Annotated in this window: 47 protein-coding genes and 1 pseudogene (2 of these 48 running past the window's edge); 11 read left to right on the top strand and 37 right to left on the bottom strand. The window is 52.8% G+C overall.

The genetic code is table 11. From position 1 onward, the window contains the following. From AC0YNW_RS07905 to AC0YNW_RS07895, 3 genes are all read right to left on the bottom strand, one after another. A protein-coding gene (locus AC0YNW_RS07905) for a discoidin domain-containing protein (RefSeq protein ID WP_475831476.1) crosses the window boundary here: on the bottom strand, nucleotides 1–3,864 show its 5' portion. 15 nt of this gene lie to the left of the window's left edge; the window shows 3,864 of its 3,879 coding nt (coding positions 1–3,864); the start codon lies at nucleotides 3,862–3,864; the stop codon falls past the left edge of the window. 213 nt (nucleotides 3,865–4,077) lie between these two features. Beyond that, the gene (locus tag AC0YNW_RS07900) at nucleotides 4,078–4,470 is read right to left on the bottom strand and encodes a hypothetical protein (RefSeq protein ID WP_475831475.1); all 393 of its coding nucleotides are present in this window, start codon (nucleotides 4,468–4,470) and stop codon (nucleotides 4,078–4,080) included. A 306-nt stretch (nucleotides 4,471–4,776) separates the two neighbouring features. Further along, nucleotides 4,777–5,055, bottom strand: a complete 279-nt coding sequence (locus tag AC0YNW_RS07895; RefSeq protein ID WP_475831474.1) for a hypothetical protein — start codon at nucleotides 5,053–5,055, stop codon at nucleotides 4,777–4,779. 185 nt (nucleotides 5,056–5,240) lie between these two features. On the opposite strand from AC0YNW_RS07895, the gene AC0YNW_RS07890 reads away from it, so the two are divergent. Further along, a complete protein-coding gene (locus tag AC0YNW_RS07890) occupies nucleotides 5,241–6,908 on the top strand; it encodes a bifunctional metallophosphatase/5'-nucleotidase (protein WP_475831473.1) in 1,668 nt (555 codons plus the stop codon). Nucleotides 6,909–7,105: 197 nt separating this feature from the next. Here the strand turns inward: AC0YNW_RS07890 and AC0YNW_RS07885 are convergent, their stop codons facing one another. After that, nucleotides 7,106–7,477 (bottom strand): DoxX family protein, encoded by a 372-nt coding sequence (locus AC0YNW_RS07885; protein ID WP_475831472.1) that lies wholly within the window; start codon nucleotides 7,475–7,477, stop codon nucleotides 7,106–7,108. 240 nt (nucleotides 7,478–7,717) lie between these two features. On the opposite strand from AC0YNW_RS07885, the gene AC0YNW_RS07880 reads away from it, so the two are divergent. Then, a complete protein-coding gene (locus AC0YNW_RS07880) occupies nucleotides 7,718–8,059 on the top strand; it encodes a winged helix-turn-helix transcriptional regulator (RefSeq protein ID WP_475831471.1) in 342 nt (113 codons plus the stop codon). Nucleotides 8,060–8,765: 706 nt separating this feature from the next. Next, nucleotides 8,766–10,052, top strand: coding sequence for a GTPase HflX (hflX, locus tag AC0YNW_RS07875; protein ID WP_475831470.1), 1,287 nt, complete (start codon nucleotides 8,766–8,768; stop codon nucleotides 10,050–10,052). A gap of 405 nt (nucleotides 10,053–10,457) precedes the next feature. Here hflX and AC0YNW_RS07870 read toward each other — a convergent pair whose 3' ends face one another. The 6 genes from AC0YNW_RS07870 to AC0YNW_RS07845 all read right to left on the bottom strand — a co-directional run bounded on the left by AC0YNW_RS07870 (nucleotide 10,458) and on the right by AC0YNW_RS07845 (nucleotide 18,528). Then, nucleotides 10,458–11,453, bottom strand: coding sequence for an ABC transporter permease (locus AC0YNW_RS07870; protein WP_475831469.1), 996 nt, complete (start codon nucleotides 11,451–11,453; stop codon nucleotides 10,458–10,460). Further along, entirely contained in the window at nucleotides 11,440–12,942 is a 1,503-nt protein-coding gene (locus AC0YNW_RS07865; protein WP_475832180.1) for a sugar ABC transporter ATP-binding protein, read from the bottom strand. Before AC0YNW_RS07865 ends, AC0YNW_RS07870 begins: the two co-directional genes overlap by 14 nt. A gap of 121 nt (nucleotides 12,943–13,063) precedes the next feature. Continuing rightward, nucleotides 13,064–14,176 (bottom strand): sugar ABC transporter substrate-binding protein, encoded by a 1,113-nt coding sequence (locus AC0YNW_RS07860; RefSeq protein WP_475831468.1) that lies wholly within the window; start codon nucleotides 14,174–14,176, stop codon nucleotides 13,064–13,066. A 155-nt stretch (nucleotides 14,177–14,331) separates the two neighbouring features. After that, nucleotides 14,332–15,606, bottom strand: coding sequence for an ATP-binding protein (locus tag AC0YNW_RS07855; protein WP_475831467.1), 1,275 nt, complete (start codon nucleotides 15,604–15,606; stop codon nucleotides 14,332–14,334). 128 nt (nucleotides 15,607–15,734) lie between these two features. Continuing rightward, nucleotides 15,735–17,369: a sensor domain-containing diguanylate cyclase gene (locus AC0YNW_RS07850; RefSeq protein WP_475831466.1), complete on the bottom strand. Its 1,635-nt coding sequence runs from the start codon at nucleotides 17,367–17,369 to the stop codon at nucleotides 15,735–15,737. A gap of 235 nt (nucleotides 17,370–17,604) precedes the next feature. After that, nucleotides 17,605–18,528, bottom strand: a complete 924-nt coding sequence (locus AC0YNW_RS07845) for an aldo/keto reductase (protein ID WP_475831465.1) — start codon at nucleotides 18,526–18,528, stop codon at nucleotides 17,605–17,607. 157 nt (nucleotides 18,529–18,685) lie between these two features. Between AC0YNW_RS07845 and AC0YNW_RS07840 the strand changes: the two genes are divergently transcribed. The 3 genes from AC0YNW_RS07840 to AC0YNW_RS07830 all read left to right on the top strand — a co-directional run bounded on the left by AC0YNW_RS07840 (nucleotide 18,686) and on the right by AC0YNW_RS07830 (nucleotide 21,104). Further along, nucleotides 18,686–19,057, top strand: a complete 372-nt coding sequence (locus AC0YNW_RS07840; RefSeq protein WP_475831464.1) for a BlaI/MecI/CopY family transcriptional regulator — start codon at nucleotides 18,686–18,688, stop codon at nucleotides 19,055–19,057. Between the two features lie 6 nt (nucleotides 19,058–19,063). Continuing rightward, nucleotides 19,064–20,509 (top strand): M56 family metallopeptidase, encoded by a 1,446-nt coding sequence (locus AC0YNW_RS07835; protein ID WP_475831463.1) that lies wholly within the window; start codon nucleotides 19,064–19,066, stop codon nucleotides 20,507–20,509. Between the two features lie 124 nt (nucleotides 20,510–20,633). Then, nucleotides 20,634–21,104, top strand: coding sequence for a CHRD domain-containing protein (locus AC0YNW_RS07830; protein ID WP_475832179.1), 471 nt, complete (start codon nucleotides 20,634–20,636; stop codon nucleotides 21,102–21,104). A gap of 148 nt (nucleotides 21,105–21,252) precedes the next feature. Here AC0YNW_RS07830 and AC0YNW_RS07825 read toward each other — a convergent pair whose 3' ends face one another. Continuing rightward, the gene (locus AC0YNW_RS07825; protein WP_475831462.1) at nucleotides 21,253–22,113 is read right to left on the bottom strand and encodes a helix-turn-helix transcriptional regulator; all 861 of its coding nucleotides are present in this window, start codon (nucleotides 22,111–22,113) and stop codon (nucleotides 21,253–21,255) included. 123 nt (nucleotides 22,114–22,236) lie between these two features. Here AC0YNW_RS07825 and fabF point away from each other — a divergent pair, with 123 nt between their 5' ends. Then, nucleotides 22,237–23,475, top strand: a complete 1,239-nt coding sequence (gene fabF / locus AC0YNW_RS07820) for a beta-ketoacyl-ACP synthase II (protein WP_475831461.1) — start codon at nucleotides 22,237–22,239, stop codon at nucleotides 23,473–23,475. Nucleotides 23,476–23,798: 323 nt separating this feature from the next. Here fabF and mglC read toward each other — a convergent pair whose 3' ends face one another. The 10 genes from mglC to glpK form a co-directional block, all read right to left on the bottom strand. Further along, nucleotides 23,799–24,818 (bottom strand): galactose/methyl galactoside ABC transporter permease MglC, encoded by a 1,020-nt coding sequence (gene mglC, locus AC0YNW_RS07815; RefSeq protein WP_387478143.1) that lies wholly within the window; start codon nucleotides 24,816–24,818, stop codon nucleotides 23,799–23,801. After that, entirely contained in the window at nucleotides 24,796–26,358 is a 1,563-nt protein-coding gene (locus tag AC0YNW_RS07810; protein ID WP_475831460.1) for a sugar ABC transporter ATP-binding protein, read from the bottom strand. The genes mglC and AC0YNW_RS07810 overlap by 23 nt, the downstream gene beginning before the upstream one ends. 93 nt (nucleotides 26,359–26,451) lie before the next feature. Next, on the bottom strand, nucleotides 26,452–27,474 hold the full coding sequence (locus AC0YNW_RS07805; RefSeq protein WP_475831459.1) for a galactose ABC transporter substrate-binding protein: 1,023 nt from the start codon (nucleotides 27,472–27,474) through the stop codon (nucleotides 26,452–26,454). Between the two features lie 242 nt (nucleotides 27,475–27,716). Beyond that, on the bottom strand, nucleotides 27,717–28,727 hold the full coding sequence (locus AC0YNW_RS07800) for a substrate-binding domain-containing protein (protein ID WP_475831458.1): 1,011 nt from the start codon (nucleotides 28,725–28,727) through the stop codon (nucleotides 27,717–27,719). Beyond that, complete coding sequence (locus AC0YNW_RS07795) at nucleotides 28,717–30,546, bottom strand: cache domain-containing sensor histidine kinase (protein ID WP_475831457.1); 1,830 nt, start codon at nucleotides 30,544–30,546, stop codon at nucleotides 28,717–28,719. Before AC0YNW_RS07795 ends, AC0YNW_RS07800 begins: the two co-directional genes overlap by 11 nt. Continuing rightward, nucleotides 30,543–32,198, bottom strand: coding sequence for a response regulator (locus tag AC0YNW_RS07790; RefSeq protein ID WP_475831456.1), 1,656 nt, complete (start codon nucleotides 32,196–32,198; stop codon nucleotides 30,543–30,545). The genes AC0YNW_RS07795 and AC0YNW_RS07790 overlap by 4 nt, the downstream gene beginning before the upstream one ends. A 137-nt stretch (nucleotides 32,199–32,335) precedes the next feature. Beyond that, complete coding sequence (locus AC0YNW_RS07785; RefSeq protein ID WP_475831455.1) at nucleotides 32,336–33,025, bottom strand: AIM24 family protein; 690 nt, start codon at nucleotides 33,023–33,025, stop codon at nucleotides 32,336–32,338. Then, complete coding sequence (locus AC0YNW_RS07780; protein WP_387478124.1) at nucleotides 33,022–33,540, bottom strand: hypothetical protein; 519 nt, start codon at nucleotides 33,538–33,540, stop codon at nucleotides 33,022–33,024. Before AC0YNW_RS07780 ends, AC0YNW_RS07785 begins: the two co-directional genes overlap by 4 nt. 125 nt (nucleotides 33,541–33,665) lie before the next feature. After that, a complete protein-coding gene (locus AC0YNW_RS07775; RefSeq protein ID WP_475831454.1) occupies nucleotides 33,666–35,351 on the bottom strand; it encodes a glycerol-3-phosphate dehydrogenase/oxidase in 1,686 nt (561 codons plus the stop codon). 145 nt (nucleotides 35,352–35,496) lie between these two features. Further along, a complete protein-coding gene (gene glpK, locus AC0YNW_RS07770) occupies nucleotides 35,497–36,990 on the bottom strand; it encodes a glycerol kinase GlpK (protein ID WP_475831453.1) in 1,494 nt (497 codons plus the stop codon). Nucleotides 36,991–37,228: 238 nt separating this feature from the next. Here glpK and udk point away from each other — a divergent pair, with 238 nt between their 5' ends. After that, a complete protein-coding gene (udk, locus tag AC0YNW_RS07765) occupies nucleotides 37,229–37,861 on the top strand; it encodes a uridine kinase (RefSeq protein ID WP_475831452.1) in 633 nt (210 codons plus the stop codon). Between the two features lie 189 nt (nucleotides 37,862–38,050). Here the strand turns inward: udk and AC0YNW_RS07760 are convergent, their stop codons facing one another. From AC0YNW_RS07760 to AC0YNW_RS07735, 6 genes are all read right to left on the bottom strand, one after another. Continuing rightward, a complete protein-coding gene (locus AC0YNW_RS07760) occupies nucleotides 38,051–38,530 on the bottom strand; it encodes a DsrE/DsrF/DrsH-like family protein (RefSeq protein ID WP_475832178.1) in 480 nt (159 codons plus the stop codon). Nucleotides 38,531–38,699: 169 nt separating this feature from the next. Further along, nucleotides 38,700–38,960 (bottom strand): metal-sensitive transcriptional regulator, encoded by a 261-nt coding sequence (locus AC0YNW_RS07755; RefSeq protein WP_387478112.1) that lies wholly within the window; start codon nucleotides 38,958–38,960, stop codon nucleotides 38,700–38,702. Between the two features lie 105 nt (nucleotides 38,961–39,065). Beyond that, nucleotides 39,066–39,296, bottom strand: a complete 231-nt coding sequence (locus AC0YNW_RS07750; RefSeq protein ID WP_475831451.1) for a sulfurtransferase TusA family protein — start codon at nucleotides 39,294–39,296, stop codon at nucleotides 39,066–39,068. A 21-nt stretch (nucleotides 39,297–39,317) separates the two neighbouring features. Continuing rightward, entirely contained in the window at nucleotides 39,318–40,457 is a 1,140-nt protein-coding gene (locus AC0YNW_RS07745) for an MBL fold metallo-hydrolase (protein WP_475831450.1), read from the bottom strand. Continuing rightward, entirely contained in the window at nucleotides 40,454–41,041 is a 588-nt protein-coding gene (locus AC0YNW_RS07740; RefSeq protein WP_475832177.1) for a sulfurtransferase TusA family protein, read from the bottom strand. Before AC0YNW_RS07740 ends, AC0YNW_RS07745 begins: the two co-directional genes overlap by 4 nt. Before the next feature lie 63 nt (nucleotides 41,042–41,104). Beyond that, nucleotides 41,105–41,923 carry a sulfite exporter TauE/SafE family protein gene (locus AC0YNW_RS07735; protein ID WP_475831449.1) on the bottom strand — a complete coding sequence of 273 codons (819 nt, stop codon included), beginning with the start codon at nucleotides 41,921–41,923 and terminating at the stop codon, nucleotides 41,105–41,107. Between the two features lie 198 nt (nucleotides 41,924–42,121). Here AC0YNW_RS07735 and AC0YNW_RS07730 point away from each other — a divergent pair, with 198 nt between their 5' ends. Then, nucleotides 42,122–42,922 carry a metallophosphoesterase gene (locus tag AC0YNW_RS07730; RefSeq protein WP_475831448.1) on the top strand — a complete coding sequence of 267 codons (801 nt, stop codon included), beginning with the start codon at nucleotides 42,122–42,124 and terminating at the stop codon, nucleotides 42,920–42,922. Between the two features lie 104 nt (nucleotides 42,923–43,026). On the opposite strand, the gene AC0YNW_RS07725 is transcribed toward AC0YNW_RS07730, so the two are convergent. After that, nucleotides 43,027–44,781 (bottom strand): sensor histidine kinase, encoded by a 1,755-nt coding sequence (locus AC0YNW_RS07725; RefSeq protein WP_475831447.1) that lies wholly within the window; start codon nucleotides 44,779–44,781, stop codon nucleotides 43,027–43,029. Beyond that, complete coding sequence (locus AC0YNW_RS07720) at nucleotides 44,778–45,470, bottom strand: response regulator transcription factor (RefSeq protein ID WP_475832176.1); 693 nt, start codon at nucleotides 45,468–45,470, stop codon at nucleotides 44,778–44,780. Before AC0YNW_RS07720 ends, AC0YNW_RS07725 begins: the two co-directional genes overlap by 4 nt. A gap of 166 nt (nucleotides 45,471–45,636) precedes the next feature. Here AC0YNW_RS07720 and AC0YNW_RS07715 point away from each other — a divergent pair, with 166 nt between their 5' ends. Beyond that, nucleotides 45,637–46,842 (top strand): DUF418 domain-containing protein, encoded by a 1,206-nt coding sequence (locus AC0YNW_RS07715; protein ID WP_475831446.1) that lies wholly within the window; start codon nucleotides 45,637–45,639, stop codon nucleotides 46,840–46,842. A 66-nt stretch (nucleotides 46,843–46,908) separates the two neighbouring features. Here the strand turns inward: AC0YNW_RS07715 and AC0YNW_RS07710 are convergent, their stop codons facing one another. The 6 genes from AC0YNW_RS07710 to AC0YNW_RS07685 form a co-directional block, all read right to left on the bottom strand. Continuing rightward, nucleotides 46,909–48,213, bottom strand: a complete 1,305-nt coding sequence (locus AC0YNW_RS07710; protein ID WP_475831445.1) for a 6-phospho-beta-glucosidase — start codon at nucleotides 48,211–48,213, stop codon at nucleotides 46,909–46,911. Further along, a complete protein-coding gene (locus AC0YNW_RS07705; protein WP_475831444.1) occupies nucleotides 48,198–49,190 on the bottom strand; it encodes an N-acetylglucosamine kinase in 993 nt (330 codons plus the stop codon). The genes AC0YNW_RS07710 and AC0YNW_RS07705 overlap by 16 nt, the downstream gene beginning before the upstream one ends. 106 nt (nucleotides 49,191–49,296) lie before the next feature. After that, on the bottom strand, nucleotides 49,297–50,958 hold the full coding sequence (locus tag AC0YNW_RS07700) for an extracellular solute-binding protein (RefSeq protein WP_475831443.1): 1,662 nt from the start codon (nucleotides 50,956–50,958) through the stop codon (nucleotides 49,297–49,299). A gap of 60 nt (nucleotides 50,959–51,018) precedes the next feature. Continuing rightward, nucleotides 51,019–51,912, bottom strand: a complete 894-nt coding sequence (locus AC0YNW_RS07695; protein WP_475831442.1) for a carbohydrate ABC transporter permease — start codon at nucleotides 51,910–51,912, stop codon at nucleotides 51,019–51,021. A gap of 19 nt (nucleotides 51,913–51,931) precedes the next feature. After that, nucleotides 51,932–52,885: an ABC transporter permease gene (locus tag AC0YNW_RS07690; RefSeq protein WP_475831441.1), complete on the bottom strand. Its 954-nt coding sequence runs from the start codon at nucleotides 52,883–52,885 to the stop codon at nucleotides 51,932–51,934. 145 nt (nucleotides 52,886–53,030) lie between these two features. Further along, entirely contained in the window at nucleotides 53,031–53,909 is an 879-nt protein-coding gene (locus AC0YNW_RS07685; protein WP_387478076.1) for an AraC family transcriptional regulator, read from the bottom strand. A 371-nt stretch (nucleotides 53,910–54,280) separates the two neighbouring features. Here AC0YNW_RS07685 and AC0YNW_RS07680 point away from each other — a divergent pair, with 371 nt between their 5' ends. Then, nucleotides 54,281–54,613, top strand: coding sequence for a hypothetical protein (locus AC0YNW_RS07680; RefSeq protein ID WP_475831440.1), 333 nt, complete (start codon nucleotides 54,281–54,283; stop codon nucleotides 54,611–54,613). A 10-nt stretch (nucleotides 54,614–54,623) separates the two neighbouring features. Here AC0YNW_RS07680 and AC0YNW_RS07675 read toward each other — a convergent pair. Beyond that, nucleotides 54,624–55,849, bottom strand: a pseudogene (locus AC0YNW_RS07675) (RtcB family protein). A 28-nt stretch (nucleotides 55,850–55,877) separates the two neighbouring features. Further along, on the bottom strand, nucleotides 55,878–57,671 hold the 3' portion of the coding sequence (locus AC0YNW_RS07670; RefSeq protein WP_475831439.1) for a metallophosphoesterase. The gene runs 792 nt beyond the window's last position; 1,794 of the gene's 2,586 nt are visible here — the last part of the coding sequence; its start codon lies beyond the right edge, outside the window; its stop codon occupies nucleotides 55,878–55,880.

Below are 57,671 nucleotides of genomic sequence, written 5' to 3'. Positions count from 1 at the left end.
GATATTGAAGGTCGATGTCGTATTTTTAATATCCTGATGGTTGTTGATCAGCTTCAGATTGTTGAACGTGACGGAACCGACGGCGGGACCTTGGCCCGGCTCTGGCATCTCATTGACCCAAATGCCGTATCCCGACTTCGCATCGAAGGCGTCGCCGCTCTTCTGCGCCCCGGAAATCGTAATATTGCTGAAGATCGTGTCCGTAACCGGATTTTCCGGCTGCGACCCGGTATACTTCGTCTGGAACATGATGCCGGAGTAGGTCGGGTCAATAATGTCGACATTATTGACCCGGATGCCCTGAAACACCTTCGAAGCTGAGAATACCCAGATGCCCGGGAACGTCTGGCCGTTCCAGAAGTGGCCGCCTGCCCTTACGATCGAGATGTTCTCGAAGTTCGTCGTAGGCGAAGCGCCGAAGCCGTTCATCGGATAGCCAAAGTCCAGCGAGCTGATCGTAATGCCGGAATACGTCAGCGTGTCAGCGATATAGATATTGCGGAATGTGTTGCCGTAGCCGCCGTATACCGCTACGCCTGCCGCACGCCATGGCAATATGGCCGTCAGATTCTCATAGACGTTGCTGTGCATATCCGCGCCACCTGCGTCGATGGCGGAGAATAACGCGAAGCTGTCGTCGCCCGTCGATCTGGCCTCAACATTGGATACCAGGTTATGCGTGCTGCCGTTCGTCATGTTGATACCATCCGCATACATGTTGCGGATACGCGAGTTTGTAATCTTCATGTAGTCAGTATTGGCGCCCCAATAGAGGCAAACCATGTGCTCCGCCCAGATGTTGTCGATCGTCATATTGGCGACATTGCTAAAGTCGAATACTTTGCCCGGACCGTCAATACGCGACGTATAATTGCCGAAATACGCAAAGCCTTTGAAAGTGGAGCCATTCGCCGAGCTCTCCGCCCGGAAGCCGACATCCGTATTGTTCTGGTTCGACGGAGCGTAGAAGCGCGTATACCAAGGGCCTGCTCCAACGATTTGAACAGGCTTGCCGTACACCTGGAACTTATTCGCCGTCTCGTAATTGCCCGGCGGCAGGTAGACGCCTACGAGGTTGCCCGTCGTATCCATGCGCACCTGATCCAGCGCGTTCTGCACCGCTTGATGCGTGAAGCCCGACGGCGTCACATATTTGGCCGGGTCTGGATTGGCGATTGGCGACACTTGCTCCAGATTAATGAAGTCAATGGCGTAAGACGTCGTGTTGGCCGCATCCTTTTGCAGCCTGATCTTGCTTCCTTGCGGAATTGTTGTATCGAACATGATATTGGCCTCGTCATAAATATGGCGCGGCGATCCCTCTGACGGATTGTTCGAAGGATTCGCTTCATTGCCGTAATGCCATGTGTGCTTCGAAGTAAGAGGGATGGCTTTCGCAAACACTCCGTCTACGTATACATTCAACGTAGAATTCTGTCCTTGGCCATTCGCTGAATCCGGGATGGAGTACCGTGCCACAAGCGTATTCGTGCTTGCTTTTGCCGTAAACTCCACATAGCTGCCTGTTGTGTTAAGCGTAACGGCTTTACGGCCGGATGCTTCACCCGCCAGATCACCGATGATGCGGTTAGGACCGACGATGGATGCTCCTCCGCCAATGGACGCATCCTCCGCTTCATACATGTCGTACGGCATATTAGCCCCGCGCCCTACAAAGAAAGGCTGCGAACTGCTATTGTTGCCCTGCTTCACCGGAAGCTCATTGGCATCCACCGCAACCTGCACATTCACGTTGTATTTGCCGTTGCCTGCTGTCCATGTTCCCATGGCAACCGGTGCAGTCGTAACCCCGCTGCCGATCACGCCTGTATACGCGCCTGTCAGCGTCTTCAGGACCGCATTAGTTGCGGAGTCGGTGATCGTCAGCGTAATGTTATGTGCGCCGCCAGCCGATGCGAGGGTGCCTTGGTTTTTCAGTGCGACGGTGAACGACACCGTATTGCCCGCCGATGGATTGCTTGGCGACCAGCTTACTGATGACGCAATTAAGTCTGAGCTAGCTACCGGGCTGACAACAAGCGGCGACTGGCCGGTATAGCTGTTGTTATTTTCATTCAGCTCAATTACACTGTTCGCTTCGTCTACCTTCGCCGATACCGTATAGCTTCCGGCATTGCGATTGCCGGTATTAAGGGATACATTCGTAGAGGCTCCCGCTGCCAGTGCGCCCACCGGAGCGGTACCAACAAGCGTCGTGCCTAGATAGAAATTCACATTTGTTGCGCCCGAGGCCAGTGTGCCTGTGTTCGCAACGGTCGCTTGAAGCGTAATCGCATTGGTTTCTATTGGTGACTGAGGGGTCCATGACAAGCCTGTAATCGTCAAATCCGGATTGGGAGCCGGTGAGCCGATGACCTGGAACTCCGCCACCTGGCCTGCGCTCGATCCGGTATTGGCGGTGATGCGAAGACGAACCTCCTTGGCCGTCGCGGACACTGGAATGGTCACGGTATTGCCCGTGGCAGGATTGAACGAATAGTTGGCCGAGGCGGCTATGGTCGAAAACCCCGATGCGCTCTGCTCGCGTCCCTGCACCTCCAGTGTCTGCGTCCTTGCGCCCCATGCGGAGCTAGGATTCAGCTTCAACACGATGGACGTCACGTTCGCATTGGCGCCAAGGTCGACAGTGAGCAGATTCGGATAAGAGCCGCCCGTGCCTTCCCAGTAGGTGTTCACATCATTGTCGTTCGCATTCGTGGCGATAAAGGTATGGACATAGGAAGAGCCTGTAATCGGCTTTCCTACAGCCAGATTGCTGCCCGGGCCTGGCGTAGGCGTCGGTGATACTGTTGGTGTTGGTGTTGGTGTTGGTGTTGGTGTTAGTGTTGGTGTTGGTGTTGGTGTTGGCGTTGGTGTTGGTGTTGGTGTTGGTGTTGGCGTTGGTGTTGGTGTTGGTGTCGGGGTTACCGTTGGTGTTGGTGTGGTCGAAGCGACTACTGAAATGGAATCCAAATTGACATTGCCGCTATCTCCCGAATCATATTTATACGCGATTGTGTTCGTGCCGGAGGTGAGCGTCATGGTTTCCTTTTGCGCTGCCCACTGCGACCAGGAGGACTGATTGGCTAATGTTGTTTGCTTCACTTTTATGCCGTTCACATATATACTGACTGTCTTACTGCCGCCCGAGGCGTTGCCATACCTTAATGTGACGTCATATTGCCCGGCAGAGGCTGCCTGTACCTGGAACGCTGTACTTGCCCCTTGCTGCCAGTAGCCGTCTACGAAGCCTGAGCCGGTGTAGCCGGCATGATCATTGTTGATCTTGGCGCCGCCCGTTAGCGTAGCCGATTCTGCTTCATATACGCCGGAGGTGCTGACAGGCGTTCCGATGACTTCCAGCTCCGACAATTGGCCTGCCGACCATCCGGTATTGGCTGTGTAATAGACCCGCACGAACCGTGTGTCGGTTGAAGGCAGGTCGATGTTAACCGTATTCCCTGTATCGGGATTAAATGCATAAGACAAAGATGCAACGATTGTGTTGTAAGCGCTGCCATTTATGCTGCCTTGAATAGATAAAGTTTGGCTTCTAGCTTCCCAGTTCCCCGGAAGCTTCAGCGTAACTCGAGTAATGCTGGACAAGCCCCCAAGATCTACTGCGATCCATTGCGGGAAAGCATTATTCGCGCTTTCCCAATACGATCCTTGGTTGCCGTCATTGGCATTGGCCGGTCCGTATGGCGGCACGAAGGAGCTGGCGGACATTGTTTTACCTGCTGCCAGGTTGCTGGCCGCAGAAGTAGTTGGCGGATAAAGCGTAAGCTGTGACAATAAAAGCGTGAACGCTAGCAAAGCAATCCATATAGCTCGATGTCTAGGGCAGGAAAGTGTTTTCATCATGTTCCTCCTCTATTCTTTTTTCAATGCTAAGCCAATCCTAACAACTCTTTTTCGCTTGTATGCCGCTTGACTCACGCCTCCTCTCCATCTTCTCGGCTTCCCGGTCACTTCCACTATACGGCACCCTCACCGTCCATCCTAGGCGTATTCTTAAGCTTTGTATGTCTATTCTTACAATAAAAAAAGAGGAGCTCCACAATGCCCCTCTTGTCTCTATCTTGTTTTTCTATAGCGCAATACTGCCACAACAACCTCTGCTACGATGCCAACGGCGATGCCGCCTAGCGTCACCATCATAAAAGACAAAAAGCTGATTAAGTCCTCCCAACCCGTCTTGTCCGATCCGTATAAGGCCATGGCAGCAAGCCCCGCGATTAATCCGGCATTTGAAAATCCCCATAGCCAGCGCGCTCCGAACCAGCCTGCAGCACTGAATGCGAAGGACACGACGGCTGCCAGCAGCAGCATTCTAAAAGCATGTACACCTGTAAAAACTTGACCCATATGCACAAAACGAATGAGCCATATTGCCGCGCCGACGATTAACGTCGATCCGGCCGCGATGCCCCACCATTTGCCGCTTTTTGCCGCGGGAATCCATTTCATTGTTACATCTCCTTCTCCCATCAGCCCTATGCATAAATAGACGCGCCGAAAGTCACAATGTTTCGCTGGCAACCGTATACATTAGTCCTTATGTCTCAGCCGGCATTCCGTGCTGCCATTTATTTTTAATTCACAATCTCGCCAAGAACAGGATACCCAACTTATGCATATATTCTGCGCAAGTGGCGTGAAACCTGTCTGAACTGTAAATATTTTCTAAAAAAACGTTGTTCCCCTTGGCATTCCACTTCGATTCTACTGCTTCCGACTGCTGCCATTCATGAATCCCCTTTTCTTAGTGCTGCGTTATGCCTGTTGTTCTTTACGCCTGTACTTCCGCTTGGGGAAGATACTCTTGTAGATGGCGATCGTATGCAGCGCGTTTTTGTCGCATGAGACCAATGATCCATTCCCGTCAACGACAATGAGTGAGCGGGTAACCTTGTTCCGGTATCGATACCCTTCCGCCCCGTCCCCGTCATACTGCAAATAACCCATTAACGCGCTGGCCTCCGCCGGATGCGCCTTCTCCAGAAATAGCTCAATCGGAGCACGCGGCCCCGCATTCCCTTCCTGTACACCCATCAACAGCACCTCCGATTAAATGAAAAAGCACCGCGACTAACAGAACTAAGTTCTGAAGTCACGGTGCTCCCGCGTTCAATTCGTTACTAATAATGTAACATGATTCCAAATGACCTGCAACTGCTCTAACCATTCCATTTAAAATGATTGTAAATGCTTTATATCCTAAAGGATCGGGTATGCCGGTGGCGAATCCGAAAGAAGGCATCTCCATTGCCCATCTTAAAAGAATGAAGGTGCTTCACATGTCCGGCTCCATAACATCAACCATCACGATTGTATCAACCAGTGATATCCACGGCTTCCGGTGTCCGCCGGATCAGTCGCCTTCGCTGTCCGACTGGAAGCGCCTGTCCGCACTCACGGACCTGATCTCGGTCAAGAAGCGGCAGCACGGAAGCTCGCTGCTCTGGATAGACAATGGAGATCTGTATCAAGGCTCGCCATTATCTGATTATTTTATGAAGCGTATCCGGGATCAGAAGACCGCAAGCCATCCCATGACGGAATGGCTTGCGGTGGCAGGCTGCGATGCTTTTGTACCCGGCAATCATGAGTTTAATTACGGCAAGGAGGCGATCCGACTCGTCTCCTCTGATGCCCCTTGTCCATGGCTCTGTGCGAATATCGTGGATAGCGAGACTCTCGAACCCTACTTCGGGACGCCTTACCGGATATGGACGAACGAAGCGGGAGTCCGAGCAGCGGTGCTCGGCTTAACGACCGCTTATATTCCTCATTGGGAGCTTCCCGCTCATATTGAAGGCCTGGCTTTCCTTCCTGCGGTAGAAGCCGCCAGAAAGTGGGTGCCTTATCTTCGCTCACAGCAGTCAGCCGATGTCGTGATCGTCTCCTACCACGGCGGATTCGAGAACGATCCCGCTACGGGCGAGCCGACAGAAGCTTGGACCGGGGAAAATGAAGGCTACCACCTATGCGCCGAGGTCAAAGGCATCGATGTGCTGTTAACCGGACACCAGCATCGCCGCATAGAGCATCATTTCATTGGCAGCACCGCTATTGTCCAACCCGGCGTATACGGCTCCCATCTGGGAGAAGCGCGGCTTACTCTTGCCCGTTCAGGTGATGGTCGCTGGAGTCTTCAAGAGGCAGCAACGCAGCTCATTCCGGTAACGGTCTCAGGCACCAGCGAGCAGCCCGAATGGCTTGCGCCTAGTCTCGTAGAGCTTAACCGCTGGATGGATAAGCCGCTTGGACGTATGGCAAGCGATCTGCTTATTCGGAATGCGCATGAAGCGAGACTTCGCAAGCATCCTTTCATCCAGTGGCTGAATGCCGTCCTGATGAAGGCTGCCGGAACTAGTGTCGCACTCACCGCGCTAATGGACAATCACGCTCCCGGCTTCGGCACTGTCGTGACGATGCGCGATATCGCAGCCAACTACCCCTATCCCAACACGCTGACGGTACGCAGGCTAAGCGGCTATCAGGTGAAGCTCGCATTGGAACATTCGGCCCGGTATTTTGAGCTGGACGAGAAAGGCGCAATTGCTGTGCATTCTTCTTTCTTGTACCCGAAGCCGCAGCCGTTCCATTACGATATGTGGGATGGAATTCACTATACGCTGGACATCTCTCGCCCTCCCGGAGAGCGAGTGTCGCGTCTTCTGTATGACGGCGCTCCGCTGGCTATGGATCAGGAGCTGGAAGTCGCAATGAACCATTACCGCGCGAGCGGCAGCGGCGGCTATAATATGATGCTTGAAGCGCCAATCGTAAGGCAATATACAACGGAAATTTCCGATTTGATGGCCGAAGCCCTCTCAGCCCGAGCCGAGTGGCATGTGGACTTGATTTCGAATTGGAACGTAATCGGGGAGCGGATTAACTGAAGAGTCTGCCGCAAGCTGCATTGGAGCAGCATTAGATCTGAAGTCGCAGATTAATGTGGATGCTCCCGTCTGCACAAAACTTCTTTGATGCAGGGTAACGAGATTGTCACTTCTTTATAAAAAGGCTCCAGACCTGGCTGCTGCAGCGAGGCTGGAGTCTAACGGGGCGGTCTGTAATTCTAATCATGAAAGGTACACTAGAATGGGGCGATCCATAGTCTCCCCACCACGATAAACAAAGCAAATACCAGCAATACGATATTCATGCCAAGGGCCTGGTTTTCATTGCGTTTTACATGGAACACAATCGCAAGCGCCATTATGATAGCAATACCAAGCGCAGCGATTGGCGTAAGGATAACGGCTATGCCAAGCGCGCCAGGCAGAATGAGTCCCAATCCTCCCAATAGCTCCGAGATGCCGATGAACCGAACATAACCATCTGAATATTGTTTCGTCCACGGAAGCTTTTCCTTCGACTTTTCATTAATCGTCGATTTCATGAGGCCGGCCATAAGGAACATAAGTCCGAGAAAAATTTGAACAGCCCACAATGCGATGTTCATCATACAACCCGCCTTCCATTACTTGATATCATTAACTTACTATTTGTAACTTAGTTTATAATAGTAATGATTATGCGTCAATTCTTTTTTTATTCATCTAGCGATTCACGATTCAACATACCATTACTCGTAAGTCTGCCCCCTTTCTCGAGGCTGCTGCGCGTCAGGTTCATCGCTCAGTCCCATGCATTGTCCCTTTTGCGTGCTGATACTATAATAGAAGTACAGAAAGGGTGTTCATGTATGGAACAGAAGCAGCTTTGCACACGATTCGAGAAAGCCGTCGAACTATTAAGCAAACGATGGGTCGCATTCATCATTTTCCGGCTTTTGTCCGGCCCCCAGCGTTTTTCCGATATTGATCACAGTCTGCCTAATCTGAGCGGCAAGGTTCTGTCAGACCGCCTGAAAGAGCTGGAGGCTGAGGGATTGATTCGCCGTGATGTCTATCCGGAGATGCCTGTCCGTATCGAATATTCGCTAACAGAGAAAGGCCAGGCATTATCTCCTTTGTTCACAGATATTGCAGGCTGGGCGGAACAATGGATTGATCCCGACGCCCCCTCGACAGACACAAAACCATAAGAAAAGGCGGCAGAGCTTGCTCCGTCGCCTTTTTTCATGGTTTTATTTCTTAATCCTATGAATGGTTTGAAGCATTAATCATACTTCTGACCTCTCCTGTTTTGATATCCTGCTTCAAATAAAGATTTGCCGGATTCCAAACCTATTCCATTCACCGCCCTTCAGCTGATGCATCCTATTCGCAACTCAAAAAGCATGTAGGTATCCAATGACGAATTAGCTTTTTGTAGTCGATGAAACGACGGGTGATTTGATTATAATTAAACTCTACTGCGAATTGTCTCGTCCTCCGGTTGCATCCAGATTTGCGATTATGCTACACTTGGTTCATTCCAAGGATTGGAGGGTTACATGGTGATAGATTACATCCGAGTTAGGTCTTTGCGCGGCTAATTGAATAGCGCCGAAGCTCTGCCTGTGCGCAGAGGACTCAGGATTGGTCTGTCTACATTCATCGTAACCATCTATAGCAAGACATATGGAGCAACACTTCCCTGCCTTTGGTATGCTGTGCTTATCAGCAGCAAGCCATGCCGTCGTGTGGGATGGACGTTGTCTATATACTGGGCTATAGAAGACCATTCTTTCACCTGTAATGAGGTTTTTATCCTCGTTGCCGGGTGCTGATCTCCTCTTGCGATAATAAACACAGGCTGCCTGCCTGTGTTTTTTTGATACTTAGTACAATCATTAGGAGGTTGAATATATGCAAGAATTAACGGAACAATTGGTTCAAAAAGCGATCGTCGTCGGTGTCCAGCTTCAGAAGGATTCGGACTTCGAATATTCCATGCTGGAGCTGCGCAATCTTGCCGCCGCTCGTTATATTGATGTCGTAGATGAATTAACTCAGAAAGCGGAGCGGGTCAATCCCTCCCATTATCTTGGAACAGGCAAAATCCAAGAGCTGAAGGCTCTGCTGGCGGGGCATGAGACAGAGATCGCCATCTTCAATGACGAGCTTTCCCCTTCTCAAATCCGCAATCTGGAAGCCGAGCTGGAATGCGTAGTAATGGATCGCACGATGCTGATCCTGGATATATTCGCAGAACGCGCCAAGACGCGCGAGGCACAGCTGCAGGTTGAAGTAGCGCGGCTGCAATATTCCTTGCCGCGGCTAATCGGCCTTCGTGCTTCGCTGGGCAGACAGGGCGGCGGCGGTGGCGCCGGCTTAAGAAACAGAGGCGCGGGCGAGACGAAGCTGGAGCTTGACCGTCGCCGGATTGAGGAGCGGATTACCGTTTTGCAGTCTGAACTCGAGAAGCTCGTCGCTACGCGGCAGCAGCAGCGGAAGCAGCGGAAGAAAAACGATGTGCCGGTCGTCTGTCTGGTCGGCTATACGAATACGGGCAAATCCAGCTTAATGAACGCGTTGCTGGAGACGTACGATCCCGAGACAACCAAGCAGGTTTTTGCCAAGGATATGCTGTTCGCTACACTCGAGACTTCTGTCAGAAGCATCGATCTGCCAGACAACAAGTCCTTCCTGCTGACCGATACGGTCGGATTCGTGAGCCAGCTGCCCCATCACCTGATCAAAGCGTTTCGTTCCACGCTTGAGGAAGTGACGGAGGCCGACCTGCTGGTGCATGTAGTGGACTACGCCCATGATGACTACGAGCATCTCGTTAGCGTGACGAACGAGACGCTTGATGCGTTGGGAGCGGGAGACATCCCCACTGTCTACGCTTATAACAAGTGCGATCTGACCGATCATGCTTATCCGCAGGCGAACGAGCGCAGCGTATATATGTCAGTGAAGGAGCGCGCAGGGGTTGCCGAGCTCGTAGACGTTGTGAAAAATCATATTTTCAGCGACTACGTCGTGAAGGACATTTTGATTCCGTACGATCATGGGCGTCTTGTCGCGTACTTTAACGAGCGCGCCAACGTTCTGGAAACCAGCTACGAAGAAGGCGGCACCCGTATGAAGCTCGAATGCAGCCTGGCCGACTATGAGCGCCATCGGGAAGACTTCACCGAGCTGGAATAGGAGCGCTCTAAGCCGAGTTTATCGGCTTGCAGAGCCTCGCGGCGCGCGGGTGAGCGCTCTAAGCCGAGTTTCTCGGCTTGCAGAGCGGCGCGGCGCACGGATGAGCGCTCTAAGCCGAGTTTCTCGGCTTGCAAAGCAGCGCGGCGCACGGATGAGCGCTCTAACCCGAGTTTCTCGGCTTGCGGAGCCTCGCGGCACGCGGGTGAGCGCTCTAAGCCGAGTTTTTCGGCTTGCAGAGCGGCGCGGCGCACGGATGAGCGCTCTAACCCGAGTTTCTCGGCTTGCAGAGCCTCGCGACGCGCGGACGCACTCTCTAAGCCGAGTCTCTCGGCTTACACAAAAAATGCCCCTCCATGCTTCTTTGCATGGAGGGGCATTTTTATTTACAACGCGGACCAAGCGCAGCTAATGATTGCGTTTATAATACGTAATCGCCAGCGCGAGCGCGAGGACGGAGCCTTTCACGATATCCATCGCGTAATACGGGACCGACATCATGATGAGGCCATTCGACAGGATGCCGATGAGAATAGCGCCAACGAATGTGCCGAACGCATTCGGCTTGCCCGCGCCCAGCACGGAGTAACCGATAAAGGCAGCAGCAACCGCGTCCATCAGATAGGGACTGCCAGCGTTCACTTCTGCCGTCATGACGCGCGATGCCAGAATAATCCCGCCGATACCCGCGAACAATGCGGAAATCAGGTAAGCGAGCAGCCGGTACTTGCTTACGGCAATGCCCGACAGCTTGGCCGCTTCTGGATTGCCGCCAATCATATACATATACCGGCCATGCTTCGTATAGGTCAGAAAGATATGCACGAGAATGACCACGACAAGCATAATGATGATAATGCCCGGCACCTTGCCCAAATTGCCAAACGCCTTTGGAATGATACCCGTTGCAAAATCGCCGTTTGGCATAATCATGTTTTGCGAGATGGTCGCGCCTCTCGTATACGTAAGCGCTATGCCTTGGAATATAAACATCGTCGCCAGCGTCATGAGCATGTCCTGTATCTTGAAATTAATGACCAGGAACGCATTCACCAAACCTACGACCAGACAGAAAAAGATCGTAATCGCCAGACTCACGCCAACGCCCTGCCCATGCCATACAAACAGCGATATGACTAGCGCATTCGCAACAGAAGCCGTCGAGCCAACCGACAAGTCAAATCCTCCGACTGCCAGCGATACCGTCAGGCCTATCGCAATAATCGTAACGATTGAGATCGAGCGCAGGATGTTAATAATATTGGCAGAGTTTAGAAAATTGTCCGTCATCGCGCCAAAAAAGACAATCAGCAGCAGTATCGTAATGAGCGTCCCGTATTTGTACAGGAACTGGAATGCCCCGCCCGCGCCTCGGTTGGACCGGATTGCATTAGCCTTGTTCATGTGTGATTAAGCCCCCCATGCTGTACAGCATAATTTCTTCTTCGTTGGTGCGAGCCGTATCCAGCTCCTTCAGGATCGCCCCGTCGTACATCACATAGATGCGGTCCGTAATGCCCATAATCTCCGCGATTTCGCTGGACGCATACAAGACACTTTTGCCCTTGCTCGCAAGCTCCGCGATGAGATTGTAAATATCTCGCTTCGCGCCCACATCGACGCCTTTCGTCGGCTCGTCGAAAATATAGACGTCCGCATCGGTCAGCAGCCACTTGCCGATCGCAATCTTCTGCTGGTTGCCGCCGGACAGGTTGCGAACCTTCGCCTGTTGGCCCGGAGTCTTCACCCCAAGACTCTGAATAATCTCTTGCGTCACCACCCGCTCCTGCCTGCCGCTAACCCAGGATGCTCCATTCGCATACTTGGACAGGCTGGCAGCCGTTACGTTCATCACGACCGACTCCTCAACGAAGATCCCCTCGCGGCGGCGCTCCTCCGGCACCAATGCCAATCCGCTGCGGACAGCCTGATGCGGACTGCGCACCTTCAGCTTCGTTCCATTCAAGAACAGGTCGCCCTTCGCCGTCTCCGATGCGCCGAACAATGCCCGGCACAGCTCCGTCTTGCCGGCTCCAACCAAGCCAGCCAAACCCACAATCTCTCCCTTCCGTACCGTCAAAGAAACCCCGTTCACCTTGCCGCTGTCATACATATCCTTCGCTTCAAAAGCAACCTCACCGACACGGCTATCCCGCTCCGGGAATTGGCCGTCGAGCTTGGCACCCAGCATATGCTCCACAATCTCCTGCTGCTCCAGCTTCGCAATCTCTTCGCGCGTCACCAAGCGGCCGTCTCGCATAATCGTAATGTCGTCGCAAATCTCGTACAGCTCCGGCAGCCGGTGCGAAATAAAGATAATACCGACCCCATCCGATTTGAGCAGCCTGACGAGGGAGAAGAGCGCTTCCGTCTCGCTGATGCTAAGCGGTGCTGTAGGCTCGTCCAATACGAGAAACTTGCATTCCATCGAGACAGACCGGGCAATCAGCACCATCTGTTTCTCCGCCAGCGTCAATTCCTGCACCAGCTTCCGTGTAGGTACTCTCACCTTCAGCCGGTCCAACACCGCCTGCGCCGCTCGGTGCAGCTGTTTCCAATTCATCATATGTTTGCCGCGCATGCCGTGCACGGTATGTTCCATCATAATATTTTCGCCGACGGACAGATTCGGGATCAGTGCCGTATCCACTTCCTGATAGACAATCTGAATACCATGGTTCTTTGCTTCCTTCGGGCTTCGAATATTCGCAAGCTGACCGTTCAGCAGAATCTCGCCTGTGTAATGGCTGTAAGCGCCGGACAGCACCTTCATCAGCGTAGACTTGCCCGCCCCGTTCGCGCCGATCAGCGCATGGGATCTTCCGCTCTCCGTATGGAAATCCACTTCGGTCAGTGCCTGTACTCCGGGGAAGGCAATCGAGATGCCTTTCATCTCCAGTCGCGTTCTATTGTGATCCGCCAAGAGGCGCACCTCCCTCTCCAAACAGGATTCAGCGCCCCCATCCAACGGATAAGGGCGCCTGTATGTTGTCCTATTATAGCATTCTACCAGCCTACTTGGCGTTAGCTTCTTTGAGTGCTTTCATCCAATCCTCTTCAAAAGCGTCCGTCGTGCCCCAACCCGGAATAATGTCCGCCAGCGTAGCTACGTTAACCGCTTCGCTCGATTTCTTCAGGTTCTCTTGCGTGATCAGAGCCGCATCCAGATCGAAGGTCGCAGGCGTCTCTTCCCCGGCCAGCTTCTTCGCTGCGATACGTACGTTAACCGCGCCAATCATCTTCGCGTCTACAGCAGCCGTAGCTACCCACGGGCTGTTCTCTTCTTGCATCGCTTGCAGGTCGGCATTGGATACGTCGATGCCGTAGACTTTGATCTCCGTGCGTCCCGCTTCTACCAGAGCTCGGGTAGCGCCGATGGCGAATGCATCCCAAGTTGCGAAGATCGCGTCGATCTCACCATTCGGATATTGCGTCAGCATAGCGGCAACGGCGTTTTGCGTTTCAACCGTTGTGTTGTCGTTAGCAACACCGAAGCGTGCTACTTCCTTAATGCCAGTGTGCTTCGCCAGCACATCTTGGTAAACATGGTTGCGGCGGACCATTGGCGGGAAGCCGTCTACCCACAGGTATACGATCTTCGCTTCTTCGCCGTGCTGCTTCACCAGCTCGTCCAATGCGTATTGCGCCAGCGCTTCGTCCTTCTGGGATGTCAGCGTCACGCCTTCCACCGTGCTCAGATCGCCGATGGAGTCGAAGGCTACTACTTCAATGCCTTTGTCTCTCAGCTTTTGCGCCAGTTCCACTACCGCAGCATCCTCTGCATGGGACAAGACTACCGCATCCACATCACTGTTCGCTGCTTGCTCAATCGCGTCCAGATACTTCGCCGTATCCCCGTTCGCCGAGAACGTGTCAACCTTGAAGCCCAGCGCTTCTCCCTCTTGCTTAGCGCCTGCCAGGAATTGCGCTGTATGATCGTCGCCGCCGATTTTACGGATAACTTTAATTTTAATATCGCCCTTCTCTTTCAATGCCGCAGGCAGATTCTCTACCTCTTTCACGGAACCTCCGGAAGATTTCCCGGTATCCGCTCCGCAGCCCGTTGCCGCGATTACAATCGCCAGCATCAGCACCAAAACGACGCTTAATTTATTTCTTTTAAACATGCTGAACTCTCTCCTTCTGACTGATTCATTCACCGCTTTAATACAAGTAATCCTATCGGATATACCCAGGATCGTCAATAGGTTATCCCTAAATTTTTGAAAAAATTTTCATAGATTAGTCCCTTTTCCATAGAAAATCTGAATCCAAATTCCTTCTATACTATCGCTACGGTCTTATACCGGGGAAAATCAAGCGTAAAGCGGGTTCCCTTGCCCACCTCGCTCCTCACATCGATTTTTCCGTGCATCTTCTTAATAATGCTGAAGGAAATCATCATACCGAGACCCGTCCCCTTCTCCTTGGTCGAATAATAAGGCGTTCCAAGACGCTTCAGCTGATCGCCCGACATGCCGCTTCCCGTGTCGCGAATCATGACGGTTGCCATATCGTTGCGGCATTCGGTCACCAGCTCCAGCGTTCCGCCGTTTGGCATCGCCTCAATCGCATTTTTCCCAATATTAATTAACGCTTGGCGGAACTTGTACTTGTCTCCCATCGTCAGCGGCACTTCACCATTCGTCAGTTGAACGGACAGATGCACATTATTGAAGTTCGCGTAGGTCAGCAGAATGTTAGACAAGTATTCGACCTCGACATTCACATTGATCGCTTCCATCAGCTCGGGATCTGTTCTGGCCAGCGACAAATAATCCGCAATAATATGCTCCGCCCGGTCCAACTCGGAGAAGCAAATATTTTTGTAGAATTCTTTTTTCTCCGGTTGAATGCCGGGTGCGCCGAGCAGATGGATAAAACCTCGGACGGCGGTGAGCGGATTGCGGATCTCATGGGCGACCGATGCCGCCATGTCGCTGACAAGCCGCATCTTCTCGCTCTTCAGGACTTCTTCCTGCATATGATAATGCCTGTTCAAAAATTCAATGGCATAGACCGTAATCCCAACGATCAAAGCTTGCATCGCATAGGTAGTGAGCAAGTGCAACGGTTGATTCAGCAAATACTGCTGCTGGTTCGTAATCGTGAGAAATAAAAGGAGTGTAATCAACTTAATGAGGATGCTGAGGATAACGGCCCAAGCGATCTTCCAGGCCAGTGACGCATGCTGGAATTTGCGAATAGCTATGTAGACGATCAGGTAAGTGGACAATAGGGAGATAGCGTAGATCAAATTATCGGGACCGCCTAGCAAATAACGGGTTACGATCAGCGTCCCGTAGAGCAGCAGAGCGATGGCGCCCCCTCCGTACAAGGAACCGATGGTCAGCGGTATGGACCTGAAGTCGTAGTTGAAGCCGCTAACTTTTACTGGGAAGCACATGGTTACAATCAAAGCCAGCGCAAAAATAAAGAACATCAGGGAGCGATAGTACAACAGACGGTTTTTCAGCCTGTACAAAAAGGGGTACAGCACGAACGGGGATGAAATAATTAGCACATTTAATAGAAAATCTTTGAGAAAGTGTTCCATATAAGCCCCCTTGACCATCTATGGATATTCTTTATAACGGCACAGCAATCCAAATATAGCATAAATTCGAATTTCCTACCGCAAAAATCATTTCGTCAAAAAAGACGCCTATCGCTAGGCGCCTTCTGTTAAGAAGCATGTTCGGTTATGGCAAAAGTCAGCTTGTTTTTCCCTTTGCTCTTGGAGGCGTACAGCGCTTGGTCAGCCAGCTTCAGCAGCAGCTGCGGGTCCGTCCCGTTATCCGGCCACATGGCTGCGCCGATACTGCAGCTTACCTTCGCAATTCCGACTTCCAATTCGAACGGCACGCGCAGGTTCTCCAATATGCGATTGGCCGCATCGTTTGCTTCCAGCAGCGCTCCTTGCAGCGGGACGGTCAAGATGGCAACAAATTCGTCTCCTCCCATGCGGAATGCATAATCTTGCGTATTCATGCAGTTCCTTATGCGTGTCGCGGCTTGGCGAAGCAGCTCATCTCCTGCGTCGTGACCAAGTGAATCGTTTACGCCCTTGAACCCGTCAAGGTCCATATAGAGAAAAGCCAGCGCGCCGTGCTTCTCCTCAGCATGCTGGATTGCTCTTGTAACACTAACCTCCAACGATGAACGGTTTAACAGTCCGGTAAGCTTGTCCCGATGAGCCTGATCTTCCATCTTGACCAGCTCGGATTCCGTAGCCGTCAGCTCTGCAATGAGCCCGCGCAGTGAGGCGGACAACACTTCAATATCCTTAATCCCCCGAGCTTGCGGAATCTCTGTCTTCTCCCCCCGCCGCAGTCGATCGGCTGCTTCCGCAATCCGGGAGAGCGGCTTCGAAATGTTTCCCGCAAACAACCACGCCAGTACGGAGAAGAGCAAGGTAAGCACTACGCCTAGCAATACGATATCTTTTACGAGCGAGTGAATGGGAGCAAAAGCAACCTCGGCAGGCTGACGAACGATAATTTTCCAGCCCATTCCGGGATAATTGTTGTAGCCTGCGCCTTGCGCAAAGCCCGTCAAGTAAGACCGACCATCCGGCCATTGCTGGACCGTCCATTCGTTAGTCCCGCTATATTGCCCGGCTCCTTTAAGTACGAGCTTCTTGCCGGCCCAGGAGTCCGGACCAAGCAGCACCGTATCGTCTATCGCACTTAAGATGAATACTTCAATCGCGTTCTTACTGTCCCCTTGCAGTGATTTAAGTACGGAGAACTTTATTTCCTTGGTCCATTCCCAGCTCAGATGGGCTGCCAATACGCCCGTCAGCTTCCCGTTTTCATCGAACAACGGTGTACTGATATCAACGAATTTCAGCGGCTCTCCCGTAGGGTTCGGCAGCAGCTCCGATAAGAGCACCGCATCATGCACATCGCCTATGAACGGCTTCTCCAGCGCTTCCTTGTACACCGGACGCCCGGCAATGCTGCTGCCTACCAGAATGCCTCCTGTAGATGCCAGTATGTTCCCATCCGGATCGGACAGCCCTACCCATGAGAAGGAAGGTATATTTTTGTTCAGCTCACGCAATAGCCCCCTCACTTCTTCCAAATCCGAAGGAAAGCGCAGCGCTTTCAAATGGCTTAACAACAAAATTTCGTTGTAGCGCGACCACATATAATAATCCAGCTTATCGGACATCTGATAGGCAAGCGCAGCGAGCGAGCCGCCTATTTCCTCTCTGACCTCATGGCTGGTTCTCTGGCTAATCACTACACTCATGGAGACGATTACTACGATAATTAGACATGCAAACGATAACAAAAAATACGTTCTCAGCTTCATCGTCGCGCCCCCCTCTCGCGGTCTATGTAGATACGTGTCGATGCAGCCGGATTCAGCAGTATTATAGTCTATTTATGGGATTTAAGGAAGGTATAAAAAAGGACGCCCCGTCACCACTTGAACCATGGCTTTGGAGGCGTCTGTGTTTATGAGATGATCAGCCGATTGATAAGCTTCTGCGCTGTTCAGGTCCAATCTTGGAAGGGATGGTCCCTGCGAGCTCTTGCCCCTCTTCTTACTTCCCGGCTACGTCCTGCGGATGGGGCTCCGTCAGCAGCTCTGCCGCACGCGCATTGGATTCCACCTGAGCCGGGTCCTTACAGCCAGGTATAACCGTCGTTACCGCCGGGTGCTTCAAGCACCATGCCAGCGCCCAGCTAGCCATATCCACGCCTGCAGGCACTTCCTCGCGAGCGATGTGCTCTACTTCCTCCAGCTTCTGCCGCGTAGCCTCAGCATCATGGCGATGGCGCACATCATTGTTCGCAAATACCGCTCCAGGCTTGTATTTGCCGCTCAAGTAGCCGCTCGCAAGCGGAACGCGGGCAAGTACACCCAGATCCTGGCGCTCGCAGGACGGGAAGACTTGCTCCTCCGGCTTGCGGTCCAGACGATTGTACACGACCTGGATCGTGCGGGAATTGACGCTTGTCGAGGCATCGGTCTGATGCAAATTGTCATTTTTGCCGACCGACGTACCGAGGAACCGGATCTTGCCGGCTTGAACCTGCTTGTCCAGTGTCGTCCACAGCTCATCGTTATCGAATGCAACATCCGGTCCGGAATGGAATTGATACAAATCAATGTAATCCAGCTTCAGCGCCTTCAGCGAAGCGTCGAGCTGAGCGGTCACGCCCGCTGCATCGTATACGTCTGTACGCGTGAACAGGTTATGGAAGTGATGCCCGAACTTCGTCGCGACGATCCAGTCCTCGCGGTTTCTCCGGCTCAAATAATCGCCAATCAAACTCTCCGATAAGTGGTCGCCGTAGCATTCTGCCGTATCGATCAGATTGATGCCGAGTTCATGCCCTTTATCCAGAATCGCATCTGCTTCCGCTTGCGTATATTCGCGGCCCCACTCTCCGCCGAACTGCCAGGTCCCAATACCGATCACCGACACATGCAGGTTCGTACTGCCCAAACGTCTATACTTCATAACGACTCTCCTCCCAGCTCATACGATTTCTACACCATTATACCTTTTGGAAGGCGCGATTAAAAACAGACTTCTTTACAACAGTTGACAATTATCGATTACGCATGTAATCTATTTAAGATTACACGTGTAATTCATTGAAAAGGAGAGTGCTAGCATGCGCGATATTCCCTCCATCTCTGAAGCGGAGTGGGAAGTCATGTCGATCTTATGGCGCAAATCCCCTATTACTGCGCAGGAAGTCATCGAAACGCTTGGAGATGATAAGGCTTGGATGCCAAAGACGGTCAAGGCACTCATTAGCAGATTGTTGAAAAAAGAAGCTATTTCATTTGTCGCTGAAGGCAAAACGTACTACTATTCACCCGCTGTATCGAAGGATGAATGCTACAGGTCGGAACGAAAATCATTTGTGCAGCGGTTCTATAAGGGTTCACCTGCGCCGATGCTTATTCATTTCTTGGAGGATGAGAAGCTTACCAGAGAAGAAATCCAGGAGCTGAAACGGATTTTGGATGAAAAGGAGTAGCCTGTGATGGATGTCCCCTCCCCGCTTGCAGCCTTGTTCCATTGGACGCTGGCAGCCACTCCGACAGCTGTGCTGACGGCGATTATTCTTTTGACTGCGAGAAGCTTGCTGCGATATCAAATTTCCGCCAGGGTATTCTATTTCCTATGGCTCGTCCTGATTATCCGTCTCGCTTCTCCCTGGGCGCCGTCTATTGAGTTTTTAAGTTTGCCGTTCCCTTCCGGTATCATTGAAGGTGTCGATCAAGGCATTTACGATGGACACATCGTAGAGCCTATGCCTGACAACCCGTCCAGCCTAAGCACGATTCCGTCACAGCTAACGGCAGAAAGTTCGACTAGCAAGATCATTTGGAAGGACATCCTCTTCCCGATATGGCTTTCCGGTGTCTTCATCCTTGGTATTCTATACGCTTATTCCAATTTCAGTTGGAGAAGGAAGCTGACCTCTGAACAGCCTGCCGTCGTGCCTCCCAACCTATTGGAATGGCTTGCAGAGTGCCAGATACGCCTGAACTTTCGCCAACATGTGGAGCTTCGACTTTCTACCCATATCAAAACCCCTGCTACTTATGGCTGGTGGAAGCCCAAAATTCTCGTTCCTGCCAGCCTAGTCGGTCATATCGACAAGGAGGATTGGAAGTCGATTTTACTGCATGAGCTTATCCATATCCGAAGAAAAGATGCGTTATGGAACGGGATCATGACGGCGCTTCTACTGCTGCATTGGTTCAATCCTCTCCTATGGCTCGCCTGGTTCAAAATGAGAGAGGACCAGGAGTTGTCCTGCGACGCTTTGGCTACGAATTGGGTAGATAAAAAGAGCTATGGCAGCACCATGATCAAGGTACTGGAATTCATGTCTTCTACAAAGAGAAGCGCACTCGTTCCCTTTGTCTCAGGAAAAACAACGCTCATCAAAAGGAGAATCCAAATGATTGCCATGAAAAAGAAATCCGCTTTTACTATCAAAGCTGCCATTATCGTAACTATTTTTGCGATCGCTATCTTCTCTAGTGTGTCTATTCATGCCAAGCAGCAGTCTCGGCCTCATTCTCAGCCGGGTGCCGGCTTGTATATTCTTCCAGCTGAAGGAACAATTAAGCTCCGTTTTGGCGATTCGAAACAAGAATCCCAGAATAAGACTCGGACCAGCAACGGGCTTGAAATTGTCAGCAAAGAAGGAACTCCCGTATACGCTGCAGCAGACGGCATTATTGAAGCAGCCGGATATGGAGGCGTAGAAGGCAATCAAATCGTCATCGTACATGCCGATAATATTGAATCGGTGTATCAGCACTTGAAGGAAATGCTGGTTGAAGCCGGCGAGGAAGTGAAGCAAGGTCAACAAATAGGCACAATAGGATCAACCGGTCAAAGTGTAGGACCTCACTTGAAATTTCAAGTTCTGAAAAACGAAACCTACATTAATCCGGAATCGCTAATTCACTAGCCCTTACATGGCGTCCCGATTTCACAATCTATGAAATTCCATTGAAGCCCCGGGTACAGGAAAACAGGATGCTCCATCATGCGATGAATACGCTACTGTATGAACCGCAAAGGAGGAATGTCCTATCGCTACTTTCAGAGCTTTTCTGAGAGGACGGAACGAAGTGCCGCCTGTTCGCACGAATGCTTCCGGCAATGTGATTTTACGTGAAATCGACCGCCGCAACGGCAACGACCGCAATGGGGATGAGAACAATGGTGGAGACCGCAATAACGGGAACAGACGCAGACGCAATCGCCGCCTCAGATTCCGGCTGTCGCTTCGCAATATCAGACGCGTAACCGCCGCCCATATTCATCTGGGCCGTCCTGGCCAGAACGGTCCTGTCGTCGCCTTCCTATTCGGCCCGAACAATCAAGGCGTATCGTTCAGACGAGGTGTCATTACCGGCACATTACGAGATCGCGATCTTGTGGGTCCATTAGCCGGCTCTTCGATTCGCCGTCTAATTCGCGAAATTGAACGCGGCAATGCTTATGTTAACGTGCATACTCGCCAGAATCCGGACGGGGAGATTCGCGGCCAACTTCGTTAAGGCGTTCAACCTTGCCTATTACAACCGCTATTTAAAGAAGTAGCGTGATCTGTTAACGTGTGCAAACCGCATTTCAGCAAAAAAAATGACGTGCCGACTGACTTCAGTCTGACGCGTCATTTTACTTTTCGCGATTATCACGGAAGCGCTAATCGTGAATCTCATGGCTTTCTCTGCGGGCGAGCATCTGCCTTAGTTTGGACTCTGTTGGAGAGCCCGGTGCCGGTGTATAGATGCTGCAACGCAGCTCCGAGCTTCCCTGTGCCTGCATGGACGTCAGATGGAACAGCATCTTGCCCGCTTGGGCATGACGGAACTCAAGAGACACCTCAGGCGCGTAGCTGACCCCGCTTTCCTCCCATAATCTTGTGAAATCCGGATAGCTTGCTTTCATCTCGCTTATAAATTGTTCATACCATTCGTCCTTGACGTATTGACCGTAATAAGACCGGAACATCGCGAGGAAGCCGCCCGCAAAGTGCTCCCAGTTGGCCGCCAGACGACGCAGCTCTTTCCTGGCAAACAGCAGTCTCACCATGTTGCGCTCGGCAACCGGTACTTCGGCAAAATCTAGAAAAACATACGCTGCCGCATCATTCCATCCCACGATGCCGCAGCGACGATCCGATACGATAACCGGGCAATGTCTCAGCTCATCGATAATATATTTCAACGAGGACGGAACGGCTGGCGACGCATGGTCGGGCTCTGATTGCTCGCTGTCCGATTCCAGTGCCAGCGTCAGCATATATTTCCGTTCGTCTTCATTAAGCTGCAGTGCTTTGGCAACACTGTTCAGGACTGAAGGAGATACCCGGATATCCCGTCCCTGCTCCAGCCAGGTATACCAGGTTAAGCTGACATCCGCTAGTTGGGCGACCTCTTCCCGACGCAGTCCCGGCGTTCTTCGCCGGGAACCTGACGGCATGCCGAACGACTCCGGCCGGAGCATGGCCCGCTTTGATTTCAAAAACTCGGATAAGGCATGTAGTCTGGCTTCAGAATTCATCTTGTGTTCCTCCAAGCTATTATCATAGTGCTCTTAATACTAGTATAAACGAAAACTGGTAATAGGATAACTTCTATGACACACTAGGTTCAATTCAAGCAACATGCTAAGGAGATGAAATAGATGGAGAGAGTCGTCATTACAGGAATGGGCGTGCTGTCGCCGCTCGGCAATGATGTAGAAGCTTTTTGGCAGCGATTAATTCGGGGGGAGTCGGGCATTGGCATCATCGATGCTTTCGATACATCCAGACATAAAACCAAAATTGCCGGTCTTGTGAAAGGCTTTGATGCCGAGGAACGATTCGGCCGCAAAGAAGCGCGGCGGATGGACCGATTCACACAATTCGCTCTCGCAGCTGCGGAAGAAGCCATAGTAGACTCGGGTCTTAATCTAGGTGCTGCGGACAAGGAACGGATCGGCGTATACGTTGGCTCCGGCATCGGCGGAATCGGGACACTGCTCGATCAAGCCAAAGTACTGGCGGAGCGAGGGCCGGAGCGCGTCAGCCCGACGCTTGTGCCGATGCTGATCTCCAACATGGCTGCCGCAACGATCAGTATCCATTATGGCCTCACCGGGCCTACCCTTTCCCCTGTTACGGCTTGCTCGATCGGCAATACGGCAATCGGGGAAGCGTGGCGCTTGATCCGCTCCGGCGAAGCCGATGCGGTGGTAGCCGGAGGAGCCGAGGCAGCCATCTCCGATATTTCCCTCGCCAGCTTCGGCAATGCAACATCACTATCGACGCGCAATGATGACCCGACACGAGCCAGCAGGCCGTTCGACGCTGGAAGAGACGGCTTCGTTATGGGCGAAGGAGCGGGTATCATCATCTTGGAGTCGCTGTCCCATGCTCTCCGCAGAGGGGCACGCATCCATGCCGAAGTGATCGGATACGGAGCCAGCTCCGATGCGTATCACATGGTTGCGACCCATCCCGAAGGAGCAGGCGCCTACCTGGCGATGAGACAGGCGCTGCGCAGTGCCGGGCTGCAGCCGGAGGACATTGATGTCATCAGCGCCCATGCCACCAGCACCGAGCTTGGCGACCGCTCCGAGACTGCTGCTATCAAACGGTTGTTCGGCGAGCGTGCGCGCAGCATTCCCGTGACGGCCAACAAGTCTATGATTGGCCATATGTTCGGCGCGGCAGGCGGCGCGGAAGCGATCGCGCTCGTGAAGAGCCTGCAGGAAGGCATCATTCCGCCGACGATCAACCAGGAGACGCCGGACCCGGACTGCGATCTCGACTACGTGCCGAATGTGGCGCGGCAAGCCTCTCTTACGGTCGGCCTGTCCAATTCCTTCGGCTTCGGCGGACATAACGCAGTTATCGCGCTTCGCCGCTACGAGGAATAAGACCAACATAGCTGCTGGCTGGCACCTTGTGAGACGTTAGTCCAGCACCAACTGTGATTTGTAGCTCATAAAAAGTGGCGGCACCGCCCCCTGCCCTTATACTAAAGTGTAAAATATAACGGTGCCGCACAACACTATTTCCACCCATAGTGCCAAAGTGAACATTTAACCCTGCCACACAACACTTACCCGCTCATTTCGATACTTTCCCGCCATTAGCGTTTCCTCACAGCACTGCTTCTCTCTCCAAGACATAGCCGCCATCTCTCCATCAAAAAAGCATCCCTCCGTCAACCGACAAAGGGACGCCTTTCCACAAGCAATTATTTCTTCGCCATATATTTGCGAATATCGAACGCGACGGCCGATACGATGATCAGACCTTTAATGATGAGCTGCCAATACGGACTGACGCCGATAAACGTCAAGCCGTAGTTGATCACGCCGAAGATGAGTACGCCTGCCATGACGCCAGGCACCGTACCGATGCCGCCAGCTGTCGACACGCCGCCGACAACGCAAGCCGCGATCGCGTCGAGCTCGTACATGTTGCCGTAGTTGTTCGTCGCGCCGCCTGTACGGGCAGCTTCGAGCACCCCTGCCAGACCGTACAATGCGCCTGAGATGGCATAGATCATGATCAGGTTGCGCGCCACGTTAATGCCAGAGACATGGGCGGCCTGCACGTTGCCGCCGATGGCGTACATGTTTTTGCCGAGACGAGTCTTGTTGAAGATCACCCAGCAGATCAGAGCGACCGCAATGGCGATCAGCACGATATACGGAATGGAATAGCCGCCGCCAAGGTCGATGTAGCCCGAGCCGAATTGGGTAAAATCCTTACGCAGTCCGCCGATCGGCTGCGATTGGTTCGGCTCCATATCAAAGTAGATCGAGTTGACCCCGTAGATGCCGACCATCGTCCCGAGCGTCGCGATGAACGGCGGCACATGCAGCTTCGCAATAATAATGCCGTTAATTAATCCGACCAGAAGTCCGGCTGCAATCCCGATCACAATTGGAATGCCGACCCATAGCTGCGGCAAGTCCGGGAAGAAGCGGTTCGCATAGGTGTCAATCTGCAGCATAGAAGCCGAGATGACCGCAGTCAATCCCACAACGCGCCCCGCCGATAAGTCAACGCCGCCTGTAATGAGAATGAATGCTGCGCCCAGCGCAATAATTAACCGCGTTGAAGATTGCTGCAATATATCACGGAGCGTCGAAAACGCCAAAAAGTTAGGGTCGGCGATCGCAATGCCGATGACGAGCGCAATTAATACAATAAAAATTGCGCGCTGTGCAATATAATCTTTTACTCTAAAATTGGACTGTAAGTTCATGGCTATTCCCCTTTGCATCCGTCCTGCGCTGCTGCGCGGCCAAGCGCATAATCTCTGCCTCCGTAGCTCCTTTGCCTTCAACGATGCCAGTGACCCTTCCTTCGCTCATGACCATAATCCGATCGGACATGCCAAGCAGCTCCGGCATCTCGGACGAGATCATAATGATGCTTTTCCCTTCCTTCGCCAGTCCCGCAATAATCGTATAAATCTCGAACTTGGCTCCTACATCGATGCCTCTTGTCGGCTCATCCAGCAGCAAAATATCCGGCTCCGTCAGCAGCCATCTCGCCAGCAGCACCTTCTGCTGGTTGCCGCCGGACAAATTGCGAATCAGCGTGTTCACCGATGGCGTTTTTGTTCTCAGAAGCTCTACATTGCGCGCCGCCTCTTCCCTGCCCTTTCGCTCGTCCAGCAGCCCGAATCGGTTCCGGTAACGGCCCAGATTGGCAATAATCGTATTCTCATAGACCGACAGCACGGGAAATATCCCCGTCACGCGCCGCTCCTCTGTCAGCAGCGCAATATTGTGCCTTTTCGCATCGGACGGGGACTTGATCCGTATCGGCTTGCCATCCATGATCAGCTTGCCGGAGGATACGCCCCTCAGTCCGAAGAGCGCCTCGACCAGCTCCGTCCGCTGCGCGCCTACCAGCCCGCCAAGACCCAAGATTTCGCCCCGGCGCAGCTCGAAGGAAATGTCCTGGAACGACTTCGGATTCACGGAACTTAGGCCCTCCACCTTCAGAAGCGGCATGCCGGGAGTATGGGTGCGCTGCGGGAAGCGCTCCTTCAAGTCCCGGCCTACCATTCGCGTGATGATCAGGTCGGTCGTCAGCTCCGACGCAGGCCATGTGCCGATCAGGCAGCCGTCCCGCATAATCGTCACCTCGTCGGCGATTCGCAAGATTTCCTCCATCTTGTGCGAGATATAGATAATCGAGACGCCGCGCATCCGCAAGCGGTTAATAATCGTGAAGAGCTGCTCCACCTCGTTGCCTGTAAGCGAGGAGGTCGGCTCATCCATGACAATCACCTTCGAGTTGAATGATACGGCCTTCGCAATTTCCAGCGACTGAATTTTGGAGACGGACAGCGAGCCCGTCCGGGCCTTGGGGTCGATATCGAGATCCAGGTCGCGGAACAAATCCAGCGTATCCTGATACATCCGCTTTTCATTCACCAGCCGGAACGGCCCCGCCCAGAACATCGGGAACCGTCCGAGCCATATATTCTCCATGACGCTGCGATGCTGCACAGGATGCAGCTCCTGATGGATCATGGATATGCCATGAGCAATCGCATCCCTGGAATTGCCGATCGCCGCCCTCTGGCCATCCAGTACGATCTCTCCTTCATCCGGCTTGTAGATGCCAAACAGGCATTTCATCAGCGTCGACTTCCCTGCGCCGTTCTCCCCCATCAGTGCATGAACCGTGCCCGGCTTAACCTTCAGCGTCACACCGCTCAGCGCCTGTACGCCGGGAAAAGCCTTGGATATTCCGCGCATCTGGAGTACATAAGGATCTGTCACCGTCATTGCATTCCCTCCACGTCAGTCGTTCTTATGCCGCCCTTGATGATGCGAAAGGGGCAACGCCATGGAATGCCGTTGCCCCTTCCCTACTGCCGTTTATTTTGCGTCGGCTACATTGTCCTTCGTAATTTTCTTGTAAGCGATCCAGACATATTTGCCGTCGGTAATGTCGTAGCCCGTATTGTCTTTGGTCGGCGTCTCGCCTTTTGCCAGCACATCCGCCAGCGCTACCGATGCTGCGCCTTGGTTCTTCGCATCGTTCAGCACCGTGCCAAGCAGCGTGCCATCCTCCAGCGCCTGAATGGCCGGAGCGGTTGCGTCTACGCCGATCACCGGCATATACTTGTCACCACCGAAGTAACCTGCCGCCTTAAGCGCTTCGATTGCGCCGAGCGCCATGTCGTCGTTGTTGGCGATCACGGCTTCGATCTTGTCGCCGTGCGAAGCAAGGAATGCCTGCATTTTCTCTTGGCCTTTCACGCGATCCCACATCGCTGTATCTTCCGCGAGCGCCTCTACTTCAATGCCAGCATCTTGAATGGCCTGTACGGAGAACTTCGTCCGCAGCTCCGCGTCTTGATGGCCCGGCTCGCCCTGCAGCATGACATATTGCAGCTTGCCGTCGCCATTCTTGTCTGCCGCCTTATTTGCGTTCCAGTAGTCGACCAGCAGCTGTCCGGAAATAGTGCCTGATTCCTCCGCTTTCGCACCGACATAATACACTTTATCCCACTTGTTCATATCCTCGGCGATCGGCTCGCGGTTCAAGAATACGACTGGAATATCCGCGCCTTTCGCTTTGTCGATAATAACGCCTGCCGCCGTACGGTCGACTGGATTGATGATCATGGCTTTATATTTTTTGGAGATGAACAGGTCCACCTTCTCGTTCTGCGTCGGCTGCGCATTCTGGCTGTCGACAATGTCCAGCGATACTTTGCCTTCGGCTGCCGCTGACATCGCATTCCGCACGCCCGTCATGAACGTATCGTCAAACTTGTAGATCGCTACCCCCATTTTCGCCCCGCCGCCGGAAGATTCTTTGCCGCTACCGCTGCTGCAAGCCGTCATGGCCAGCATCGTTGCCATCGCCAGCATCGCCCATCCTGTTTTCCTCATCCAATAGCCCCCATTCCATTCGATTCCGCTGAGCCGCCGGAGCCTCTTCCGCTCCATCTCCCGCCCGCTATGGTCATTATGCCTGATCCCTCCGTGTAAACGAATTCAATATTCTCATGTCTTCTAGCAAAATTCTCATCACTTCACATTGCCCGTCCTGCTTCGGTACCCCTTCCCATTCAGTCCTCGGCATTCGCCATGCCGACGAGCTATGTAGTCCATCCTTCGACAACGGCTCCGCATCACTGCACGAACGGGAAAAGCAGCTTCTGGTTGTTCATCCAGAACATGTTGTCCGCATTAACGACCCGCGTCTCCAGCATCGTCGGATGGCCCGTTGCCTCCTTGCCCGCGAGAAGCGCAACCGCCTGCTCCAGGCCGATATAACCGAAGCTGAAGTCGTTCTGCACAACCAACTGATGAATAACACCGTCCTGAAGCAAGGACAGCTGTTCGACCTGGGTGCCGAACGCCACAATCTTCAAGCTTCCCGCATCTCCCCGTCTCTTGGCCTCATCCGCGAGTCCGAGCGAGGCACCGGACTCCATCGCAATAGCGCCATCAATCGGCGATGCGTCCAGCATGCCCTTCGCCGCGTTCCAGCAGGCATCCCGCAAATTGCCGCAGCTAGCGTTTTTAACGATGCGGATAGAGGAATGCTGTGCGAGCGACTCCCGGATGCCCGCTTCACGAAGCTCCAAGTCCGGGTCCGAACGATCGGAGCGCATAATGGCGACCGAGCCTTGGTCGCCGATCAGCTTCGCCAGCGCCTCGCCGGCTTGCCGCCCCGCTTCCACATGATCAACTGTAATGGCGCCTTGTACGCCTTTGACAACCTGCTCATCATTAAGCGCCACAACTGGAATGCCCTTTGCCGAAGCGACAGCCGCCAGTTCCTTCAGCACCTGCCCGTTCGCGGGATCAATCAGAATCGCAGAGACGCCTTCCTCCGCCATGCGCAGCGCAGCAGCCAGCTGCTCGCCAGCATCCTCACTCGGCTTGAAGGAAGCGTACCGAAGCTGAATGCCGTATTCCTTCGCCGCGGCCTCCGCGCCAAGCCGCATCGCATCGCCCTGCTCCTCCGCATGAACAGGCGCAATAAGCGCGATGGCACGAGGCTCCAGCTTGCCAGGCTCTATATCGGACGATGAACATCCCACCAATGCAACTATCCATAGTACAGCCAATGCCGCAGCCGCCAGCCGAAGCCACGGCTTGCTCCGATAAGCCTTATCCAGATAGCTATTCCTCATGGCCACTCTCCCCTTCGGCCTTGCGCACGGCAGGCATTCGAATTTGCGCGACAGTGCCTTCCTCGCGTTCGCTTGTGTACGACAAGCCGTACCGTGCGCCATAGTACAACTGGATTCGGTCATGCACATTGCGCACCGCGACGCCGGAGCCTCCACCGGAGGATGACTGCGCCTCCTCTTCTTGCGCATCTCCAGACTCCAGCAATCCGGCAAGCTGCTCCTGCGACATGCCGACTCCGTTGTCGGCTACCTCCAGTACAAGCGTCTCTCCTTCCAGCCTCGCCCGAATCCGAATCGATCCTTCGTCTACCAAATATTCAATGCCGTGAACAATCGCGTTTTCGATCAAAGGCTGCAACACCAGCTTCAGCGTATAGCAGTCCAGCGCCGCTTCCTCCGCTTCAATCTCGAACTTGAATTTTTGCTTGAATCGCATTTGCTGAATGGTAAGGTAATGCCTGGCATGCTCCAGCTCTTCACTTACTTTAATGACCGTCCGCCCTTTGCTCAGGCTAATCCGGAACAGCTTGGAGAGCGAAGTAATCATCGTGATGATATCCTCGTTTTTGCTCATGCCGACCATACGAACGACTGAATTCAGCGTGTTGTATAGAAAATGGGGATTAATCTGCGCTTGCAGCGCCTCCAGCTCGTACTTCCGCTTGGATTCCTGCTCCACGATAATTTGCCGCATCAGCCCCCGAATCTTATCCAGCATCAGATTAAAACGACTGGACAACTGCACGACCTCCAGCGGTCCGCGCAGCGGCAGCTCAACGTCGAAGTCACCCCGCTCCACCGCTTTCATCGTCGCGCCCATTCGCCTGATGGGACGGGCGAGCGACGCAGCAAGCACCATCGAGACAAGAATGGAGAGCACCAGTACGATCGCTGCCACCTGAATCAAATAACGGTTCATCTCTTCCCTCGTTGTCATCATCTCGTCCAGATAAGCCACGCCTACCACCTTCCAGCCAATGTTATAGACTGATCTGACCGTATTGAGCCGCTTCACGCCGTCCGCCTTGTCGATATAGCTGCCGCTTGAGGTGAGCGCCTTCTCCACGCTTTCGTTGCGCAGCCCCATATAGATCAGCTGCTGCTGCGGGTGATATACGATATTGCCCGCTCCCTCGTCGATAATGTAGACGTAGCCGCGCTTGCCCAGACTGATCCGGCTGCTCAGCTCGTCGATTTTTTTGAAATTGATATCTACAAGCAGTACGACGTTCATGGGCTTGCCGTCCTTCTCCATCGTCAATCCCTTGCTCATCGAGACGACCCACTTATACGTGCCGTCATACAAATTCTGCACATGAGGAAGTGAGAAGCTGAGGTGGTTCGATACCCGCATCGCGGAATGAAACCAGCTTTGCGCCGTTACGCGGGCGCTCGTCCGCACCGGCTCTGCAGGATGATTGCGCAGCAGCTCTCCCTGGTCGTCGAATAGCGCGATCGACACAATGTCATCCCGGCTGCTCATCAGAATATCCAGCTGCTGGGCCACCTGCTCGTCGTCCCAGGAGGCTCCGGGCAGCAGATGCTGCTCAATCGTCCGGTACAGCTGCGCCATGCCGTCTACATAATCCTCCAGGTTGTAGCCCACCTGATCCACGATCTGGCTCGTGCCGAGGAGCACATTCTGTTCCGCCGTGCGCGAAAACTTGTTATAAAGCAGGAAAGCAGCAAGCATGACGATCAACAGCAGGCATAGCGAAAATGACCACATAATGATCGACTGAATGCTGCTCGTCCGAAGCCGGTCCTGCCAATGCTGCAGCCCCAGGCCGCGCATAACCCGCAGTATGCCGCCTTTCATGACAGCAGCTCTCCACTGCCGGCTTCCAGCCGTCCGCGGTATTCCTTCGGCGATATGCCGAGCCGCTTCTTGAAGCAGAAGCTGAAGTAATTGGGGTCGGCGAATCCGACCCGCTCCGCGATTTCGAACGCCTTCAGCTCCGTCTCCCTAAGCAGCGCCATGGCCGCCTCCATCCGGATATGCATCAAATATTGCACGAACGTCATGCGCGTCTCCTTCTTGAATACGCCGCTGAAATACCCCGCGCTAATATGCAGCATGGCGCATACCTGCTGAATGGACAGGTCGGGATCGCCATAGTTTTCTTTCGTATAGTGAATCGCCTTCTCGACCAAGTCCTTATAGGTATATTGCCGCTTGCTGGCAATCTCCTGCATGATGCGAAGGCACACGTCCTGAAGCCATTGCTCCATCTCCTGCATCCCGGCAAACCGGAACAGCTCCATATGAAGCTGGAAGCCCTGCCCGAACAATTCGTCCAAGGCTAGACCCGCATCCTGGGCCGTACGCCACACGGTCGTGCATACCTCAAGCAGATACACCTGAATATCGCTATAGGCATACCCGTGACGAGCAGGCTCCGCAAAGAGGGCCGATACAGCCTCCCGCAGCTCTGATGGCGTACCTACCTTCAAGCTGCGGATCAGCGCGCCCGTCTTCAGATCGTCAAGCCGCAGCTTCTCCCCGGCGCGATGCTCCATATCCCCGATATAGATGACTTTGCCGGGGCCTAGCACCAGACGATAATCAAGCGCAAGCAAGGCGTCCGAATAGGAGTCCTTCAAATGGGACAGCTCCTCCGCTACAGAGCCGACGCCAATCGTCGTCGAGAGCTTCAAGTAATGACGGATGCTGCGCACAATATTGTCCAGCGTCTCGCCCATGCGGGTTGCCCACGCTTCGCCCTCAGCAGCGCTGTTCATGCCAATGAGCGCCACGCTCTCCTGATGGATAAACGCACTGCCCAGCTGTGCAGAATCCCACCATTCCCGCGCAATATTCAACATCGCTTGCAGCATAAGCTCTGTATCGCCTGAGCTGCGGAGCGATTCGGAATCGGCGGAACTTTCGCTGTCCTCGCCTTGATGAAGCGCCAGCACCGCTGCCCTATACCCTGTTCCCTTCAGATGGAGGCCATAGCTTCGCGCTTTCTCCTCTATGACAGACTTGGATAGCTTGCGCGTAAGCAAGGACGCAAGGAAGCTTTCGCCGAGCAGAGGCAGGCTGGTACGGTAATGCTCCTTCAGCCGCTGCATATCCTCACGCTCCGCAACCTCCGCCTCAATCCGGCCTCTGATCTTGCCCAGCAACTCCGCGAATGTATCCGAAGAAAACGGCTTGAGCAAATATTCGTCTACGCTTAATGTGACCGCTTGCCTCGCATAATCGAATTCATCGTATCCGGTAAGGATGACGATCTTCACCAGCGGCTGGTGCTGGCGCAGCCAATGGGACAGCTCCAGGCCGTTAATGAAAGGCATACTAATATCGGTAATAACTACATCCGGCGCCAGTCTCTCGCATAGCTCCAGCGCTTCCTGGCCGTTCTCAGCCGTGCCGGCAATCACAAAGCCATGTATGCGCCAATCAATCTCGCCCAGCAGCCCCTCTCTGACATCCGCTTCATCATCGACGAGCAGCACCTTGTACATCTCCGTTTCCCCTCTCTGTCTCCCTGAATAATCACTATGAATATGGAATCGCTTACATATGGATGTAAAACATTATTATTCATTCCATACAAAAAATCCATCACCTCTTTTCACAAGGTGATGGATCGGAAGACAATCTATTTGATATATACGCTGCCGAACGGAAGAACTTCCCGAAGTAGCCGCTTGAACCAGCCGTCCCCCGTCAGCTTGTCCTGCAAGCCAGTATCACGCGAGCCGGTCTGAATGAGCACAGGCCCACTCCCGCGAAGTTCCCACTGCACGTTCATGTGCTGGCTCGCCAGCGAGTTCCCGTAAACGGACAGCTTGATCTCCGCATCCTCGGGATAAGCCACCAATGCGCTCTTGTCGACAAAGAGAGGCCGGTCGGGATGCAGCTGAATCGCCGCCAGATCGCCAGCGGTCAACACGCCGAGTGTACCCGGTCCGCTGAACTTGATCCGAATCAGCTCTCTTGTAATCCAGGCTGTCTTCCATTTCAGAATCTTGCTTTTGAAGGTCATACCGTCGGAGAACATCGCCACATGGCGGAAGTCGAATAGCAGGCTGCTGTCCTCTGGAATGTCGATCGTCTCCAGGGAACAACCAGGCGGAAGGCCTAGCAGAAATTCGCTCGTTCCCTGCAAGCGGGAGCGAATCCACTTCTTCTTGCGGTACACGCCTCCGATATCCATGAAGCGGTCCTCGCGGCTGCGCGGATCGCCTTGATATGCAACAATCGACTTGGGATGGAGCACATGCAAAGCATCCCCCTCATCCAGTTGCACCCGCACATAGCCAGTTGGCGAAGGCGTGAGAATCTTCATGGCAGCATAGCCTCATGACCGTGACCGCTGCGTCTCTGCTTGCGCCAGACGGCAAAGCGCCAAATTCTGACCGACAAGGCGTAAGCAGCAATGACGGCGATGAGCGAGACCGCAATGAATATAGCCTTGTTGTATAGGGATTGTTTCTTCGCTTCGGCTGCCTCCATCTGGGCAATGAGCGCTTGATTCTCCGATCTCAGCGTTTCGTTGGACTTCATTAGCTCCTCCTGCTCAGTAAGCAGGCCCTCTTGCTGAGCCAGCAGCGCTTCTTGCTGGGCAAGCAGATCCGAGGCTTGCTGGCGGGTAAGCTCAAGCTGCTCCTGCTGCGCCTCCAGCTGTCCTTCCAGCATCTGCTTGGTTGATTCGTACTGCCCCTTCAGCTCGGCGAGCTTATCCGGCGCCTGGTAGATGTCCTTCAGCCGGTCGAACATGCCTGCATGGGCAGTCGCGGATGAGAAAGGGAACGTTATGATGAATAACAAGAATACGATTATAATAGCTTTGGTCTGTCTCATGGGAATCACCTGCTTCTTGGAAGAGATGGCACGAAGGATGTTCGCACAGTATATTCCCTTATTCTATCATATTTTTGTCGATTGCTGTCATTTGAAAGATTCCAATAATAGAGAAGTTTTGGGCATTAATCAGATAGAGGCACGGTCGCCGCTTCCAGGGCATGATCCAGCTCTCTCCTATAGGACTCCTGCTCGGAACCGCTCCAGTCTAGCAGGCTGCTCATCGCCTGCAGGACAGCCCCCTTCCATCTGCGCACTTCTTTAATATGGAATAACAATAATCCAGTCCGGCGGATGAAAAAATCGACAGGCTTCACCGTCATCTCCTCGCGAATCGCATAGAGCAGCTGAAGAGCAAGCTTGATCGGCAAGCCATGCTTCTCCGCCAACTTGATGGCTTCGGGGTACAAGCCGAACAATACATCCACATTCGAGCCGTAGCGGCGAGCCAATCCCGAAGCGTCCGCCGCTTCGAGGCCCAGCGCCATACCCGCTGCTGTCTTCTCCGACACGTACGCCTCGAAGCCATCAGAGCCGCCTGTCTCGCCTCCGGAGATCGGCAGCTCTCTTGTCTGGCTTGGGCCGAATGCCAGAGCACCCGCGGCTTGACCCAGCTTCACCGCCCGGTCGACGACGGCTTCCGCCATCTTGCGGTAGCCAGTCAGCTTGCCGCCTGCTATCGATAGCAGACCCGATGGGGATACGAATATCTCGTCCCGCCGCGAAATCTCCGACGGCGACTTCCCTTCCTGATGAACAAGCGGGCGCAGTCCCGCCCAGCTGGATTCGACATCAGCTGCCGTCAGTCCCAGCGTCGGGAACATCGAATTGACAGCATTCAGCAGGTAATCACGATCCTCCCTCGTCATGGCCGGGTTCGCCGTATCCCCTATATAGTCCGTATCCGTAGTCCCTAGATAAGCCTTGCCCTCGCGCGGTATCGCGAATACCATGCGGCCATCCGGCGTATCGAAGTAGACGGCCTGCCTAAGCGGGAACCTCACGCCGTCGAACACCAGATGCACCCCTTTTGTCAGATGGAGCGTCTTGCCCTGCCGGGAGCCGTCCGACTCGCGGAGCTCATCCACCCACGGGCCTGTCGCGTTAATGACGATTCCCGCCTCCACGCGGAACAGCCCGCCGCCGATCCTATCCCGGACCATCGCCCCGGCGATCTTCCCGTCCGCACTTCGGCGCAGTTCCTCCGCCTTCGCATAATTAACGGCCAAAGCGCCCCACGATACAGCTTTCTTCAGCACTTCAATCGTTAGCCTGGCATCATCCGTCCGATACTCGACATATAGCCCGCCGCCCTTCAAGCCGTTACGCTTCAGCAGCGGCTCCCGCTGCAAGGTCGTGGAGCTGCTGAGCATCCTGCGGCGCTCGTCCTTCTTCACGCCCGCCAGAAAGTCATAGAAGCGAAGCGCCATAGAGGTCGTCAGCTTGCCGAAGGTCCCTCCTTCATACAGCGGCAGCAGCATCCGCTCCGGCGTCGTCACATGCGGGCCATTCTCATAGACAATCGCCCTTTCCTTGCCCACCTCCGCCACCACACCAATCTCCAGCTGCTTCAAGTAGCGCAGCCCGCCGTGGATCAGCTTGGTCGAGCGGCTGGAGGTACCCGCCGCAAAGTCCTGCATCTCCACGAGTCCAGCCTTCATGCCGCGGCTTGCCGCATCCAGCGCGATGCCCGCACCGGTAATGCCTCCCCCGATAACGAGCACGTCCAACCGGCTCTCCGCCATTCGCTCCAGCAACCGCAGCCGCTCATTCGCATGAAAGGCCGATCCCGTCTTCCTGTCCTCACTCATGGTATTCCCTCCTGTCACTCTCTAATTAGCATATGGCTATTCTTCTTCTTTGCCGCCATGGCGTATTCCCAAACATAAAAAACCGCAAGCGTCCGACATCTCCTCACGGAACGCCGGCTAACCTGCAGTTTTCTCACAACTACTATTATTTTTCGGAAAAGGCCATTGCCGCCCGGACAGCCCGCTTCCAGCCGCCGTACAATTGTTGTCTTCGTTCATCTGTCATATTCGGCTGGAACAGCCGATCCACTTGGCGCAAGGATGCAATTTCCTCGCGGTCCTTCCAGAAGCCGACCGCCAGCCCGGCCAGGAATGCAGCGCCAAGCGCAGTCGATTCCCCGATAACCGGCCGCTCCACAGGCACGCCAAGCAGATCGCTCTGGAATTGCATAAGCAAGTCGTTGGCAACCGCGCCGCCGTCTACAGCCAAGGAATGCAGCTCTAGCCCGGACTCCTCTGCCATCACAGATAAGACATCCTTCGTCTGGTAGGCGAGCGATTCCAGCACCGCTCTAACGAAATGCGCCTTGCCTGTGCCGCGCGTAAGACCGAATATGGAACCTCTTACGTCACTGTTCCAATAAGGCGTACCAAGCCCGACAAATGCGGGCACGACATAGACGCCATCCGTTGACTCCACCTCGGCGGCAAGCGTCTCCGATTCTGCAGCGGACTCGATCAGCTCCAGCCCGTCGCGCAGCCACTGGATCGCCGCTCCCGCAACAAAGACGCTGCCCTCCAGCGCATACTCCAGCTTGCCGTCAAGCTCCCAGGCAATCGTCGTCAGCAGCCCTTTTTGCGAAAGAATGGCCTTCTCTCCGGTGTTCATCAGCATGAAGCAGCCCGTGCCGTACGTATTTTTGGTTGAGCCGCGCGTGAAGGCGTTTTGTCCGAACAGGGCTGACTGCTGGTCGCCCGCCGCTCCCGCAATCGGAATCTCCTTGCCGATCAACGATGGATCCAGCTTCCCGTATATCTCCGAGGAGGACTTCACTTCCGGCAGCATAGCTGCGGGCACACCGAGCATAGCGAGCAGCTCTTCATCCCACTTCCGCTCATGAATATTGAACATCAAAGTACGAGAAGCGTTCGAGACATCCGTCACATGCGCCTTCCCGCCGGTAAGCTTCCAGATCAGCCAGGTCTCAATCGTGCCGAACAGCAGCTCTCCACTCTCTGCCCGCTCCCGCGCGCCTTCCACCTGCTCCAGCAGCCAAGTGACCTTGGTACCAGAAAAGTAAGGATCGATAAGCAAGCCCGTCCGCGCCCGAATCTCATCCTCGCGTCCATCCGCACGAAGACGCTCGCAAATTTCGGAGGATTGCCGGGATTGCCATACGATGGCTGGATGAATCGGCTCTCCGGTCGCTTTGTCCCACACGACTGTCGTCTCCCGCTGATTCGTAATGCCGATCGCGGCGATCTGCTCCGCACTTACGGCGTTTTTCTCCAGCACATCCTTCAGCACTCGTTGTGTGGAGTCCCATATGAACGTAGCGTCCGCTTCTACAGTGCCTGGCACCGGATAGCTCAGCGGCAACTCCTCCTGTGCGATGGACGCAATATTCCCCTTCCGATCCACAAGCAGCGCCCGCGTACTTGTCGTTCCCTGATCAATCGCCAGCATGTATGGCCCCATTCCGATCTCCCCCATCTATAAAAACGCTTACAATAAGGTTATAAAAGGTATACCTTATTTTACAAAAATTCAAACGGGATTTCATCTGCTTCCTTCAAACGAACCTCGTAACGGATGTACGAGCGAATCCAAGCGGGAACTTCTTGCCTGTTCATTCCGGGGATGAAAACGTCGGCGCGCTGTGCTACAATACGTAAGTTATGAACCGAATATAGTCCCAGGAGGCTTCAACACGCTCATGCTTATTATAGGAATTGCAGGCGGGACGGGATCGGGCAAGACGACCGTCGCCCGTTCTGTCATCGACAACCAAGGAACGGATAAAGTCACCTTTATCTCGCAAGACAACTATTACAAAGGGCATTCGCAGCTTAGCATGGAGGAGAGGGAAATCGTGAACTACGACCATCCTCTGGCCTTCGACAACGAGCTGCTCATTGAGCATCTGCTTCTGCTGAAGCAAGGGCTCCCTGCATATGCCCCTGTCTACGACTTTACGGAGCATACCCGGTTCACCGATCGGCAAGTTGAGCTTCTCCCAAGCCGCATCGTCATCCTGGAAGGGCTGCATGTATTGTCCGACGAACGGCTGCGCGAGCATCTTGATATTAAAGTATTCGTCGATACTGATCCCGATGTGCGCATTCTGCGCCGCGTCTTGCGCGACATTGAGGAGCGCGGGCGCACGATCCAGTCGATTCACGACCAGTACCTGAATACGGTGAAGCCGATGCATGAAGCATTCATTGAGCCGTCCAAAAAATACGCGGACATCATCCTGCCCGAAGGCGGGCATAATCAAGTCGGCATCCAGCTGCTCTCCATCTTGACCGAAAAATATTTGAATGGCGACCGCATCTGGAGCAAGTAATCCACGCCGGCTATGGATATGTGGATGAAGCTGTTGATGAATAGCTTAAATGCGTTATGCACATGTTGATAATTATTTTTTCGCTAAATAACACGCAGGCTGTTGATAACTTTTCTGAATCGTCAGACTTGCAGCATAAAAAGCCCCATGCGCCGATGAACGGCCCATGGGGCTTCTATATTTACCCAATTAAATAAACAAATTAACCTTGGCTTCTGTCGCATCGCCCAGATAAGTCGCTACTCCTGCATACTCCATGCCCTCAATCAGCTCTTCCTTCTGAAGGCCCAGCAAATCCATCGTCATCGTGCAAGCGACCAGCTTCACGCCTTGCTCCTGAGCCAGCTCAATCAGTTGCGGCAACGTCAGGGCATTATGTTTCTTCATGACATGTTTAATCATTTTCGGGCCCATACCCGCCATGTTCATCTTCGACAGCCCGAGCTTCTTCGGACCGCGCGGCATCATCCAGCCGAACATCTTCTCCAGCAAACCTTTGTCCGTCTGGACAATCTCGTCCTTACGCATTGTATTCAGACCCCAGAAGGTGAAGAAGATTGTCACTTCATGATCGTAGGCCGCAGCCCCGTTCGCAATGATGAATGCGGCAATCGCTTTATCCAAATCCCCGCTGAACAGCACAATCGTCGTTCTTTCCTTCTCAGTCATCGCTGATGTCATTGTTTTGCCCCTTCTCCTTTATACTTATACCCGTAATAGTATTAATGCGTTGAAAAAAAGAGGAATGTTATCCCGGAGAATTCCCCCGCTCATCCATTCCGCTTGCCCGAGGAAACTGCCTGCAAGAAGCGCTCCCTGGCTTATCTATGGCAAAGCCTCAGCGGCTTTTCACTAACAGCTCTACAGCTTCCTTCACCAGCTTGCTGGTGTCTCCGCCCCGTTCCTTCTCTTCTGTAATACATTGCTCCAAATTATGAGCGACGATATACGCCATCGCTTTGTCGGCTGCGCTGCGCACGGCGGACAATTGAGCAACCACGTCCTTGCAGTCCTTGCCTTCCTCCATCATTCGCATCACGCCGCGAATCTGGCCTTCCATTCGTTTCAATCTTCGGATGACGCTCTCATCGTACTCCATGTCACAACCTCCAGCCTGTTTGGAATTGGTATTGTCGAAATGATACCCCTAGAGGTAATATAGCTTGTCACTGCCGGAATAGCAACTGCCAATTGCTAAAGACTGTTACTGCTTCCTCACGTAAAACGTAAACACCCCGTCCTTCTCTTCATGCTGCACCAGCTCATGTTTGGTTCCTCTTACCCAAGCCCGGAAGTCGTTCAGGGAACCTTGGTCAGTCGACAATACTTTCATCATTTGTCCTGTTTCCATACTGTCCAGCGCTTTCTTCGCCTTCACGATCGGCATTGGACATGCCAGTCCCTTCGTATCGACAACCACTGCATCTGTTTTCATCGTAAATTCCTCCCGTTATCGTTATTGGTCATGAATGGCGCAGCGGTTCGGGCCGATCTCCATCTCCCGCTGCTCTTCATCTGTCGGGCTAATATGGCCCATGTTCGTTTGGCGGATTTGCTGGTACGCATTAGGATGCTGCGGCAGATTCTCTGTGACCGCCCTGCGGAACTCCAATTCATCCTCCAGATGAAGGCCCGGATTATCGCGGAACAAATCGCCAAGTCTAGCCGCAACCTGACCTTGCTCGCCCAACTCGTCCATTTGCCCAAAATGTGCCGGAAGCACAATCAGATCCGGCGACAGAGCACGATATCCTTCATACAGAGTTCGGCGCAGATCGCCCGCCCAATCTTCCGCTTGCCCGGCAAGATCGGGCCGCCCGATCGATGTAATGAACAGTATATCGCCGGTCAACAGATAGTTGCCATCCACAACAAAGGAAGTGCTGCCAATGGTGTGTCCAGGTGAATAGAGGGCGCCGATGCCGATCTCCGTAGCGCCAATCGCTACCCGATCGCCATCCTCCAGCTTTCCATAGGCGAAGGTTACTTCCCCCGCATCCTTGGACGGCAGCCAATACTTCGCTCCCATGCGCTCAGCCAGCTTGCGGCCTCCCGATATATGATCGGCATGGAGATGCGTATCCAGCGCATGCTTGATCGACACACCCAGATTCCGGGCGAATTCCTCATAGACCTCGGTCGTTCTCATCGCATCGATGACCGCAGCTTCATCGCCGGATACGACCATGTAAGACAGACAGCCTTTGCCCAGACGCACGAATTGATAGATCGCGCCGCCTGGCAGCTCGCCTACCTTCACCGGCTCCAGATGCTCGCTCCATGCTTTCATGCCCCCTTGCAAATAATAAACATCCCTCACACCGGCCTCCGCAAGCTGCTCCGCCACGAACACGGATGAGCCTTCCTTCGCGCAGACGACCAACACTTGGCGGCCGGATGGTATCCGCTTCACAGCTTCCTCTACGCCGTCCAGCAGATCGAAATACGGAAGATTCATGCTCTCTATGCTTTGCCCTTCGATTTTCCAATCGGCATAATCCGTTTCATTGCGCACATCCAAAATAAATAGCGGTTCGCGATGGGTGATAGAATGGGCCAGCTCGCTTGCAGCCATTGGCTTCACAGATGTCGTCATGGCGTTTCCCCCTCTACCTCAGACTCCGTCTCGCCCGTCCAGTCTGACATGCCCGGCACTACGTTTTTCACCCGGCTGTAGCCGTGATCAGCCAGCCACTGGCATGCCATGTCGCTGCGCGTTCCGGTTCTGCATATGACGTATAGCTCGGAGTCTGGATGCAGCGTATGATACAGACTCTCCAGCTGTCCCAGCGGAATCGAGACGGCCCCCTTCACATGACGGAAGGCATACTCCGCCGCTTCCCTGACATCCAGAACTATAAGCTCATCACCGCTTGCCAACCGCCCAGCCAATTCCTCATTGCCAGCCGTATGCGGATAACGAGTTTCCGGTTTGATTTCTTCTGAAGGGGTTTTACGAACGTAATGCTTCAGCACGCCGCCGTCCATTATCGTCCCTACATATTGATGCCCGGCCTTCTGTGACCAAGCTCGCAGATCAGCAAGCGAGCCTTTATCAGTAGCTTGGATCTCCAGCACCTGCCCATCTGCCAGCTCAACCATCATCTTCTTGGTCTTCACAATCGGCATTGGACACGCCAATCCGATACAGTCGAGCGTCATATCCGCTTGTACGTTCATCATCATTGTCCTTCCTCCATTCTAACTATATACCCCATAGGGTATTGAAAATAGCAAAAAAAATTAAAGCAGCATATCCCACCAAATCTTAACAACCGTTGCGGTAATTAAAATCGAAAGCAGACCTTGCAGCATCTTCACGTTCATTCGCTGTCCCAGCTTTGCGCCAATGGGAGAACCGATAATACTGGCTGCAATCATGACAAGCGATGGAATGAGCAGCATATGACCGCCCATCAGCTTCCCTCCGGTCGATCCTATGGAAGACAGGAAGGTAATCGCAAGCGATGAGGCGATCGCCACGCGAGTCGGAATCTTCAACAGCACTAACATAATCGGAACCGTTATGAACGCGCCTGCTGCCCCTACAATTCCTGACAAGATGCCCACCGCTGCCGCGGAACCTGCCGCAAGCGGTTTGTTGAACGCCGCGATACTGCCATCCCCTTCTTCCCCGCGCTTGGGCATAAACATCATCACTGCCGCGATGAGAGCCAGGACGGCATAGGTTACGTTAATGATCGAATCAGACAGAAACTTCGATCCGTAGCCGCCGAGAAAGCTGCCAAGCACGATAGGTATGCCCATATACATAACCAACGGCTTATGAATCCAGCCGCCCTTTCGATAGGCAAGCAATCCCGCCAATGAAGCAAAAAACACCTGCGCCGCGCTGACCGCGGACACTTCCTGGGCTGAGAAAGCCGCGAACCCCAGTGCCGGAGGAATATACAGTAGCATGGGATATTTGATAATCGAGCCGCCTATGCCGACCATACCGGATAGGAAAGAACCGATAAAGCCAATGGCAAATAACAGGACAATCCAGCTTATCTCCACATTCAAAGAGCACCTCCCTTTATCATGTTGGGGTGTACGCATAAATTTCGATTCATCATTTATACATATACCTGTATGGGTATTATAATAAGTCCTCGCAATCTGATTGTCAACCTGCAGCATGGAGACGCATCACGTTGCACCATTCGCCGATAGGCCACAGGAATCGACATCACGCTTGTAGAATTAAGGTTAAAGCTATAGGAATCTGCTTGCCGGAGAAAGGGAAAGGTAACCGTAGTGATCATCATTTGGATTATGGTTTGTTTTGCGGTCTTGTACATCATTTTCGAAACCTGCTGGGTCAGAACGACTTGGCATCGCCTGCCTGCTCCGTCCCGTTTCAAGGCTACTGTGGTCCATTTAACGGATATTCATGGGCGTACCTTGTTTTTGAACGGCTCGATCAGCCGCAAGGTGAACCGGTTAAATCCAGATCATATCATCATTACCGGAGACCTTGCGTCAAGGAAAGGCCATTTCAAGCGTGTACTGAAGGAAATCGAGAAGTTGCAAGCTCCCCGTATCACCTTCGTGCCCGGCAATTACGAGCGTGAAGGCTGGAACGGCTTTCGCAAAAAAAGATACACAGAGCAGGAATACCGGGACATCCTCCAGTCGCTTCAGGATTTGAACGTGACCGTATTGACGAATAGTGCCTGCAAGATCCTCCATCAGCCGGACGGAGGACTAATCTACGGATTTGACAACTCGATCTATGGGAACGAGCTGTTGACATTAAGCCCTGCCGAATTGGAGAGCCAAGACTATATCATCATGCTGGCTCATTCTCCAAGCATCATCAGGCTGTTGCAGGAAGGCGGCGTCCTCTATGACTTACTGCTCACAGGCCACACCCATGGCGGCCAAATCCGAGTGCTAAACCATACGATAGGCGCCTATAAGCATTTCCACACAGGCATTAAAAATGTGGACAAACGCAGACGTTTCTATATCAATAGGGGCTTGGGAACGGTAAAAATTCCGGTTCGTCTAGGCTGCCCGCCTGAGATCGCTGTCTTCACAATCGGCCAGGAATGAAATTTCCCCTGCGCAAATAGAACCGGCCGCTTCGCTATTGCGATGCAGCCGGTCCTTTTATCATTTTTAGACACTCATTACCCTCAAGCTATTTTGTCTGTCGGTTAAGGCGAATGCAACAGAATCGGAAGAGCTATCATAACCGTCGAACCGCGGCCTATCTCGGATTCTGCTTTAATCGTGCCGTTATGCGCAAGAACAATCGACTTTGCAATACTCATGCCTAGACCCGCACCGGTCTTCTCCTCCGTATTGGTGCCGCGATAATAACGCTCGAACAGGTTCAGCAGCGTCTCCTCATCCATTCCGATTCCGTCATCCTTCACGGTCAGAACGGCATAACCAACCGATACCGCGACACTCACCGTGATGGTTGTGCCTTCCGGATTATGCTTGACGGCATTCATGATGATATTATCCAGCATTCGGGCGAACCACTTGTCATTCGCAAGCACCCGAACCCGCGTCGCCTCGTATTCATTCTCGAATTGGAACGTCGTGCCCTCCATCGTCATGTCATTCACGTAGTTAAGAACAATCCGTCTGACGAATTCCTGCAGCTCGATTGGCTTTACTTCAAACGGAACCTGCTTGTTCTTAAGCTGGAATGCCAGCGAGAAGTCCTGGATCAGATCGATCATATAGTCGCTCTTATCCCGAATCGTACCGCCCATCTCCTTTAGTTCTTCCTCTGTAAAGCTGTATTGCCCGCTCTCCAGCAAATGGCCGTAGCCCTGTATCGAGCTAAGCGGAGTGCGCAGATCATGTGAGATGCCCGTCATCCATTCTTCCCTCGTCTTCTCGAGCCGAGTGCGATCCTGCTCCGCAGCGTGCAGCCTTAATGTCATCTCGCGGAATCCGTCAATGACTTCCTTATAGAGCTTATACTTTCGGCGCAGCTTGCCATTCTTGCGATAGACCCGCTTCTGATCCTTCGCGGACAACGTCTCTTCATATTGTCCTCTGCCAAGCCGTGCGAACCAATCAATGAACAGCAGCAGCGGCCTGCCATAACGGTAGCCATGATAAATGGAGAAGGCTAGTGTTGCGATTAGAATCGCTCCTCCAATGAAGGAAGCCGTGATGATTACTTCTTTCATGAATGGCTGCTTGACGTAGCCTCCCCGTTTGCTTTGGTGCAATACCCAGAATGAATCCGTTTCACGATCCGCATGGACGGATACGATTGTTGGAAAATTGCCCTTCATCTTTTCCATTGTAATAAGCTCAAGCGGAGCGTACCGTTTCCGTTCCATTGGCATGCCTACCGATTGCTGCACTTGGCCGTTGCCATCTATAATTTGCAGCGTATGCCGAGATTTCGCCAGTTCTTCGTTAAGCTGCTCGGCTGCCTCTTCCCTCACAACACCGTCTCTCGCATATTTGGCATAAATGGACTGGACCTCAACCGAACGATCATTCACATAACCTAGCATGAATAGAGCCATGTTCGGCACCGAATCGTCCAGCGACATCATCACTTCGTAGGGACCGTACCGCTTCGTCTGCTCGATAACGAGCAGCTCTCCCGTAGTATAAGCTTGCGGCACATCCTCAGGCGTATTCACTTCATAGATCACATCGCCTTGGCTATTCACCACTTGCAGCCAGTAATGTTGTTCTGCCAGCTGATCCACCCAACGCTTCGGCACTACGGCTTTCTGCTCCGTCACATCCGTCTCCATAATGATGACATCCAGCGACCCGAACGGAAATCTTTGTTTCATATCCTCATTGACTAATAATTGAATGAAGACAAGCAATATCGTAAATACCATGAGCAGAACAAAGACGAACAGCAATAACATCTGATAGGTAAAATGAAGGGTCAGCCTTCGCTTTACATTGCGAGTCTTCATGACTGCTTTCCCTTCGCCAGCTTATAGCCGAGTCCGCGAATGGTGAGAAGATGGCTAGGCTCGCTTGGATTGCGCTCAATCCTCTCACGGATTTTGCGGATATGAACCATAACGGTATTGTCATCGCCATCGCCATCGAGGCCCCATACGGCCTCATACAGCTGAGCTTTGGAAAAAACAATACCCGGATTTTTGCACAAGAAATGAAGCAGCTGATACGCCATCGCGGGACAAGCGACCTCCTTGCCTTCCACCAGCAGCTCACCCGCCGCATCGTCGAGCACGAACCGTCCGAAGTCATAACGCTGTCGCTTCTCCTCCATTACCGAGACAGGCGTCACGCCGCCGCGGCGCAGCCGCGCTTTTATTCGGGCTGCAATCTCAAGCGGATTGAACGGTTTTGTGACATAGTCGTCTCCGCCTGTCGCAAAACCGGTTAGCACATCAAGATCAGACGCCCGCGCAGTCAAATAGATGATATGGGCATCGCACAGCTCTCTAATCTTGGGACAGAGATCAAAGCCGGTCTGATCCGGCAGCATCACGTCCAGCAGCACAATATCAGCGCCATGCTTTCCAATCAACTTGAGAGCATCTACGGCATTATGGGCGGTGAACAGATAACGGAAGCCTTCCTTGCGAAGCGTCATGTCCAGCATCTTCGTAATGGCGCGTTCATCGTCTATCATTATAATTCTCGCGTTCGATACATCCAATCTCTATCCCCTCCATCCTTATTTTACTATAGAAACCTTAATTTCCGTTTAACGGATGCCCGTCTCTTCAGCAAAAAATAAGACCGGCATTAACAGAAAGTAAATGACGGTTTCTATAATGGGACCGAGGTGATGGAAAATGATTCAAAAAATAGGAAGACAAAGCATCGTAGACGAAATTCGCGGCTTGAGCTTGCTCGGCATTCTGCTTTCCAATTTGCTCATCTTTCAGTATGGCATGTGGGGCAAGGACGAGATCGATCTATTCGGACTCACTGGTGCGGATAGCGTTGCGCACACTCTTGTAAAGATCGTGATTGAAGGCAGCTTCATGCCCATCTTCGCATTTCTATTCGGCTTCGGAATGCTCAAGCTGATGGAGGGACTTGAGGCGAAGGGAGCCGGGTTCAGGATGGTCATCGTACGCCGATCGATCATGCTTATCGGGCTTGGGATGCTGCATTCCTATTTTCTCTGGGAAGGTGACATCTTATTGTTGTACGGCGGAATGAGCCTATTCCTCCTCCTGTTCCTAAGACGCAAGGCCAAAACGGTCTTAATCTGGGGCATTGCGCTTCTGCCGGTTATCGGTCTGGCCGGTATGGACTCAACAGGCCCGCTGATTGAAGAAACGAAAATCATCCAGGAAAAAACAGAGGCTTATGTCATGAAATCTATCGATGTGTATCAGAACGGAAGCTACTCGGAGATATTCGCCTTCCGCCATGACGAGCCGAAACCGCTCGAAGCCGATGGCCTGATTCTAGTTGCCGCTTATCTGCTCGTCCCGTTCATGACCGCCCCCATGTTTTTATTCGGCATGTATGCGGCCAGAAAAGACTGGTTCTATCAGCCTGAGACCAAGCGTGCCTTTTACTTCAAATGGGCTTCCGTCTTTCTAATCTCAGGTTTGATCATGAAATCGATAAAGCAGATTTGGCCTGATACGATCTTTGGCGGAGTGAGTGGCGCGCTCGGGATGTTGATCCTGTCACTCGGTTATATAATGGGGTTCGCCTTGCTGCTCTCGCTGGGGAAAGCAACGGCTCTGCGGAACGGCTTCAAGTCCGTCGGCAAGCTGTCGCTCACTAATTACTTACTGCAGACCGTCATCTGCACAACGCTCTTCTACGGCTATGGCTTTGGATGGTACGGCAAGCTTGGCATTATCGCGGGTATCGGCATTGGCATTGCCATCTATACGCTCCAGCTGCTAGGCAGTGCGCTTTACCTGAAGCGGTTCCGAATCGGTCCCGTCGAATGGCTGCTTCGGATATGGACGTACTGGAGCTGGAACGGAAAGCCGAAGCAACGGATAGCGGATTCCGTAGACGTAAAGGCTTAAATAAAAAGGCGGTCCTCCTCCCGGTTAATCATAACCGGGCGGCGGATCGCCTTATCGTTAATGATATTAAGTTTGGAAAAACCGAGGCAAATACTGCTTGTTCTTGAGCAGCATCTCCTCCAGCAGCGCCTCGGCTACATTAGCCGAATCTGTGAGCGGATGGCTCGCCAGCGCCAGGAGCGCCTTATCTTTGCTGCCGGTGACGGCTGCTTCGATCGCCAGGCTTTCATACGTCTTGACGGCATGAATGAGCCCCTTCGTCCCTTCCGGTACGCGCCGCACTGGAACCGGAGCAGCACCTTCGCTTGTGACGACACAATTGACTTCAATCGCCGCCTCATCCGGCAAGAAGTCCAATATGCCGTTGTTGCGAACGTTCAACGTCTGAATATCGCCCGTATTGTTGTAGATGGAATGCATCAGCTTGACCGCCGCTTCGGAATAATAGGCGCCGCCGCGCTGCTCCAGCTGCTTCGGCTTCTCCGCCAGCTCCGGCTGCTTGTAAATCTCGAACAGCTCCTCCTCCAGGCGCTTGACCATCTCGGCCCGGTTTTCGCCTCTGGCCGCAGCCGCCTTGCCCTCTTCTACCATTTCCCGGTGCAGATAGAAATATTTCAAATAATAGGACGGAATTGCTCCCAGCTCCCGCACCAGCCTGTCGTTCCAAGCCAGCTGCGGCACGTTGGTTGCCGAATAGGAGCTTTGGCGATCCAGCAGCTCTTCCAGCTTCGACTCGCCGTCGATCTCAATCCGACTAATCCAGTGCAGATGGTTAAGACCCGCAAACTCGCAATAGATGCGGTCAATCGGGACATTGTACAAGGACGAAAGCCACTTGTATGCTGCAATTGGCGAATTGCACAGGCCGATAGAGCGAATGCTAGAATGCTTCAGGATGGCTTCCGTCACCATGCCAGCAGGATTCGTGAAGTTCAGGAGCCAGGCATCCGGGCAGAGCTCCTCCATGTCCTTGCATATATCGAGCAGGACGGGAATCGTGCGCAGCGCCTTCATCATGCCGCCGGCGCCGGTCGTCTCCTGTCCGAGCATTCCATATTTGACCGGGATCGACTCATCCCATCCCCTTGCTTCCAATTGACCCACACGCATCTGCGTGGAGACGAAATCCGCTCCTTCAAGTGCAGACCTCCGATCCAGCGTAAGCTCGATACGAATCGGCAAGCCGCTTTTCTCTACCATGCGTTGTGCCAGCGCGCCTACAATGGCAAGCTTATGTCGTCCCTCCGGTATGTCTGCCAGTACGATCTTGCTGACCGGGAACGATTCATACCTTTGAATAAATCCTTCAATCAGCTCCGGCGTGTACGAAGAGCCTCCTCCGATGACTGCTACCTTTAGTCCATTACCCATTCGACATTCCTCTCCTTCACCGATAGATCATTCTCCAAATTCTCATATACCATTGCCGCTACATTCATTCCATCTCTATCCATTGCAAGCAGCAATGCGCCGGCTGCCGGCTCCAGATCCAGCGTGCGCAGACGGCAATCCGGCGCCGCTTCCTTGACCTGCCGCTCAATGAACGGCACAACATATTGCCCTTCCCCGCGGGTAAGTATACTGCCCGCAAGCACCACTTCGAACGTATCTGCTTCCATCTTCAGCTTATGAATAACTGCGCTTGCCGCACGTCCCAGCTCCAGCCCTTGTCTCTCCAATATGGCTCTCGCCATTTCATCCCGATCAGCGACCTGGAATAATAACTTCGCGAACGTGTGGGGTGCCCGCTTGCCTTCATCCAGAAAACCATGAAACAAGTCCGAAACATTGTCATAGCCTGCAGCATCCAGGATCAGCTCCGTCAGCGCAGTGGGCTTCTCTCGGCCTTCCCACGCACGAATGACCGCACGGAAAGCTTCCTTCGCCAGCTCGGTACCTCCGCCAAAATCGCCGAATTCATAGCCGAACCCGCCTATTTGCAATTCTTCTCCTGCTGCATTCATGCCGTAGCAATTCGTCCCGCTGCCGCAGATCAGCACGACGCCGTCCGATTGCCTCGTTCCCGCACGAAGACCAATGACCGTGTCGCATACAATGCCATACTTGGCATACCCCATTGCTGCGACCATCGGCCTCAAGATTCGAAAGTCAGCCTCACGGTCCGCACCAGCAAGCCCGAACATCGCATAGGCGATATCGTCCTGCTTCAGACCGGCAGCCGTCAAGGCCGTCTCCGCCGCTTCCCTAATATTCCGGTCAGCCAGCTCCACGCCCAACTGATGATTGCCGCAGCCGCTTATTCCTCTACCCAAGATGCGGCCCGTTTCATCCGATACAACTGCGAGCGTCTTGCTTCCCCCGCCATCGATACCCAAGTAATACGTCAAGTATGATCTCTCCCATACCACCTGACTGATGAAGCCGGCTCCATCAGCTTACATGCGCTTTAATCTGCATGGTCCGCCCAATGTACGCCGGCCTCAGCCAGGGTCATTATTTTGCTGCGTTAAGCTTGCTTACGTTCTCTTGCCATCTCTCTGTTTTGAACTTCAGCAGCTTGTCATAGCCGGCTTGCTGTGCATCGGCTTCTGCTTTATCCAGAATGGCGAGCACCTCTGCATCCGATGAGGCAGTGCTGATCGCCTTCGCTCTTGCTTGCTCGTGAATTTCCAGCACGCGCTGTGCGATGATGCCTTCATCGGTATCGCCTGCCGGGTCCAAGTTGACGTATGCCGTCGTATTGAACTGTGTCTTCCACGTAATCTCCGACTGCCAATAGGTCTCCCAGTTGCGTTTCTCAGCTGGAAGCGTCGATTCAAATTTCATCTTGGAATTGTCGACGTATACGGTGTTGCCGTTCCATTGGAAGTTGACGGTGGAGTTCATCAGCTCGTCGCGTCCCTTCGGATCGCTCGTGAATTTCTCCGTGAAGAGCGGTACGTCCTCACCATCTACACCTTCCCAGTACAGGCCTTCAGGTCCCCACATAATCGTACGTTGACCTTCCGGACCCGTCAGCCAGTCCAGGAATGCGAAGATGCCTTCCGGATTGTCTGCGGATTTCGTAATGACACTAACGTTCCAGCCCAGCTGCTTGTAATCGCCAGGGAAAATTTTATTACGGTCGAGCCCTTCCTTATGAACCGGCCATACCATAATATAACCTGCTTCCGGATCATGAGAGGACAGCTCCATATTGCCTTTGGAACCAAATTCCGTCGGGCTGGAAGCCACATATACCGCTACTTTGCCCGTAACGATCTTCTGCTCTACCTGCTCCAGCTTCTGCGTGAATGCATCCTGAGTCATTAGCTTCTCGCGGTACAAACGGCTCGTATATTGAATCAGTTCGCGATAGACCGGATCTGTGAACAGTGATACCAGTTCATTGCCTTGCGGCACCGCGATCATCGAGTTGAACGTATACGGTCTGTTCTCCGCGAAGGCTGATACCATGACATCAACGCCTGATGCCGTCTGACCCACTTCCAAAGGAGTGACGTCCGGATACTTCTCTTTTACCGACTTCAAATAGTTGTACAGATCTTCTGTCGTCTCCAGGCTTGGCGCGCCAAGCTCATTGTAGATCTTCTTGTTGACCAGGTAGCCTGCATTGCCGTTCGGCTGCGTCGTATACCAGTTCGGGAACTGATACAGCTTGCCGTCCGGCGAGCGAAGCATATCCAGCGTAGATTCGCCGGCCCACTTCTTCAGATTCGGATACTTGTCCAGATAGTCATCGAATGGCACCAGCATGCCTTCCGCACGAAGCTTCTCGACATCAGCTCCGCGTTCCATCCACATGACATCCGGCAGCTCGCCGGATACGATCATCGTGCTCAGCTTGTTTTTGGCTGCGCCGCCGGAGCTGATCGGTACGACGTTGACCTTTTTGTTCTCTTTGATCCATTTCGTCGCAAGATCGGCTCCCCACTCCGGCATCGTATACCAGTCATAGTGGCCATAGAAGGAAAATTCCAATGGCTCTGCACCTAGCTCGAATGCGCCAGAAGCACTTTCTGTCGGCTCAGAAGGCTTATTGGATGGACCCTCCGTGTTGTTTTTTTCTTTAGAACTCGAACACCCCGCTAAAGCTGTGACAATAACAAGCGTGACTGACAATGATGCGAGAAGCTTACGTTTCCATCTTTTCATTGCATGCGCTCCCTTCACAAGTTCATCTATGGTCAAAGCCTGTGGCTCTACACCCTTCTGCTACTCTTTCAGCGAACCAATCAATACGCCCTTCACAAAATACTTCTGCACAAACGGATACACGCATAGAATCGGCACGGTTGCCACCATCATCGTTGCCATCGACAGCGACTTGGTCGTCACAGCTCTCATTGCGCCCATTCGGCCTTGCGCAGCGGAATCCATGTTCTGCATCTGCTCCAGCATGATGTTGGAGTTCAGGATTTGCTGCAGCTTCGTCTGAATCGGCAGCAGGTCAACATTGGAGATGTAGATGCTTGGCGCAAACCAGTCGTTCCAATGATAGACTGCCGTGAACAAAGACAGCGTCGCGATAACAGGACCAGACAGCGGAAGCACGATCCGGAAGAAGATCCCCCAATTCGAAGCGCCGTCAATGGAAGCCGACTCTTCGAGGCCAGCCGGAATACCCTTGAAGAAAGTCCGGAAGATGATCATGTTCCACACGCTGATAATGCCTGGAATGATCATGACCCAGAAGGAGTTCATCAGTCCCAGCTCCCGAATCAGCAGGTAGCTTGGAATGAGACCACCGCTGAAGTACATCGTGATGATACACATGACCATATAAAATTTGCGTCCCATCATGTCGCGCTTCGTCATACCGTAAGCGAAGATCGCTGTCGCAATGATAGACATTAGCGTTCCGACACTCGTACGAAGGACCGAAATGACGAACCCGTCGATCAAACGCTTGTCTTTGAATACAACCTCATAGTTGGACAGCGTGAATTCGCGGGGCCAGAAGGTAATGCCGCCCAGCATCGTATCGCTGCCGGAATTGAATGAGATGACGGCAGCGTTCCAGAATGGATAGAACGCAACAAAACCAAGTAAAAACAACAATGTATAATTTACGCCAACAAATAATCGGTCTCCGTAAGACAGCTTCATTGCCACTCGCCCCTTCCTGCTACCATAAGCTGTTCCCCGACCTTCTCGCCAAGTAGTTGGCTCCCGCCAGCATCGCTACGCTGATGACAGCCTTGAACAATCCGGCCGCCGTGGCGTACGAGAACCTGCTGTTCTGAATGCCGATCCGGTACACGTATGTATCCAGAACGTCACTGACTTCTCGCAGGACAGGATTGCCCGCAAGCAGCAAGATATCTTCGAAGCCCGCATTCAGGAAGTTGCCGATAGCCAGAATGGAGAATACGATCACAACAGGCATAATGGACGGAATTGTGATGGACACAATCTGTCTGATCCGGCTCGCCCCGTCAATCGACGCCGCCTCGTAGAGATGAGGATTAATTCCTGCAATCGCTGCCAAATATACGATGGAGGAGAAGCCAATCTCCTTCCATACATTCGTGGCGACCAAAATGCTCCAGAAGTAGCTCGGTTCGGACAAGAAGTTGATCGGATCGTCGATCAGACTCAGCTTTTGCAGCAGCAAATTCAGACTGCCGTTATCCGTAGACAGAATGGATGTGACAAAGCCCGAGACGATAACCCACGACAAGAAATGGGGCAAATAACTGACCGTCTGAACAATCCGTTTGAAAAACCGCCTGCCAATCTCATTAAGCATAAGTGCCAGCAGGATAGGAGCCGGAAAGCCAATACAAAGCTTCAGAATACTAATGACAAGCGTATTGCGCATAACCGTCCAAAACTCAGGTGCGTTGAAGAACATCTCAAAATGCTTGAACCCGACCCACGGGCTCTGAAGGAAACCTTTGAACAAGCTGTAGTCCTGGAATGCCATCAGGACACCGTACATCGGAATGTAGCTGAAAACAAAAATAAATAGCAGAGCCGGCAGTGCCATCAGTTGAATGTCCCACTGCTTCAGAAAACGAATGAAAGGACTCTTTTTGCGATGCGTCTGCCTCTCAACAACCAATTTGGCTTGTGGCATCGGCTTCCCCCTCTCTTAATTAACAAGTGAGATTAGCGTCAGCATTCATGACATAATCTCGTGATGTCTGTATGTTTATTGTAAAGGAGACCTTCACCTGTTTCTCTGCCTAAACAATTAAAAACCAGCACTATTTCACTGGTTTTTAACATTGGTGCTTTCTCGACGCTTTCGGGGTGACCCCGACATGCTTCTTGAAGAGCCTATTGAAATTGGTGAGGGTACGGAAACCGCATTCAAGGGCGATATCCGTAATCTTCATGCTCCCGTTCTCGAGCAGGGTCACGGCCCTCTCCAGCCGGATCTGGATCAGATATAAGAGAGGCGGCATACCGACCGATCGCTTGAAGAGATCGCTGAACCTGGAGGGACTGAGAAAGGCAAGCGATGCGAGTTCCTCCAGCGTCCAAGGATGGGCGTAATGCTGCTCCATGACCATAATGACCTGTCTCATCTTCTCCAGCTGCTGCTCGCTGATGCCGTTATCATGGTGATGGATGCCGTCGCTGCGGAAGTCGCGGTTCACAATCGCGAGGAAGCGCAGCATGATGGAATGCACCAAAGTGGCGTAGGAGCGCCGTTCTTGATCATGTTCTTGCTGAAGCTCCAGAAGGAGTTCTCGCAGCATGGCCATTTGTGGATGGTCTCGATCGAGACGATTCGTGAAGTGCCTTCCCATCTCTCGGAACGGACTAAGCAATTCCGGGTCGATGCGCAGGCCGTGGATAAACCAGGAGGGGTCGAAGGTGATGACCAGCATCACAAGATCATTCGACTCGTACGCGCAGTGCAGATCGTTGGAGTTCATGAGGAAAATATCGCCTTGCTGAAATGGATAGCTTTGACCGTTAATGATGTAATGGCCTGTCCCGGATTTGATCAGGTTGATCTCCAGCACATCATGCCAATGCAGCCTCTGATAGAGGCTCGTGACACCGACTGTCTCTACGACAATAAGGGGGTATTTTTGAGCTAATTTTACTTTTTCCTTCGGAATTGCCCCTTCACGCAGACTAGACTCCATCCGATTTCGCCTCCGCTATGCCTGTTTTAATGAAACCGCTTAACGTATACACCAATATGTCATAATTTCTATCATTCGGCAACAGGATATATTTGTAATTTTCTGATTTATTTAATCTGCTAATAGCATTAGCAATCTTGAATTAGCGCTTGTATCCCGTTTCTTCTATATAAAAAAAGATCGGCGATCCCATCCGGTATTTACCGGAGGGACCGCCTCGACTACTTCCTATTTCACAAACAGGAGCCTTTTCAACTAAAAGATCAGGTTGTTCTTTCGAACACTATCCAAATATCTTGTAAAATAGCATTACTGAATACCCGTACTTCTCAACGATAACAATGCCATTTTCATGATAAGGAGCGATTCGTATGACCTTGGTAATGCGAGCAAAGCTTAACCTGCTATTCCTGAGTCTCTTCACTCTTCCCACTTGGGTCGTGGGCAGTGTTATTGATATACGTGTGATTCCGCTATTGATTGGGACATGGTTGGGATACAATATCTATTTGTTCTCCAATCCAAGCTACAAACCGTTCAACAAATGGGAGGTTATCATTGCAGCAGCGGCTTTTGCGTTATTCTATGGAACCATCACGAAGGATTTGCAGGAAAGCACACTCGTTGCCGCCATGATGGCTATATGCCTATACTTTTTCATCCCAAGGCATAATCGAATGCTGCATGCCGATCAACGTACGTGAGTGGTAGTTATTAATCTTTGTAAGGATCGAACTCGTCCGCCCCTGCCATGCAGACGCCAATCGGCTTCAGCACATGGAGCACGTCGATCGTCTCGGCGTGTGCATCGAGCACGTCTTGCAACTTGCGGTAGACGAACGGGCTTTCATCGGTGCCGGCGCCTCTAAGCATAACGCCGTATTGCTGTACAGCCCCACGCATCTGCTCCGGTGAGATCGCTCCCCCTGAGCGGCTCCGCGTCTTCCAGTTCATCTTACCCGCTGCTTGCGTCCGGCTCATGATTCGTCCGGCTCCATGCACCGTACTATAATAGGAATCCTTATTCTCCTCTGTATCCTTGCCTCTTACGATGACGGAGATATCTCCCATGCTGCCTCCGATAAAACCAAGCTGCCCCGGCGCTGAAGGCGTAGCCCCCTTGCGGACAACGATTCGCTCAGCACCTTCATGGGTTTCCTTCCAAGCATAATTGTGATGATTATGCACTTCGAAATCGGCTTCTGCCCCCAGTATGGACAGCACCTCGCGGATGACATAGTCCCTCCCCGCGTAGGCATATCTGCCTGCCAGCTTCATGGCACGGTAATACATGTCGCCAAGCTCGCTCTCCAGATCGAACAATACGGGAGCTTGATCCATGCTCTCGCCTGGCGCCTTGCCCAGAAACTCGCGGCCCGCTGCCAGATTCAGAAATCCGCTAGCCGTCTTATGGCCGAAGCCCCGGCTGCCAAAGTGATTGCCGATCCATAGTCTGCCGCTCTCCGCTTCCACGAACAAATCGACATAATGATTGCCGCTGCCTACGTCTCCAGCTGGCTCTGAGCCAGAGACTTCAGCTTGTCATGCTCCTGCTTTCCTACCTGAGCGTATACGCTCCAATCGGGATCATCGAACAGCTCATGGTCCACCCGCTCGCTATTCACGCGGCCTACACCGAAGGAGATGGTGCGAGCCAGCTCGTTCATTATCCCATCCAATCGTGGGAGGACATCTGCCGCCATCAGATTCGTACGGACCGCCTTGTTGCCGCAGCCAATATCGTAGCCGACACCCGAAGGCGAGATCTGTCCATCGTACACGACGACCCCGCCGATCGGCTGACTGTAGCCTTTATGATGATCGGCCATAAGCAGCGCCTGCACGACATGGCCGTGCTCGGCGCAGGTTTTCGCTTGCGACAGCGCGCCGTCCTCGGGATTACCCCATACGCACACACCGTCTATCGTTTGGTAAGCCATTTTGTTTCTCTCCTTATGCACTTGCTTCCTACAATCTAGGGTCGATTTCCTTTTCCTTAGCAACCTCGAACAAGATGTTCGCTGCCGCTGCCCGGTAACCTTCATGCTCCGGCGAAATATCCTCCAGCTTAATGGCCAGCAATTGTTTGCCAAGACGATATTCATTCGCTGATGTTTTCAGCTTCGGCATAATGTTCTTCTGCTTCATCAGCTTATTGTACTTATGCGGGAACCGATAGTCATATCCATATATGATCGACAAATATCCCGGATTTCTTACCTTCATATACGGCACAACGTCCTGTGCCTCGTGCTCCGGCTTGATGACGACACCTTCCATGCCCTGCTCGACTGTAAGCTGGTCAAAGAACTGCTGAGCAAGCTCATATGAGCCTGCATCGTTCAAATCCAGCGTCAAGCACCCATCATCCGTCAACAGGCGATACATCTCTGATGTAGGGACAGACGGAATCCGCTCTTCTCCGCTTGCCAGTATTTCTTTCAGAATTGCAAAAGGCTTGAAGGCAAGCTCCTCATCTCTTGCGTACAATTCCATCTGCCGTACATACGTCCCGTAGGCCTCCTCATGCTCGCTTAACGGTACAAAGGAATCTCTGATCTCCCGCACATATTTATAGTTTTGGTAGACATGCGATCCGAATTTCTCAGTCAAAGCTGACTTGGACAACGTATGCTGCTCCTTCTCAAAGCCGCTTGCTTCGTACTGCTTCACTAAGCTTTGCAACGCATCCTCAAAGCCAAATTCCTTCAAGAAACCGATCTCCGTCTCCAACGCCTTCTCGATTGGCTTGAATTGACGGTCAATAAGCCCTACGCCCAGCGCCTTCCAAGGCATCAGCTCTCCGTCCAGAATCAGTCCCTTGATCCCGTTCTCGTCCATGTACCCGCTTAATCTATCCAACATGCTCTCATACAGAACGGTCATATCGACCGACTTGATCTTATATCCGTTCCGGCTGACAGCGTAGCAGCGATCTGTCTCGCGGAACAGATAGATATTGCATCGGGAGCCCATATACTTCGGCTGCAGAACAACTTGATGAACATCACGGCCACGGAAGTAATCCAGGCCTTGTGCAAGTGACTCCAGCTCTCCCGACTCCATATCTTTGTCAGCAGGGGACATCGTACCAGATACATAGTTGATTTTATTTCTAGAGCTGTAACGCAGCCTGCGCATCGACTCCTCATCCAGCTCCCGTATGTCAACCTTCTTCTCCGATCGGAACAATTCCGGAAGCGGCTCTGTCAGCACGGTATGCTGGGAGCGGAAGCTCTTGAAGATCGGCTTGAAGGTGATCATAACCGAAGCAAGCGCATTACCGTGTACGCTTCCCGCATCGATGTGAAGCTTGTTCTTGATGCGGAATGCCTGCTTCGCGGCAATATGCCCGAAGATGTGGAATGGATGATTGCCCACCGCTTCGTCAGCCAAGAAGGATAGCTGCTCCTCCGTCGCTTGATCGCGATTCAACCGGAAGTTGCGTTGATGGCGGACAGAATTTGCGTCGAGCTTACCGATATATTTGTTCCGGCATGGTGCATGCGTGACATAAAAGGACGGTCCATCGATACCATTGCGATGGAAGAATGGCTTGGACTGTCCGACAAGCCATTCAAACTTTCGTCGCAATTCAGCATCCGCCGCAAGGACAGATACAGAATCAAAGTAGCTGTTCAAGAGCTCGGGATCAGCTCCGTTTATATCTCCATTCAAATATTTGAATACAAAGTTTTCGTGATTGCCTAGGACGAACAAGAAATGCTCCTGGTTTGCATATAGAAATTCGACGATTTCACG

Source organism: Paenibacillus sp. J31R120 (genome assembly GCF_056269225.1).
This window is presented reverse-complemented; position numbering and strand designations above follow the sequence as displayed.

What these genes read in the sequence shown, in the direction of transcription:
- AC0YNW_RS07900 (WP_475831475.1), bottom strand. Translation starts at nt 4,470, where the DNA reads ATGAAATGGATTCCCGCGGCAAAAAGCGGCAAATGGTGGGGCATCGCG.
- AC0YNW_RS07895 (WP_475831474.1), bottom strand. Translation starts at nt 5,055, where the DNA reads ATGGGTGTACAGGAAGGGAATGCGGGGCCGCGTGCTCCGATTGAGCTA.
- AC0YNW_RS07885 (WP_475831472.1), bottom strand. Translation starts at nt 7,477, where the DNA reads ATGATGAACATCGCATTGTGGGCTGTTCAAATTTTTCTCGGACTTATG.
- AC0YNW_RS07880 (WP_475831471.1), top strand. Translation starts at nt 7,718, where the DNA reads ATGGAACAGAAGCAGCTTTGCACACGATTCGAGAAAGCCGTCGAACTA.
- hflX (WP_475831470.1), top strand. Translation starts at nt 8,766, where the DNA reads ATGCAAGAATTAACGGAACAATTGGTTCAAAAAGCGATCGTCGTCGGT.
- AC0YNW_RS07870 (WP_475831469.1), bottom strand. Translation starts at nt 11,453, where the DNA reads ATGAACAAGGCTAATGCAATCCGGTCCAACCGAGGCGCGGGCGGGGCA.
- AC0YNW_RS07865 (WP_475832180.1), bottom strand. Translation starts at nt 12,942, where the DNA reads ATGAAAGGCATCTCGATTGCCTTCCCCGGAGTACAGGCACTGACCGAA.
- AC0YNW_RS07860 (WP_475831468.1), bottom strand. Translation starts at nt 14,176, where the DNA reads ATGTTTAAAAGAAATAAATTAAGCGTCGTTTTGGTGCTGATGCTGGCG.
- AC0YNW_RS07855 (WP_475831467.1), bottom strand. Translation starts at nt 15,606, where the DNA reads ATGGAACACTTTCTCAAAGATTTTCTATTAAATGTGCTAATTATTTCA.
- AC0YNW_RS07850 (WP_475831466.1), bottom strand. Translation starts at nt 17,369, where the DNA reads ATGAAGCTGAGAACGTATTTTTTGTTATCGTTTGCATGTCTAATTATC.
- AC0YNW_RS07845 (WP_475831465.1), bottom strand. Translation starts at nt 18,528, where the DNA reads ATGAAGTATAGACGTTTGGGCAGTACGAACCTGCATGTGTCGGTGATC.
- AC0YNW_RS07840 (WP_475831464.1), top strand. Translation starts at nt 18,686, where the DNA reads ATGCGCGATATTCCCTCCATCTCTGAAGCGGAGTGGGAAGTCATGTCG.
- AC0YNW_RS07835 (WP_475831463.1), top strand. Translation starts at nt 19,064, where the DNA reads ATGGATGTCCCCTCCCCGCTTGCAGCCTTGTTCCATTGGACGCTGGCA.
- AC0YNW_RS07825 (WP_475831462.1), bottom strand. Translation starts at nt 22,113, where the DNA reads ATGAATTCTGAAGCCAGACTACATGCCTTATCCGAGTTTTTGAAATCA.
- fabF (WP_475831461.1), top strand. Translation starts at nt 22,237, where the DNA reads ATGGAGAGAGTCGTCATTACAGGAATGGGCGTGCTGTCGCCGCTCGGC.
- mglC (WP_387478143.1), bottom strand. Translation starts at nt 24,818, where the DNA reads ATGAACTTACAGTCCAATTTTAGAGTAAAAGATTATATTGCACAGCGC.
- AC0YNW_RS07810 (WP_475831460.1), bottom strand. Translation starts at nt 26,358, where the DNA reads ATGACGGTGACAGATCCTTATGTACTCCAGATGCGCGGAATATCCAAG.
- AC0YNW_RS07805 (WP_475831459.1), bottom strand. Translation starts at nt 27,474, where the DNA reads ATGAGGAAAACAGGATGGGCGATGCTGGCGATGGCAACGATGCTGGCC.
- AC0YNW_RS07800 (WP_475831458.1), bottom strand. Translation starts at nt 28,727, where the DNA reads ATGAGGAATAGCTATCTGGATAAGGCTTATCGGAGCAAGCCGTGGCTT.
- AC0YNW_RS07795 (WP_475831457.1), bottom strand. Translation starts at nt 30,546, where the DNA reads ATGAAAGGCGGCATACTGCGGGTTATGCGCGGCCTGGGGCTGCAGCAT.
- AC0YNW_RS07790 (WP_475831456.1), bottom strand. Translation starts at nt 32,198, where the DNA reads ATGTACAAGGTGCTGCTCGTCGATGATGAAGCGGATGTCAGAGAGGGG.
- AC0YNW_RS07785 (WP_475831455.1), bottom strand. Translation starts at nt 33,025, where the DNA reads ATGAAGATTCTCACGCCTTCGCCAACTGGCTATGTGCGGGTGCAACTG.
- AC0YNW_RS07780 (WP_387478124.1), bottom strand. Translation starts at nt 33,540, where the DNA reads ATGAGACAGACCAAAGCTATTATAATCGTATTCTTGTTATTCATCATA.
- AC0YNW_RS07775 (WP_475831454.1), bottom strand. Translation starts at nt 35,351, where the DNA reads ATGAGTGAGGACAGGAAGACGGGATCGGCCTTTCATGCGAATGAGCGG.
- glpK (WP_475831453.1), bottom strand. Translation starts at nt 36,990, where the DNA reads ATGGGGCCATACATGCTGGCGATTGATCAGGGAACGACAAGTACGCGG.
- udk (WP_475831452.1), top strand. Translation starts at nt 37,229, where the DNA reads ATGCTTATTATAGGAATTGCAGGCGGGACGGGATCGGGCAAGACGACC.
- AC0YNW_RS07760 (WP_475832178.1), bottom strand. Translation starts at nt 38,530, where the DNA reads ATGACTGAGAAGGAAAGAACGACGATTGTGCTGTTCAGCGGGGATTTG.
- AC0YNW_RS07755 (WP_387478112.1), bottom strand. Translation starts at nt 38,960, where the DNA reads ATGGAGTACGATGAGAGCGTCATCCGAAGATTGAAACGAATGGAAGGC.
- AC0YNW_RS07750 (WP_475831451.1), bottom strand. Translation starts at nt 39,296, where the DNA reads ATGAAAACAGATGCAGTGGTTGTCGATACGAAGGGACTGGCATGTCCA.
- AC0YNW_RS07745 (WP_475831450.1), bottom strand. Translation starts at nt 40,457, where the DNA reads ATGACGACATCTGTGAAGCCAATGGCTGCAAGCGAGCTGGCCCATTCT.
- AC0YNW_RS07740 (WP_475832177.1), bottom strand. Translation starts at nt 41,041, where the DNA reads ATGAACGTACAAGCGGATATGACGCTCGACTGTATCGGATTGGCGTGT.
- AC0YNW_RS07735 (WP_475831449.1), bottom strand. Translation starts at nt 41,923, where the DNA reads ATGCGTACACCCCAACATGATAAAGGGAGGTGCTCTTTGAATGTGGAG.
- AC0YNW_RS07725 (WP_475831447.1), bottom strand. Translation starts at nt 44,781, where the DNA reads ATGAAGACTCGCAATGTAAAGCGAAGGCTGACCCTTCATTTTACCTAT.
- AC0YNW_RS07720 (WP_475832176.1), bottom strand. Translation starts at nt 45,470, where the DNA reads ATGATAGACGATGAACGCGCCATTACGAAGATGCTGGACATGACGCTT.
- AC0YNW_RS07715 (WP_475831446.1), top strand. Translation starts at nt 45,637, where the DNA reads ATGATTCAAAAAATAGGAAGACAAAGCATCGTAGACGAAATTCGCGGC.
- AC0YNW_RS07710 (WP_475831445.1), bottom strand. Translation starts at nt 48,213, where the DNA reads ATGGGTAATGGACTAAAGGTAGCAGTCATCGGAGGAGGCTCTTCGTAC.
- AC0YNW_RS07700 (WP_475831443.1), bottom strand. Translation starts at nt 50,958, where the DNA reads ATGAAAAGATGGAAACGTAAGCTTCTCGCATCATTGTCAGTCACGCTT.
- AC0YNW_RS07695 (WP_475831442.1), bottom strand. Translation starts at nt 51,912, where the DNA reads ATGAAGCTGTCTTACGGAGACCGATTATTTGTTGGCGTAAATTATACA.
- AC0YNW_RS07690 (WP_475831441.1), bottom strand. Translation starts at nt 52,885, where the DNA reads ATGCCACAAGCCAAATTGGTTGTTGAGAGGCAGACGCATCGCAAAAAG.
- AC0YNW_RS07685 (WP_387478076.1), bottom strand. Translation starts at nt 53,909, where the DNA reads ATGGAGTCTAGTCTGCGTGAAGGGGCAATTCCGAAGGAAAAAGTAAAA.
- AC0YNW_RS07680 (WP_475831440.1), top strand. Translation starts at nt 54,281, where the DNA reads ATGACCTTGGTAATGCGAGCAAAGCTTAACCTGCTATTCCTGAGTCTC.